At 72.9% G+C, this 53,402-nt stretch carries 63 protein-coding genes (1 of these 63 running past the window's edge); 21 read left to right on the top strand and 42 right to left on the bottom strand.

All coding sequences use genetic code 11. The features are described from left to right. From ACI6PP_RS08440 to ACI6PP_RS08305, 28 genes are all read right to left on the bottom strand, one after another. On the bottom strand, positions 1-656 hold the 5' portion of the coding sequence (locus ACI6PP_RS08440; RefSeq protein WP_421110762.1) for an EscU/YscU/HrcU family type III secretion system export apparatus switch protein. It extends 478 nt beyond the left edge of the window; 656 of the gene's 1,134 nt are visible here — the first part of the coding sequence; it begins with the start codon at positions 654-656; its stop codon lies beyond the left edge, outside the window. A gap of 13 nt (positions 657-669) precedes the next feature. Further along, positions 670-1,428, bottom strand: coding sequence for a flagellar biosynthetic protein FliR (locus ACI6PP_RS08435; protein ID WP_421110760.1), 759 nt, complete (start codon positions 1,426-1,428; stop codon positions 670-672). Between the two features lies 1 nt (position 1,429). Further along, positions 1,430-1,699 (bottom strand): flagellar biosynthetic protein FliQ, encoded by a 270-nt coding sequence (locus tag ACI6PP_RS08430; protein WP_421110758.1) that lies wholly within the window; start codon positions 1,697-1,699, stop codon positions 1,430-1,432. A 3-nt stretch (positions 1,700-1,702) separates the two neighbouring features. After that, a complete protein-coding gene (gene fliP / locus ACI6PP_RS08425) occupies positions 1,703-2,563 on the bottom strand; it encodes a flagellar type III secretion system pore protein FliP (protein WP_421110756.1) in 861 nt (286 codons plus the stop codon). Continuing rightward, on the bottom strand, positions 2,560-3,009 hold the full coding sequence (gene fliO, locus ACI6PP_RS08420) for a flagellar biosynthetic protein FliO (RefSeq protein WP_421110755.1): 450 nt from the start codon (positions 3,007-3,009) through the stop codon (positions 2,560-2,562). The genes fliP and fliO overlap by 4 nt, the downstream gene beginning before the upstream one ends. Further along, on the bottom strand, positions 3,009-3,716 hold the full coding sequence (gene fliN, locus ACI6PP_RS08415; protein ID WP_421110753.1) for a flagellar motor switch protein FliN: 708 nt from the start codon (positions 3,714-3,716) through the stop codon (positions 3,009-3,011). The genes fliO and fliN overlap by 1 nt, the downstream gene beginning before the upstream one ends. Further along, positions 3,713-4,660, bottom strand: coding sequence for a flagellar motor switch protein FliM (locus ACI6PP_RS08410; protein WP_421110751.1), 948 nt, complete (start codon positions 4,658-4,660; stop codon positions 3,713-3,715). The genes fliN and ACI6PP_RS08410 overlap by 4 nt, the downstream gene beginning before the upstream one ends. A 114-nt stretch (positions 4,661-4,774) precedes the next feature. Continuing rightward, complete coding sequence (locus tag ACI6PP_RS08405) at positions 4,775-5,212, bottom strand: flagellar basal body-associated FliL family protein (protein ID WP_421110750.1); 438 nt, start codon at positions 5,210-5,212, stop codon at positions 4,775-4,777. Next, entirely contained in the window at positions 5,209-6,120 is a 912-nt protein-coding gene (locus tag ACI6PP_RS08400; RefSeq protein ID WP_421110749.1) for a flagellar motor protein MotB, read from the bottom strand. Before ACI6PP_RS08400 ends, ACI6PP_RS08405 begins: the two co-directional genes overlap by 4 nt. 2 nt (positions 6,121-6,122) lie before the next feature. Further along, positions 6,123-6,890, bottom strand: a complete 768-nt coding sequence (locus ACI6PP_RS08395; protein WP_421110747.1) for a motility protein A — start codon at positions 6,888-6,890, stop codon at positions 6,123-6,125. Next, on the bottom strand, positions 6,890-7,168 hold the full coding sequence (locus tag ACI6PP_RS08390; RefSeq protein WP_421110746.1) for a flagellar FlbD family protein: 279 nt from the start codon (positions 7,166-7,168) through the stop codon (positions 6,890-6,892). Before ACI6PP_RS08390 ends, ACI6PP_RS08395 begins: the two co-directional genes overlap by 1 nt. Before the next feature lie 111 nt (positions 7,169-7,279). Next, positions 7,280-8,125, bottom strand: coding sequence for a flagellar hook-basal body complex protein (locus ACI6PP_RS08385; RefSeq protein WP_421110744.1), 846 nt, complete (start codon positions 8,123-8,125; stop codon positions 7,280-7,282). Between the two features lie 77 nt (positions 8,126-8,202). Beyond that, entirely contained in the window at positions 8,203-8,652 is a 450-nt protein-coding gene (locus ACI6PP_RS08380; RefSeq protein WP_421110742.1) for a flagellar hook assembly protein FlgD, read from the bottom strand. A 7-nt stretch (positions 8,653-8,659) separates the two neighbouring features. Further along, positions 8,660-9,949: a flagellar hook-length control protein FliK gene (locus ACI6PP_RS08375; RefSeq protein ID WP_421110740.1), complete on the bottom strand. Its 1,290-nt coding sequence runs from the start codon at positions 9,947-9,949 to the stop codon at positions 8,660-8,662. After that, positions 9,946-10,932: a transglycosylase SLT domain-containing protein gene (locus ACI6PP_RS08370; protein ID WP_421110739.1), complete on the bottom strand. Its 987-nt coding sequence runs from the start codon at positions 10,930-10,932 to the stop codon at positions 9,946-9,948. The genes ACI6PP_RS08375 and ACI6PP_RS08370 overlap by 4 nt, the downstream gene beginning before the upstream one ends. Further along, entirely contained in the window at positions 10,929-11,378 is a 450-nt protein-coding gene (locus ACI6PP_RS08365; protein ID WP_421110737.1) for a flagellar FliJ family protein, read from the bottom strand. Before ACI6PP_RS08365 ends, ACI6PP_RS08370 begins: the two co-directional genes overlap by 4 nt. Next, positions 11,375-12,688: a FliI/YscN family ATPase gene (locus ACI6PP_RS08360; RefSeq protein WP_421110735.1), complete on the bottom strand. Its 1,314-nt coding sequence runs from the start codon at positions 12,686-12,688 to the stop codon at positions 11,375-11,377. The genes ACI6PP_RS08365 and ACI6PP_RS08360 overlap by 4 nt, the downstream gene beginning before the upstream one ends. Beyond that, on the bottom strand, positions 12,685-13,389 hold the full coding sequence (locus tag ACI6PP_RS08355; RefSeq protein WP_421110733.1) for a FliH/SctL family protein: 705 nt from the start codon (positions 13,387-13,389) through the stop codon (positions 12,685-12,687). Before ACI6PP_RS08355 ends, ACI6PP_RS08360 begins: the two co-directional genes overlap by 4 nt. Next, entirely contained in the window at positions 13,373-14,389 is a 1,017-nt protein-coding gene (gene fliG / locus ACI6PP_RS08350) for a flagellar motor switch protein FliG (RefSeq protein WP_421110731.1), read from the bottom strand. Before fliG ends, ACI6PP_RS08355 begins: the two co-directional genes overlap by 17 nt. After that, positions 14,386-15,993 carry a flagellar basal-body MS-ring/collar protein FliF gene (fliF, locus tag ACI6PP_RS08345; protein ID WP_421110729.1) on the bottom strand — a complete coding sequence of 536 codons (1,608 nt, stop codon included), beginning with the start codon at positions 15,991-15,993 and terminating at the stop codon, positions 14,386-14,388. The genes fliG and fliF overlap by 4 nt, the downstream gene beginning before the upstream one ends. After that, positions 15,993-16,319 carry a flagellar hook-basal body complex protein FliE gene (fliE, locus tag ACI6PP_RS08340; protein WP_421110727.1) on the bottom strand — a complete coding sequence of 109 codons (327 nt, stop codon included), beginning with the start codon at positions 16,317-16,319 and terminating at the stop codon, positions 15,993-15,995. Before fliE ends, fliF begins: the two co-directional genes overlap by 1 nt. Further along, a complete protein-coding gene (locus ACI6PP_RS08335) occupies positions 16,316-16,711 on the bottom strand; it encodes a flagellar basal body rod protein FlgC (protein ID WP_421110725.1) in 396 nt (131 codons plus the stop codon). Before ACI6PP_RS08335 ends, fliE begins: the two co-directional genes overlap by 4 nt. After that, positions 16,711-17,067, bottom strand: a complete 357-nt coding sequence (locus ACI6PP_RS08330) for a flagellar basal body rod protein FlgB (protein ID WP_421110723.1) — start codon at positions 17,065-17,067, stop codon at positions 16,711-16,713. Before ACI6PP_RS08330 ends, ACI6PP_RS08335 begins: the two co-directional genes overlap by 1 nt. Positions 17,068-17,215: 148 nt before the next feature. Continuing rightward, positions 17,216-17,524, bottom strand: coding sequence for a hypothetical protein (locus ACI6PP_RS08325; protein ID WP_421110721.1), 309 nt, complete (start codon positions 17,522-17,524; stop codon positions 17,216-17,218). 2 nt (positions 17,525-17,526) lie between these two features. Then, positions 17,527-17,898, bottom strand: coding sequence for a flagellar export chaperone FliS (gene fliS / locus ACI6PP_RS08320; protein ID WP_421110719.1), 372 nt, complete (start codon positions 17,896-17,898; stop codon positions 17,527-17,529). A 10-nt stretch (positions 17,899-17,908) separates the two neighbouring features. Continuing rightward, on the bottom strand, positions 17,909-19,447 hold the full coding sequence (gene fliD / locus ACI6PP_RS08315) for a flagellar filament capping protein FliD (protein ID WP_421110717.1): 1,539 nt from the start codon (positions 19,445-19,447) through the stop codon (positions 17,909-17,911). Between the two features lie 108 nt (positions 19,448-19,555). Next, entirely contained in the window at positions 19,556-20,338 is a 783-nt protein-coding gene (locus ACI6PP_RS08310; RefSeq protein ID WP_421110715.1) for a flagellin N-terminal helical domain-containing protein, read from the bottom strand. A gap of 113 nt (positions 20,339-20,451) precedes the next feature. Beyond that, the gene (locus ACI6PP_RS08305; RefSeq protein WP_421110713.1) at positions 20,452-21,321 is read right to left on the bottom strand and encodes a sigma-70 family RNA polymerase sigma factor; all 870 of its coding nucleotides are present in this window, start codon (positions 21,319-21,321) and stop codon (positions 20,452-20,454) included. Positions 21,322-21,538: 217 nt separating this feature from the next. On the opposite strand from ACI6PP_RS08305, the gene ACI6PP_RS08300 reads away from it, so the two are divergent. Genes ACI6PP_RS08300 through csrA form a run of 5 tightly spaced genes read left to right on the top strand, consistent with a single transcriptional unit; the run spans position 21,539 to position 25,047 of the window. Then, complete coding sequence (locus ACI6PP_RS08300; protein WP_421110711.1) at positions 21,539-22,054, top strand: flagellar protein FlgN; 516 nt, start codon at positions 21,539-21,541, stop codon at positions 22,052-22,054. Further along, a complete protein-coding gene (flgK, locus tag ACI6PP_RS08295) occupies positions 22,054-23,412 on the top strand; it encodes a flagellar hook-associated protein FlgK (protein WP_421110709.1) in 1,359 nt (452 codons plus the stop codon). Before ACI6PP_RS08300 ends, flgK begins: the two co-directional genes overlap by 1 nt. Next, positions 23,412-24,302, top strand: coding sequence for a flagellin N-terminal helical domain-containing protein (locus ACI6PP_RS08290; RefSeq protein ID WP_421110707.1), 891 nt, complete (start codon positions 23,412-23,414; stop codon positions 24,300-24,302). The genes flgK and ACI6PP_RS08290 overlap by 1 nt, the downstream gene beginning before the upstream one ends. 10 nt (positions 24,303-24,312) lie before the next feature. After that, complete coding sequence (gene fliW, locus ACI6PP_RS08285) at positions 24,313-24,750, top strand: flagellar assembly protein FliW (protein WP_421110706.1); 438 nt, start codon at positions 24,313-24,315, stop codon at positions 24,748-24,750. A 51-nt stretch (positions 24,751-24,801) separates the two neighbouring features. Beyond that, positions 24,802-25,047 (top strand): carbon storage regulator CsrA, encoded by a 246-nt coding sequence (gene csrA, locus ACI6PP_RS08280; RefSeq protein WP_421110704.1) that lies wholly within the window; start codon positions 24,802-24,804, stop codon positions 25,045-25,047. Positions 25,048-25,061: 14 nt separating this feature from the next. On the opposite strand, the gene ACI6PP_RS08275 is transcribed toward csrA, so the two are convergent. Next, a complete protein-coding gene (locus tag ACI6PP_RS08275) occupies positions 25,062-26,270 on the bottom strand; it encodes an EAL and HDOD domain-containing protein (RefSeq protein ID WP_421110702.1) in 1,209 nt (402 codons plus the stop codon). 76 nt (positions 26,271-26,346) lie between these two features. Further along, positions 26,347-27,336: a helix-turn-helix transcriptional regulator gene (locus ACI6PP_RS08270; protein ID WP_421110700.1), complete on the bottom strand. Its 990-nt coding sequence runs from the start codon at positions 27,334-27,336 to the stop codon at positions 26,347-26,349. A 106-nt stretch (positions 27,337-27,442) separates the two neighbouring features. Between ACI6PP_RS08270 and ACI6PP_RS08265 the strand changes: the two genes are divergently transcribed. The 4 genes from ACI6PP_RS08265 (at position 27,443) to ACI6PP_RS08250 (ending at position 32,891) form a co-directional block, all read left to right on the top strand. Continuing rightward, entirely contained in the window at positions 27,443-27,856 is a 414-nt protein-coding gene (locus ACI6PP_RS08265; RefSeq protein WP_421110698.1) for a DUF1761 family protein, read from the top strand. Positions 27,857-27,923: 67 nt separating this feature from the next. Continuing rightward, positions 27,924-28,568: a TetR/AcrR family transcriptional regulator gene (locus tag ACI6PP_RS08260; RefSeq protein ID WP_421110696.1), complete on the top strand. Its 645-nt coding sequence runs from the start codon at positions 27,924-27,926 to the stop codon at positions 28,566-28,568. A 41-nt stretch (positions 28,569-28,609) separates the two neighbouring features. After that, positions 28,610-31,102 (top strand): MMPL family transporter, encoded by a 2,493-nt coding sequence (locus tag ACI6PP_RS08255; RefSeq protein ID WP_421110695.1) that lies wholly within the window; start codon positions 28,610-28,612, stop codon positions 31,100-31,102. A 58-nt stretch (positions 31,103-31,160) separates the two neighbouring features. Then, complete coding sequence (locus ACI6PP_RS08250) at positions 31,161-32,891, top strand: AMP-binding protein (protein ID WP_421110693.1); 1,731 nt, start codon at positions 31,161-31,163, stop codon at positions 32,889-32,891. A 12-nt stretch (positions 32,892-32,903) separates the two neighbouring features. On the opposite strand, the gene ACI6PP_RS08245 is transcribed toward ACI6PP_RS08250, so the two are convergent. After that, complete coding sequence (locus tag ACI6PP_RS08245) at positions 32,904-33,692, bottom strand: thioesterase family protein (RefSeq protein WP_421110692.1); 789 nt, start codon at positions 33,690-33,692, stop codon at positions 32,904-32,906. 40 nt (positions 33,693-33,732) lie between these two features. Beyond that, on the bottom strand, positions 33,733-34,905 hold the full coding sequence (locus tag ACI6PP_RS08240; RefSeq protein ID WP_421110690.1) for an alcohol dehydrogenase catalytic domain-containing protein: 1,173 nt from the start codon (positions 34,903-34,905) through the stop codon (positions 33,733-33,735). A gap of 163 nt (positions 34,906-35,068) precedes the next feature. Here ACI6PP_RS08240 and ACI6PP_RS08235 point away from each other — a divergent pair, with 163 nt between their 5' ends. Beyond that, the gene (locus tag ACI6PP_RS08235) at positions 35,069-35,938 is read left to right on the top strand and encodes an NAD-dependent epimerase/dehydratase family protein (protein ID WP_421110688.1); all 870 of its coding nucleotides are present in this window, start codon (positions 35,069-35,071) and stop codon (positions 35,936-35,938) included. Between the two features lie 86 nt (positions 35,939-36,024). Here the strand turns inward: ACI6PP_RS08235 and ACI6PP_RS08230 are convergent, their stop codons facing one another. Both ACI6PP_RS08230 and ACI6PP_RS08225 read right to left on the bottom strand, forming a co-directional pair. After that, complete coding sequence (locus tag ACI6PP_RS08230; RefSeq protein WP_421110686.1) at positions 36,025-36,720, bottom strand: haloacid dehalogenase type II; 696 nt, start codon at positions 36,718-36,720, stop codon at positions 36,025-36,027. A 125-nt stretch (positions 36,721-36,845) separates the two neighbouring features. Next, positions 36,846-37,775, bottom strand: a complete 930-nt coding sequence (locus tag ACI6PP_RS08225; protein ID WP_421110684.1) for an NADP-dependent oxidoreductase — start codon at positions 37,773-37,775, stop codon at positions 36,846-36,848. Positions 37,776-37,954: 179 nt separating this feature from the next. Here ACI6PP_RS08225 and ACI6PP_RS08220 point away from each other — a divergent pair, with 179 nt between their 5' ends. Further along, positions 37,955-39,013, top strand: a complete 1,059-nt coding sequence (locus ACI6PP_RS08220; RefSeq protein ID WP_421110683.1) for an NAD(P)-dependent alcohol dehydrogenase — start codon at positions 37,955-37,957, stop codon at positions 39,011-39,013. 66 nt (positions 39,014-39,079) lie between these two features. Here ACI6PP_RS08220 and ACI6PP_RS08215 read toward each other — a convergent pair whose 3' ends face one another. After that, complete coding sequence (locus ACI6PP_RS08215) at positions 39,080-40,021, bottom strand: manganese catalase family protein (RefSeq protein ID WP_421110681.1); 942 nt, start codon at positions 40,019-40,021, stop codon at positions 39,080-39,082. Between the two features lie 102 nt (positions 40,022-40,123). Continuing rightward, a complete protein-coding gene (locus tag ACI6PP_RS08210) occupies positions 40,124-40,846 on the bottom strand; it encodes a GAF and ANTAR domain-containing protein (RefSeq protein ID WP_421110679.1) in 723 nt (240 codons plus the stop codon). 203 nt (positions 40,847-41,049) lie between these two features. On the opposite strand from ACI6PP_RS08210, the gene ACI6PP_RS08205 reads away from it, so the two are divergent. Continuing rightward, positions 41,050-41,358, top strand: a complete 309-nt coding sequence (locus tag ACI6PP_RS08205) for a WhiB family transcriptional regulator (RefSeq protein ID WP_421110678.1) — start codon at positions 41,050-41,052, stop codon at positions 41,356-41,358. Positions 41,359-41,623: 265 nt separating this feature from the next. Beyond that, a complete protein-coding gene (locus ACI6PP_RS08200; protein ID WP_421110676.1) occupies positions 41,624-42,007 on the top strand; it encodes a hypothetical protein in 384 nt (127 codons plus the stop codon). 103 nt (positions 42,008-42,110) lie between these two features. On the opposite strand, the gene ACI6PP_RS08195 is transcribed toward ACI6PP_RS08200, so the two are convergent. Next, entirely contained in the window at positions 42,111-42,416 is a 306-nt protein-coding gene (locus tag ACI6PP_RS08195) for a WhiB family transcriptional regulator (protein WP_421110674.1), read from the bottom strand. 223 nt (positions 42,417-42,639) lie between these two features. After that, on the bottom strand, positions 42,640-43,626 hold the full coding sequence (locus ACI6PP_RS08190; RefSeq protein WP_421110672.1) for an NAD-dependent epimerase/dehydratase family protein: 987 nt from the start codon (positions 43,624-43,626) through the stop codon (positions 42,640-42,642). Positions 43,627-43,699: 73 nt separating this feature from the next. On the opposite strand from ACI6PP_RS08190, the gene ACI6PP_RS08185 reads away from it, so the two are divergent. From ACI6PP_RS08185 to ACI6PP_RS08170, 4 genes are all read left to right on the top strand, one after another. Then, positions 43,700-44,374, top strand: a complete 675-nt coding sequence (locus ACI6PP_RS08185) for an HAD family hydrolase (protein ID WP_421110670.1) — start codon at positions 43,700-43,702, stop codon at positions 44,372-44,374. Between the two features lie 128 nt (positions 44,375-44,502). Further along, positions 44,503-46,887 carry an FdhF/YdeP family oxidoreductase gene (locus tag ACI6PP_RS08180; RefSeq protein ID WP_421110668.1) on the top strand — a complete coding sequence of 795 codons (2,385 nt, stop codon included), beginning with the start codon at positions 44,503-44,505 and terminating at the stop codon, positions 46,885-46,887. A 17-nt stretch (positions 46,888-46,904) separates the two neighbouring features. Beyond that, positions 46,905-47,300: a TIGR03618 family F420-dependent PPOX class oxidoreductase gene (locus ACI6PP_RS08175; RefSeq protein WP_421110666.1), complete on the top strand. Its 396-nt coding sequence runs from the start codon at positions 46,905-46,907 to the stop codon at positions 47,298-47,300. Between the two features lie 124 nt (positions 47,301-47,424). After that, positions 47,425-47,613, top strand: coding sequence for a helix-turn-helix domain-containing protein (locus ACI6PP_RS08170; RefSeq protein ID WP_421110664.1), 189 nt, complete (start codon positions 47,425-47,427; stop codon positions 47,611-47,613). A gap of 18 nt (positions 47,614-47,631) precedes the next feature. Here the strand turns inward: ACI6PP_RS08170 and ACI6PP_RS08165 are convergent, their stop codons facing one another. Both ACI6PP_RS08165 and ACI6PP_RS08160 read right to left on the bottom strand, forming a co-directional pair. Further along, on the bottom strand, positions 47,632-48,714 hold the full coding sequence (locus ACI6PP_RS08165) for a fatty acid desaturase family protein (RefSeq protein WP_421110663.1): 1,083 nt from the start codon (positions 48,712-48,714) through the stop codon (positions 47,632-47,634). Between the two features lie 127 nt (positions 48,715-48,841). After that, complete coding sequence (locus ACI6PP_RS08160; protein WP_421110661.1) at positions 48,842-49,771, bottom strand: MerR family transcriptional regulator; 930 nt, start codon at positions 49,769-49,771, stop codon at positions 48,842-48,844. 247 nt (positions 49,772-50,018) lie between these two features. Here ACI6PP_RS08160 and ACI6PP_RS08155 point away from each other — a divergent pair, with 247 nt between their 5' ends. Then, complete coding sequence (locus ACI6PP_RS08155) at positions 50,019-50,681, top strand: EcsC family protein (protein WP_421110659.1); 663 nt, start codon at positions 50,019-50,021, stop codon at positions 50,679-50,681. Positions 50,682-50,694: 13 nt separating this feature from the next. Here ACI6PP_RS08155 and ACI6PP_RS08150 read toward each other — a convergent pair whose 3' ends face one another. Next, positions 50,695-51,174: a hypothetical protein gene (locus tag ACI6PP_RS08150; RefSeq protein ID WP_421110657.1), complete on the bottom strand. Its 480-nt coding sequence runs from the start codon at positions 51,172-51,174 to the stop codon at positions 50,695-50,697. Beyond that, on the bottom strand, positions 51,165-51,908 hold the full coding sequence (locus ACI6PP_RS08145; protein ID WP_421110655.1) for an RNA polymerase sigma factor: 744 nt from the start codon (positions 51,906-51,908) through the stop codon (positions 51,165-51,167). The genes ACI6PP_RS08150 and ACI6PP_RS08145 overlap by 10 nt, the downstream gene beginning before the upstream one ends. 205 nt (positions 51,909-52,113) lie before the next feature. On the opposite strand from ACI6PP_RS08145, the gene ACI6PP_RS08140 reads away from it, so the two are divergent. From ACI6PP_RS08140 to ACI6PP_RS08130, 3 genes are all read left to right on the top strand, one after another. Then, on the top strand, positions 52,114-52,572 hold the full coding sequence (locus ACI6PP_RS08140; protein ID WP_421110653.1) for an Asp23/Gls24 family envelope stress response protein: 459 nt from the start codon (positions 52,114-52,116) through the stop codon (positions 52,570-52,572). Then, a complete protein-coding gene (locus tag ACI6PP_RS08135) occupies positions 52,562-53,002 on the top strand; it encodes an Asp23/Gls24 family envelope stress response protein (RefSeq protein ID WP_421110651.1) in 441 nt (146 codons plus the stop codon). The genes ACI6PP_RS08140 and ACI6PP_RS08135 overlap by 11 nt, the downstream gene beginning before the upstream one ends. Before the next feature lie 85 nt (positions 53,003-53,087). Further along, a complete protein-coding gene (locus ACI6PP_RS08130; protein WP_421110649.1) occupies positions 53,088-53,264 on the top strand; it encodes a DUF2273 domain-containing protein in 177 nt (58 codons plus the stop codon). Positions 53,265-53,402: the final 138 nt, after the last annotated feature.

Genomic DNA, 53,402 nt, shown 5'->3' with positions numbered 1-53,402 from the left:
ACCTCCTTGAGCGTCATCTTGTTCTGCTTGCCCATCTTGCGGCGCTGCACGGCGTAGTCGATCGCGCCCGCGAGGAGCCCGGCGATCGCGACGTCGCGCAGCAGACGGGTGGCCTCCTGGGCGACGATCTCGATCGCCACCTGCAGGGGCACCAGCCCGCGGACGAGCGGCATCAGCTCGTGCACGGAGCGCCAGACGAGCAGGGCCACGACCGTGCTCTTGAGCAGCGTCTTGGCGCCCTCCCACAGCGCGTGCGGCCCGAAGATCCGCTTGGCGCCCTCGAGCGGGTTCATCCGCGACCACTTCGGCTTGGACGCCTTGGTGGCCAGGTGGATGCCGCCCTGCGCGGCCGCGAGCGCGACGGCGACCGCGAGGACCGCGGCGCCCAGCGCCACCGACCCGACGAGCGCGACGATCCCGCCCTCGCGCAGCAGGGCGAGGGCCTGCTCGCTGTCGGCGTCGACGGCGATCGACGTCGACCGCATCATCAGCTCGCGCGTGTGGGTGGTGCCCCACGACACCAGCTGGTGCAGCACGAACGCCACGACCAGCACCGACGCCCAGCCGCCGAGCTCCGGCGTCCGCGGGACCCGTCCCTCCTTGCGGCTCTCCTTGATCTTCTTCTCGGTGGGAGCCTCTGTCTTCTCCTCCTTCACCGGCGCCTCCTCCTCACGTCAGGGCCCACATGGCCTCGAGGGCCATGTCCTTGAGGTTGGCCAGCGCCTCGGGGAAGACGGTGAACGAGAAGCCGACGACGACGAGCGTCAGGCCGATCTTGGCCGGGAACATGATGCCGATGGCGTTCAGCTGCGGCGCGACCTTGGTGAGCAGCGCCAGGCCGAGGTCGGCGACGAACAGCACGCCCATGATCGGGAGCGCGATCTGCACCGCGCAGGTGATGAACGCCCCGAACGCGCCGAGCATGATCTGCGACAGGTTGGACACGTCGATGCCCATCCCGACCGGCAGTCGGTCGAACGTCTTGAGCAGCCCGGCCATCACCCACAGGTGCAGCCCCGTCGTGAACAGCAGGGTGGTGGCGAGCATCTGGTAGAACCGGCCGAACACCGAGTTCATCTGGAACGACAGCGGGTCGTAGGCGGCGGCGAGGCTGAACCCGCCGAAGACGTCGATCAGGTCGCCGGCGGCCTGCACCGCGGCGAACACCAGGTAGGTCACGAAGCCGAGCGAGGCGCCGACGAGCACCTCCTGGGCCACCTGCACCGCGAGCTCGAGGGTGCCGGTCGGCACCGTGGGCAGCTCGGTGGACGGCACGACGACGAACGACAGCGCGAGGGCGAGCAGCACCTTGGCCTGGGTGGGGAACGAGCGCGACGCGTACGGCGGCACGAGCACCAGCCAGGCGACGATCCGCACCGACGCGAGGACGTAGGCGACGAGCGGCGCGCCCTCGACGGTCAGTCCCACGTCAGCCCAGGATCCCGGGGATGCGCTCGAACAGGTCCTGGGTGAACGTGATCAGCGTGTGCAGCATCCAGTTGCCGCAGAACAGCAGGCTCACGCCGACGCCGATCAGCTTGGGCACGAAGGCCAGCGTGAACTCCTGGATCTGGGTCATCGACTGGACGAGCGAGATGACGAAGCCGATGATCAGGGCCGGCAGCAGGATGGGCAGGCAGAGCTTGAGCGCGACGGTCATGCTGAGCATCGCGATCTCGATGACGGCGGTGTCGGTCACGGTCTACCCCGACCCGCCCGCGTAGCTGCCGACGAGGGACTTGATGATCAGGCCCCACCCGTCGACGAGCACGAACAGCAGCAGCTTGAACGGCAGCGACACCATCACCGGCGGCATCATCATCATGCCGAGGCTCATCAGCGCCGCGCTCACGACGATGTCGATGACCAGGAACGGGATGAAGATGACGAAGCCGATGATGAACGCCTGCTTGAGCTCGCTCAGGATGAACGCCGGGATCAGCGTGGGCAGCGAGGTCTCCGCCCGCGTCTCGGGCTGGGGCCTGTCCGCGACCTTGTAGAGCATCTGCAGCTCGTCGTCGCCGGTCTGCTTGAGCATGAACTCCTTGAGCGGCTGGACGCCGTCCTTCATCGCGACGGTCTGGCTCTTGGTGTCGTTGAGGTAGGGCTGCAGGCCGTCCTTGTTCATGTCGGACAGCACCGGCGCCATGATGAACACGCTGAGGAACAGCGCCAGGCCTGCGAGCACCTGGTTGGGCGGGGTCTGCTGCAGGCCGAGCGCGTTGCGCGTCAGGCCGAGCACGACCAGGATCTTGGTGAAGCTCGTGCAGGTGAGCACGATCGCCGGGGCGAGCGACAGCAGCGTCATGCCGAGCAGCAGCACCACCGGGGTGCTGGGGGCCTTGGTGAGGTCGCTGCCCTCGGGCAGCTCGACCGTGACGCTCGGGCCGTCGGGACCGTCGGGCTTCACGGGCCCCTCGGCCGTCGGCACCTGGACCGACGAGACGACGTCGGCCGGCGCGGCGTCGGCCGGCGACGTCCCGAGCACGACCACGCCCAGCGCGAGGGCGAGGGGGAGCAGCAGCGCGACGACCAGCGTGCGCGCCAGGGCGGCGGGACTCATGCCGGCCTGCCGCCACGGGTGGCCGTCCAGGCGTCGCGCCAGGTGCGGGCCGACAGGATCGATCCGCCGAGCGCACCGGGCTGCCGGGAGCGCGTCGGGCTGGCGGCGTGGGCGCCGCGCGTGACCGTGGTGCCACGCGGGGCGGTCGTGTCCACGACCACCGACGGCGCGGCCTCGGCCGCGGCCTGGGCCTGGACGTCGTCGAGCGTCTCGGGGTCGAGCTCGGTGAGCAGCTGCACCTGGTGCTCGGACACGCCGAGCACGAGCACGCGGCCGCCGACCGTGACGACGGTGACCGACGCGTTGCGGCTCACGGCCTGGCGGCCCACGACGCTGAGCAGCGAGGTCGAGCCGCCCAGCTTGCGCTGGCTGACCCGGTAGAGGAACCAGACGAGGCCGAGGACGACGGCGAGCGACAGGACCAGCCGGACGACGAGCTCGGCCATCAGGAGGCGGCCGGGGGGAGGATCTCGGTGACGCGGAGGGCGAAGCTCTCGTCCACCACCACGATCTCGCCCCGGGCGACGAGGCGTCCGTTGACGAGCATGTCCGCCGGGCTGCCGGCGGCACGGTCGAGCTCCAGGACGTCGCCGGGTGCGAGGTCGAGCAGCTCGCGGACGGTCATCCGGGTGCGACCGATCTCGACCGTCACCTGCATCTCGACCCCGTGCAGCATGGCGATGCCGGGACCGGTGGACGTCACGGGCGCCGGGGCGGCGGTGACCGGGGGCAGGGAGACGACGACGGCGGCGTGCGTGCTCGCACCGTCCACGAGCGGGACGCCGAGCGCGCCGGGGCCGGCGAGCGAGGCCACCTCGTCGGGCGAGACGCGGCGGGCGGGTCCGGCGGTGGAGCCGACGGCGGCGGCCGCGGCGTCGAGCGCCGGCTGCACCGCGGACGCGAGGTCGAGCTCGCCGATCGGGCTGGAGGCGAGGGCGTCGACGAGCGCGGACTGGACGAGCACGGCGACGACCGTCTGCTCCGACCCGTCGAGGGTCGCGACCGCGGCAGCGGTGAAGCCGCCGGCGGCGAGGAGCGCGAGGGGCTGCGGGGTGCCGACGGCGAGCTCGACGGCGGAGGGCAGGACACCCGCGGCCGCGGACGCGGCGTCGAGCGCCGCCTGCGGGGACGTGGGCGGGGCGAAGGTGGTCATGCGGGCTCCTGGGAGGTCGGGGCGATGACGAGGCAGGCGAGCGACTGCCCGCGGGTGCCGGGGGTTCCGTGGGCGAAGAGCACGTCGCCGCCCATGACGTCGAGGGGTGCGTCGGCGGGGTGCTGCAGGCGGACGACGTCGCCGACCTGCAGCCCGACGAGCTCGTGGGGGGCGACGGTGGTGGGGCGGCAGCGCACGCCGACGTCGAGGGGGACGTCCTGGATGCTGCCCGCGAGCCGGACGGCCGCCTCGTCGCGGGACGCGCGCTCACGCTCGGACAGCTCGCCGCTGCGGCCCTGGGCCGACAGGTGCGGCAGCAGGGAGGCGAAGGGGAGCGCGAGCGTGGTGGTGGTCTCGCGGTCGCCCTGGCGCAGGGCGAAGGTGGCGACGACGAGGACGGTGACGTTGGGCACCAGGTGCGCCAGGCGCGGGCGGAAGGACACGCCGGCGAGCGCGGGGGTGGTGCTGACCACCGGGTCGAGCGACGAGCGGAGCTCCTCGAGCAGGGCGGCCATCAGGCCGGACACCACGGCGGTCTCGATCTCGGACAGGGAGCGGTCGGGCTGCTCGCCGCGGCCGTGGCCGCCGAGCAGCAGGTCGACCCAGGTCATCAGCGCCTCGAACGGCAGCTGCCAGATCGCCGGCTGCGCGAGCGGCTCGAGCGACACCAGGCTGAGGTGGGTCTGCTCGTCGAGGGTGTCGACGTACTCCACGTAGGTCATCTGCTCGAGCGAGCGCAGCCCGACCTGGCAGATGGTGCGCAGCGACGTCGTCAGCACCGTCGCGGCTTGACGGGCGAAGCCCTCCAGGCAGCCCTCGATCACGCGGGCGTGCTCGCGCGACAGCTGGACGGGTCGGCTGAAGTCGTAGGGGGCGACCCCGGTCGGCGCGAGCCGGCCGGACAGCACCGCAGAGCGGCCGGAGGGGGTGCCTGAGAACGTCACGGAACCCTTGATCGGCCCGGGCCGTCCGGACCTGAGGTGAAAATGTCGACGTTCTCGCCCGGAACGTCCGGTTCCCGCGCGCGGGCCCCGGACGACCGGCGTCCCGAGGCCGGGCTACTGGGTCACGAAGTCGGTGAAGTACACGTCCATCACCTCGTGGTGGTAGCGCTTCTCGAGGCGCTCGAGCAGCTCGGCCTTGAGCTTCTGGCGCTGCACCGGCTGGACGAGCTCCTCCATCGGACGACCGCTGAACAGCTCGATCGCGCTGTCGAGGGCCTTGCTCCCGTCGAGGGCCTCGTGGGCGTCGGCCGTGGCCTGGATCGCGAGACCGACCTTGAGGTAGTGGCCGCCCGCGAGGTTGATCTGGATCGGCTCCATCGTGGTGACCTCGCCCGGCTCGGGCGGGGGCTCGGCACCCGCCGGCTTCAGCATGAACCACCAGGCGGCGGCGGACCCGATGATGAGGACCGCCATCACCACCACGAGCTTCTTGCGGCTGCGGGGCTTCTCGGCCGCCTCGCCCTCGGGCGGGGTCAGCGTGGTGACGCTCATCGTTGCCTCCTCTTCCTCTCCTGCTCGAGCACCTGGGTGAACAGGGCCCGCGTCTCCTGGGGTGCGTCAGAGAGCACCGTGATGTCGACCCGCTTGTTGACCCGGGCGGCGGACGGGTCGTCCGGGTCCACCAGGGGGATCTCGTCGCCGTGCGCGACCGCGGTCAGGCGCTTGCCGGGCACGCGTCCCACGTCCTGCATGCGGCGCAGCACCGTGGTCGCCCGGGCCGCCGACAGCTCCCACTCGGTGGGGAAGAACCGGGGCTTCACCGCGACCTGGTTGGTGTGGCCGGCCACCTCGAGCTGGTCCGGCACACCGGCGAGCGCGCCGGCGAGGGCGTCGGTGACCCGCACGCCCCGGCGGGTCAGCTCGGCCCGGTCGGCCGCGAAGACCACGTGCTCGGAGACCATGCTCAGCGTGAGCCCCCGCTCGTCGAGGACGATGCGGACGTCGTCCTGCAGGCCCTGGGCCCGCAGCGCGGTGCGGACGCGTCGCTCCACGGCGGAGAGCCGGCGGACCTCGGCGGTCGCCTCGGTCGTGCGCGACTCGGCCTGACGCTGGTTCTCGGCGCGGACGGCGGCGGCGTCGGCCTCCGGCGTCGAGGAGGTCGCGACGTCGTCGGCCGCGTCGGCCCCCGACGGCTTGAGCAGCGGGGCGGCGGGGTCCATCGGCGTGGACGCGTCGGCCATGATGCCGTCGGCGCCCTGGAACGCCGAGGTCGTCTCGCCGAACCCCGACGTCGTGCCGGTCTTGAGCTCGTCGAACTTCTTCTGGTCCACCTGGCTGATGGCGAACATGACCACGAACAGCACCATGAGCAGCGTGATCATGTCGGCGTAGGAGATGAGCCAGCGCTCGTGGTTGACGTGCTCCTCCTCCAGGTGCCGCTTGCCGCCTCGCGCGCCCACGGCTACGCCGCCTCGACTTCGCGCTCGTCCGCCGGGATGAGCGAGCGGAGCTTCTGGGCGACCACGCGCGGGTTGGCACCGGCCTGGATGGCCATGACCCCCTCGACGATGATCTCCATCCGGGCCACCTCGAGGTCGCCGAGACGCTTGATGCGGTTGCCGATCGGCAGGAAGATCAGGTTGGCCGAGAGCACGCCCCACAGGGTCGCGACGAAGGCCGCGGCGATCAGGTGACCGAGCTCGTCGGGGTTCGACAGGCTCTCGAGCACGTGCACCAGGCCCATGACGGTGCCGACGATGCCGAAGGTGGGGGCGTAGGCGCCGAGGTCGTTGAAGAACTTGGCCTCCTGCTTGGTCGAGCGCTGCTTGGCGAAGATCTCGGACTCGAGGATGTCGCGGGCCTCCTCGGGGTCGGTGCCGTCGACGGTGAGCGTGATGCCGCGCTTCAGGTAGTCGTCGTCGAGGTCGCGCGAGGCCGACTCCAGGGCCAGCAGGCCCTCGCGGCGGGCGCGCTCGGCCAGCGTGACGAGCACGGGGACGAGCTCGTTGGACGGCTGGGGCTTGGTCGTGAAGGCGGTCTTGAGCGAGACGGCGGCGGCCTTGGCGTCGGCCATGGTGCCGCCGGCGACGGACGCCAGGATGCTGGCGCCGAACACGAGGATCATCGGTGCGGGCAGCAGCAGCGCGGCGGGGTTGCCGCCCTCCATGATGTTGGAGACGACGATGATGACGGCGCCGACGCCGATGCCGATCGCGGTTGCCGGGTCCATCACGCCTCCCCGTGGGGGAAGCGCAGGACGCTGCCGTCCTGCTGGGCCTGGGCGCGGCGCACGACCGTGTCGCGTCCGGCCTCGAGGTCCGCGGCGAGGGCGAGCACGCTGCTGCGGAAGCCGCGCACGGCGTCGACGACCTCGTCGAGGCTCTCGCGCACCAGGTACTTCGTGCCGTCGAGCAGCGTGATGACCGTGTCGGGGGTCTGGTCGACCCGCTCGATCAGGTCGGCGTTGAGCGCGAACGCGCCGCCGTTCAGGCGGGTGAGCGTGACCATGGGTTGCACCATCCTTGTGCTGTCGTCCGGCCGTCCGTGGCCAGTCGGGTAACTGATCGGCAAGCAGGTCCCCGACCTGAGGGGTTCTCGCCCTCAGGTCGGGGCCGGTCGTCAGCGCTTGATGTTGACGAGCTCCTCGAGCACCTGGTCCGAGGTGGTGATCACGCGCGAGCTGGCCTGGAAGCCGCGCTGGGCCACGATCAGGTTGGTGAACTCCTGCGCGAGGTCGACGTTGGACATCTCGAGCGAGCCCGCGGTCAGCACGCCGCGGCGGTCGGTCCCGGGGGGACCCACCTGGGCGCCGCCGGAGTTGGCGCTGGGACGGAACGAGGTGCTGCCGATCTTCTCGAGCCCGGCGGGGTTGGCGAAGTCGGCGACGGCCACCTGCGCGAGCGAGCGCTGCGAGCCGTCGGCGAACTTGCCGGTGATCATGCCGTCCTTGCCGATCGAGTAGGACGTCAGCGGGTTCGCGCCGCCCTGGTTGACGATCGCGGGCAGACGGATGTCGCCGACGCCGGCGCCGAGGTTGCCCTGGCCGTCGGCCATGTAGCCCTGGACGATGTTGCCGTCGGGGGTCGTCAGGTTGCCGTCGGCGTCGAAGCGGAACGCGCCCGCGCGGGTGTAGACGTCCTCGCTGCCGTTGTTGGTCACGAAGAAGCCGTCGCCGTTGATCATCAGGTCGGTCGGGTTGTTGGTGATCTGGGTCGAGCCCTGCGTGAAGCTGGTCGTGGTCGAGGCGAGCTGCACGCCGAGGCCGACCTGGATCGGGTTGGTGCCGCCGCGGCCGTTGCCGGGACCCGAGGCGCCGGTCAGCGCCTGGCTCAGGGTGTCCTGGAAGACGGTCTGGCTGCTCTTGTAGCCGGCGGTGTTCGCGTTGGCGATGTTGTTGCCGGTGACGTCGAGCATCGTCTGGTTGACGCGCAGGCCGCTGATGGCGGCGAAGAGGGAGCGAAGCATGGTGGTGGTCCTCTCGAGGTGGCCGGGACGCGGTCGCGGACTGGCCGGTGGTGGGTCGTGCGGGCGGTGGTGCGGTCTCAGGCGGTGGTGCCGGACGGCTTCGTGGCGGTGACGGCGGTGACGTCGTTCATCGAGACGTCGGTGCCGCCCACGCTCAGCACGGGGCCGGCGGAGGTGAAGCTCACGGTGTCGACGACGCCGGTGGCGGTGCTGCCGTCGGGCTGGGGGTAGGACACGGTGCGGCCGACGAGGCTGCTCGCGCCGAACGCCAGCTGCGCGGCCAGCGACTGCTGCGTCTGGTCGGCCACCTGCTCGAGCTTCTCGAGCGAGGTGAACTGCGCCGTCTGCGCCATGAACTGCGCGGAGTCGGTCGGGTTCATCGGGTCCTGGTACTTCAGCTGCGCGACGAGCAGCTTCATGAACGTGTCCTTGTCCATGGCGGTCGAGGACGTCGGCGTCGTGGTGCCGGCCGCCGCGGTGGACGCGGTGGCGGCGCCCGAGGCGGCGGGTGTCACGGAGATCGGCATCAGGGCCTCACAGGGTCAGGTCGAGCGAGCGGGTGGACGTGGGGGCGGTGCGACGCGGCACGGGCGGCTCGGGCGCACCGGGTGACCCGGCGAGGCCGGGGCCGGTCTGGTGGCCGCGGTCGGGCGAGCGCTCGGAGCCGGGTCCGGTCTGGCCGGTGGGGCCCCCGCCCTGGTCGGCAGCGGCGCCGAGGCCCGAGCCGGTGGGGGCGGGAGGAGCGGGCGTCGCGGGCGTCCCGGTGGGCACGAGCTCCTTGACGACGATCTGGCCCGCGGTGGCGCCGACCGTCTCGAGCATCTGCCTCAGCTCGGACGACCCCTGGCTGAGGTGGTGGCGGGCCTGGGCGCCGGCGGTGAGCACGACGTCGACCGAGCCGTCGCGGACGGTCATCGTCACCCGGACCTCGCCGAGGTCCAGCGGGTGCAGCCTCAGCACGAGGCGGTGCACGCCCTCGCCCTGCGAGACAGCCCGGGCCACCACGGGGAGCACCTGGGCCGTGACCGGGTCGCGGGGCACCGGGAGCGCGACGGCGGACGGCACCGTGGGCGCCGCCGCCTGCACCGGTGCGGCGACCGCCGCGGGCACGGTGGTGGCCGGGGTGGTCTGGGTCGGGACGGCGGTGGCGGCCGGGGCCGCGGTGGCGTCGGCCGCGGTGTCCTGGCGGGAGGAGTCGGGGGCGTCGCCCGGGGCCCGGGGGTCGGCGGCGACCGGCAGGTCGGCGCCCGGGAGGGGCGGAGCCGGCGACGGGACGGCGTCGCCTGCGGGCACGGCCGCGACGGTGGTGAGGGCCGTGGTCGTCGTCGGCGCCGCGGCAGCCACCGGCGTGCCGACGGGCACCGCACCGGTCGGTGCGTCGGCGTCGGCCACGGGGTCCGCGGTCTCGCCGGGCACGACGGCCGGGGTGGCGACCACGACGGCCTGCAGGACGGCGGGCTGCAGCGGCAGGAGCGAGGCGGCGGCCGGCGCCAGGGCGTCCGTGCCGGGCGCGGCAGCGGTGTCCGCGGCGGGCTCGGCGACGTCGTCACCGGGCTCGGACGGCAGGTCGGGTGTCGCAGGGGCGACCTCGCCGGGTGCCGTCGCGGCGACGTCCGGCGTCGTGGCGGCCGGGGGAGCGGCGGCAGGGACGGGCGGCACGGGACCGGGCTGCGCGGCGACGGGCACCGCGGCACCGGGCAGCGCGCTGCCGGCCAGCTCCCCGAGGAGCAGCGCGGCGAAGCCCGGGGTCGCGCCCGAGGTGCCGGCCGGGGCTGCGGCGACGACGCCGGTGCCGGCGGACGTGGGTGCGGAGGTGACGTTCACGAGAGCCGCTCCTGGTGGGCGAGGACGTTGCGGACGTACTTCTGCGTCTCGGCGTAGGGCGGGATGCCGTCGTAGCGACGCACCGCACCCGGTCCGGCGTTGTAGGCGGCGAGGGCGAGGTCGACGCGGCCGAAGTCGCCGAGCAGGTCCTTGAGCAGACGGGCGGCGCCGTCGACGGCCTGCGCCGGGTCCATCGAGTTCGTGACGCCGAGGCCGCGGGCGGTCGAGGGCATCAGCTGCATCAGGCCGCGCGCCCCGGCCGGGCTCACCGCGTCGGGCCGGAAGCCGGACTCCTGCTTGGCCACGGCGGCGAGCAGCGTCGGGTCGACGCCGTACCGCGCGCCGGCGGACCGGAACAGCTGCGCGTAGGGGACGTCGCCGAGCGAGCCGCCCGACGTCGAGCGCGTGCCGACCGCGCCGGTGGACGCCGACTCCGGCAGCACCCGGCGGATGGCCGTCGGGGTCTCCGGCACGTCGGCGACGCGGACCTTGAGGCCGGTGCGCGGCGCCTCGATCATCTTGCCGTTCCCGATGTAGATGCCGACGTGGTTGACGGGGCTGTTGAAGGCGAGGATGTCGCCGGGCTGTGCCTCGGCCATGCTCGCGACCGGACGCCCGGCCTTCGCCTGCTGGTACGACACGCGGGGCAGGTCGATGCCGTGCTGCTTGTAGACCAGCTGCACCAGGCCGGAGCAGTCCAGGCCCTTGTCGGGGTTCGTGCCGCCCCAGACGTAGTCGATGCCGAGGTACTTGCGCGCCGTCGCCACCACCGCGTCGCCGCCGGTGGAGCCGCCCGCCGGCACGTCCGTCGTCGGGCCGACCGAGGACGGCCCGCTGCCCGCCGCGGCGCCGGACGCGGCCATGGCGCGCGCGAAGTCGGCGCCGCTGGTGGTCGTGCCGGTGGCCCGGGCGCGCTGCGGCGACAGCAGCTGGATCTGGCTCTCGATCTGCTGGATGCGGCTGGTCACGGTGTCGAGGCTCATCGGCGCAGCTCCCGGCGTCGGCGCATCCATCCCTGACCGGCGACGTCGTCGAGGTCGCGGTCCTCGGCGCGGCGTCGCTCCGTCGCGCGCACGTCGGCACGCCGCTGCAGCAGGAGCTCGACGGCGCGCAGGCGGGTGCGGTCGTCCTGCCAGCGTCCGCGCGACTCGACCGTGAGGCGGTCGGCGGTCTCGGCCGAGGACCGCGCCTCGTCGCAGGCGTCGGCCATCTGGGTCGCGACGGCGCGGGCGGCGAGCAGCTGTGCGCCGGTCCCGCTCTGGAACGCGGGCAGCATGGCCAGCCGGGCACGCGCGGCCTCGGCCGCGGCGTGGCGCTCGGCCTGGGTGGTCAGGGAGTGCTGCAGGCCGATCAGGCTGTCCTGCTCGCGCACGCCGCGGACGCGCTCGACGGCGCTCAGGCCGTCGTCCTCGCGGGGCCGGCGGGTCATGCGGCACCCACCAGGTGGTGCAGGGCGTCCCAGGTCTCGGCGGTGCCGCCGCGCTCGTCCAGGCCCTGGCGCAGGAACGCGTCGATCTGCGTCATGAGGGCGATCGCACGGTCGGCGGTGGGCTCGCTGCCCGGTGCGTAGGCGCCGATCTCGACCAGCTCGCGCACGTCGCGGTGGGCGGCGAGCAGGGTGCGCAGCTCGGTGGCGTCGGCGCGCTGCTCGGCCGTGCTCACCGTGCCGGCGACGCGTGACACCGACTCGAGCACGTCGATGCTGGGGTAGTGGCCCGACGTGGCGAGGCGTCGCGACAGCACGACGTGGCCGTCGAGGATCGAGCGGGCGGTGTCGCCGATCGGGTCCTGCATGTCGTCGCCCTCGACCAGCACGGTGTACAGGCCGGTGATGCTCCCGACGGGCGCCGGTCCGGCGCGCTCGAGGAGGCGGGGCATCAGCGCGAACACGCTGGGCGGGTAGCCGCGGGTGGCCGGCGGCTCGCCCGCCGAGAGCCCGATCTCGCGCTGCGCCATCGCCACGCGCGTCAGGCTGTCCATCATCAGGACGACGTCCTCCCCGCGGTCGCGGAAGTACTCGGCGATGCGGGTGGCGGTGAAGGCGGCGCGCAGGCGCTCGACGGGAGGCGCGTCCGAGGTCGCCACGACGACCACGGAGCGGGCGAGGCCCTCGGGGCCGAGGTCGTTCTCGACGAACTCGCGGACCTCGCGGCCTCGCTCGCCGACGAGGGCGATGACCGAGATCGCGGCCTCGGAGCCGCGCGCGACCATCGAGAGCAGCGTCGACTTGCCGACGCCCGAGCCGGCCATGATGCCCAGACGCTGGCCGCGCCCGCAGGGCACGAGCGCGTCGAGCGCCCGCACGCCGAGCCCGACCTGGCGGTCGACGCGCTGACGGCTCAGGGCGGCCGGGGCGTCGTTCTCGACCGGCACGTGCGGCAGGTGGGCCAGGGCCGGACCGCCGTCGACGGGGCGGCCGAGGCCGTCGAGGACGCGACCGCGCAGGGCGTCGCCCACGGGGATCGTGAGCGGCCCGCCGGTGGTGCGGGCCCGTGCGCCGACGCGGACGCCGCGCAGCGACGACAGCGGGAGGGCCACCTGGCCCTCGAGGCTGCTCGCGGCCACCTCGGCGAGGACGGTGCGTCCGGGGGCGTCGATCTCGACGAGGTCGCCGACGGCGGCGTCGGTGCCGCGCACCAGCACGTGCAGGCCCTGCAGCTCGGCCACGCGGCCGTACCGACGGGGGCCCGCGGCGTCCAGGGCAGCGCCGACGCGCGACGTCGTGAGCGTGCCGGTCATGCGAGCGCCTCGCGGACGCGGGCGAGCGCCGCGGTGATGGTCGCGTCGACCACGACGTCGTCGTCCTCGGCGACCGCGTCGGCGACGCCGAGCGTGCGGTCGGGAGCGACCTGCACGCCGTCGGCCGCGAGGGCGTCGACGTCGAGGGTGGCGACCGCGTCGGGGTGCAGACGCAGCCGGACGGTGGACCCGGCGGGCACCAGGTCGAGCGCGCGGCGCACGGCGAGACGTGCGGCGTGGTCGACCGTGGACAGCTCGGCACCGACCACGGCCTCGGCGACCGCCAGGGCCACCTCGACGGCGCGGTCCTCCACGGCCCGCACGGTCGGCTCGGCGGCGCGGGCCGCGTCGACCGCGGCCGCGGTCAGCGCGGCGACGACGCGGGCGTGCTCCTCGTCCTGCGCACGGGCGGTGCGGGCGCGCTCGGCGGCGACCTCGCAGGTCACCTGGGCGGCGGCCTCGGCGGCGGCGCGACGACCCTCGGCCCAGCCGGCCGCGTAGCCCTGGGCCCGGGCGGCGGCCTCGGCGCGTGCGGCCAGGTCGGACAGCAGGGACTCGGTGACGACGTCGCCGACGACGTCGCCCGAGCCGAGTCGGGTCCACCCGCCGGCGCGCAGCTCCCCGCGGCGGGGGGCCTCCTGCACCAAGCCGGCGTCGAGGTCGCGCAGCACCAGCGTGCGCGGGTCAGGCGATGAGCTCATCGTCGTTCCCCCTCCTCACGACCAGCTCGCCGGACTCCTCCATCTCGCGGATGACCCGGATGATCTTCTGCTGGGCCTCCTCGACCTGGCTAACGCGCACCGGGCCGAGCAGGTCGATGTCCTCGACCAGCGCCGTCGCGGCGCCCTCGGAGAGGTTCTGCACGACCTTCTGGCGCACGCCGTCCGGCACCCGCTTGAGGGCGACGGAGAGGTCGGCGGGCTCCACCTTGCGCAGCAGCATCTGCACCGAGCGGTCGTCGAGCGTGACCAGGTCCTCGAACAGGAACATCCGGCTGCGGACGAGCTCGGCGAGCTCGGGGTCACGGCTCTCGAGCGCCTCGACGATGAGCCGCTCGGTGCCGCGGTCGGAGCGGTTGATGATGTCGACGATGGGGTCGATGCCGCCCACGGTCGCGGTGTGGTCGTCGGGCTGCAGCAGCGAGGACATCCGGGCGGACAGCCGGGAGTCGACGGCACGCAGGATCTCCGGACGGCAGCGCTCCATCACCGCGATGCGGTGCGCGACGTCGGCCGCCAGGGCGGGGTCGAGCGCGGCCAGGACGGCGGTGGCCTTCTCGCTGGTCATGTGGGCGAGCACGACCGCCACGACCTGCGGGTGCTCCTGGGAGATGAACGAGACGAGCTGGAGCGGGTCGGTGCGGTGCAGGAACTGCAGCGGGCGGTGCACGGCGGCGGCCTGCACGCGGGCCATGATCGCCTCGGCACGGTCGTGCCCGAGGGACTGCTCGAGCATGCTCCGGGCCACCTCCGGGCCGCCACGGGCGACCACGGCCTGGGTCCGGGCCATCTGCCCGAACTCGTCGACGGCGATCGTCGCCTCGTCGGCGTCGACCGCGCCGAGGCGGGAGATCTCGGCGGTGAGGAGCTCGACCTCGGCCTCGTCGAGGCGCTCGAGGATGCGCGAGGACGCGCCGCGCCCGAGCTGGACCAGGAGGATCGCGGCCTTGCGCAGGCCCGCGGGATCCGTCGCGACGCTCATGGCTTGGTGTCCACGAGCCAGCCGCGCAGGAGCTGCGCGATCTCCTCGGGCTGACGCTCGACGAGCGCGGCGATCTCGTCGCGCGTCGCCGCGGACGGGCCGCTGCCGGCGGGCAGGCCGCCGAGCGGGATCGCCGTCGTCGGGGCGGCGGAGGTCAGGGCCTGCTGCTCGCGCTCGAGCGCCTCCTGGCGGAGCTGCTCCACCACGTAGGTCGAGGCCTCGATCCGCTCCTCGTGCTGGCGGCGGCGGCGTCGCCACCACAGGCCGAGGACGGCGATGACGGCGAGCACGATCGCGGCGTTGCGGCCCCACTCGACGTACCGGCCGCGCGTGGCGGCGGCCTCGGCGTCCGCGAGGTCCTTGGCCGCGGCCTTCTCCGCGGTGCGGTCGAACGCCATCGTGTTGACCTCGACGGTGTCGCCGCGCGCGGTGTCGATGCCGAGCGCGGAGACGACCATGTCCTCGATGACGCCGGCGTCGGCGGGACGCACCTTCTGGCTGTCGAGCACGATCGCCGCGTGCAGCTTGGAGATGTTGCCCGGGGCCGCCTGGCGGCGCTCCACGGTCTTGCCGAGCGCGTTGTCCGCGGTGCGCTGGGTCTTGCGGTAGGTCGAGCCCTGGCCGTCGGTCCCCGTGGCGTTCTCGGTGTCGAGCTGGCCGTCGGGGCCCACCACGCCACCGGCGCCGTCGGCCGCGGCACCGTCGTAGTTCTCCGTGCTGCTCGTCTCCGACAGCGTGAGGTCGTCGGGGTTGGCGAAGTAGCGGGTCGAGTCGGTGACGGTGTTGTCGAAGTCCAGGTCGGCGGTCGTCTGCACCGAGGAGTTGCCCGGACCCACGACGCGGTCGAGCATCTTCTGCAGGGCGGTGCTCATCTTGGTCTCGTAGGCCTGCACCACCTCGGCGCGGTCGCCGCCGCCACCGGTGCCGCCCTCGTCACCGGGGGAGTTGAGGACCTTGCCGGTCGAGTCGGCGACGGTGACGTCCTCGGGCTTGAGCCCCTCGACGCTGGACGAGACGAGGTAGACGATCGCGCGGACCTGCTCGCTCGACAGGGTCTCGCCGGCCCGCGTCTTGACCAGGACCGAGGCGGTGGTGGGCTTCTGCTCGTCGGCGAAGACCTCCTCGGCGGGCATCGCCAGGTGCACGACGGCGGTGTCGACGCCGTCGAGGCCGCCGATGGTCGCGGCGAGCTCGCCCTCCATCGCGCGCTTGTAGCCGGTGCGCTCCTGGAACTGCGACGTCGACAGGTCCTGCTCGTCGAGGATGCTGTAGCCGTCGGACTTCTGCGTCGGCAGCCCCTCGCCGCTCATCGCGATGCGCGTGGGGTAGACGAGGTCGTTCGGCACCATGATCGTGGTGCCGCCGCCGGTCAGCTCGTAGGGCGTGCCGTCGGCGTCGAGCTTCTCCACGACCGCGGACGCGTCCTCGGTCGAGATGTTGGTGTACAGCGGGCTGTACGACGGCGTCGAGACCCAGCGGTAGAAGAACACGCCGGCGACGAGCAGGACGACGAGTCCGCCGACCACGGCCGCCTTCTGCGCGCCGGTGAGTGCGCCGAAGCGCTGCTGGAGGGGGGCGAGACGCCCCATGAGCTGCTGCTTCATCAGACAGGCATCCGCATGATCTCGGTGAACGCCTCGATGGCCTTGTTGCGCACCGCGGTCGTCAGCTGGGTCGTGGTCGCGGCCTCGGTGGCCGCGATGGTGTAGTCGTGGATGTTGGTGAGCTTGCCGGTGGCGGCCTGCACGGCGAGGTTGTCGGCCTTGTCGTTGACGGCCTCGAGGCGGTCGATGGCGCCGGACAGCTTGGCCGCGAAGTCGCCGCCGATCGAGCCGGCGCCCGAGGTGGCACCGCCGCCCGCGACGACCGACGAGGTGTCGGCGACCGGCGGGACGTACGGGGTGAACCCGGAGATGGCGGGGATGCTCATGCGCCCCTCCCGATGGACAGCGCGCTGGAGTAGGTGTCCTGCGCGTTCTTGACCACGGCCGCCTGGGCCTGGAAGCCGCGCTGCGCCATCACGAGCTGGCTCATCTGGCTGGCCATGTCGATGTCGGGCATGCGCACGTAGCCCTCCTCGTCCGCGAGGGGGTGGTCGGGCTGGTAGGTGAGGCGACCGACGGGGTCGCCGGCGGACTCCGGTCCGACGGTGACGCCGCCGCCGGCGGCCGAGCGGGCGCTGACGAACCGGGCCTGGAAGGCGGCCTGGTCGGTCGAGCGGACGGTGTTGACGTTGGCGATGTTGTCCGAGAGCGCGTCGAGCCAGCGCTGGTGCATGGTCAGGCCGCTGCCCGCGATGTTCAGCTCGGAGAAGGCGCTCATCAGGCACCACCGAGGACGGTCGTCACGCGGGCCGTCCGGTCGCTGACCGCGCGGGTCATCATCTGGTACTGGAACAGCGACTGCGTCGCGGCGAGCGTCTCGGTCGCGAGGTCGACGTTGTTGCCGTTCGGGCCGACCGGGGTGGAGCGGGCGCTCGTGGTCGGGCTCACCTGGCCGAGGGTCATCGAGCCCTCGGACACCGCGCCCTGGAGGGCCGTCTCGAACTCGACCTTGCGGGCGGTGAACCCCGGGGTGTCGATGTTGGCGATGTTGTCCGCGACGACGCGCTGGCGGGCGGACAGCCCGTCGAGCGCGGTGCGGATCGTCGCGGAGACGGCGTCCTGGGTGAACGACATGGATCGGTGCTCCCCACATGGGCAGGAGACGCCGATCCTTCGGCGAGGGGCGAGCGATCCGTCGCTCACCCCTTTGTTCGGTCGGCCCCTGGCGATCCTGAGGAATCGCGAGGAGATTTCTCGGCCGATCTCGGCCGGCGGGCGGCCGTCAGGCGGAGACGTCGAGGAACGCCGGCCCGGGGGCGGCCCGGGTGGCGGCCGAGACGCGCGAGACGACGCCGATCTGGCGGCGGGTGCCGAGGGTGGCGGCGGTCAGACGCTCGGCCACGTCCACCTGCCGCCGCAGGAGCGCCTGGGCCCGCTCGACCATGCGGTCGGGGATGGGGGCGGACATCAGGGGCGGGTACCAGGCCGGCACCGGGTCGTCGTCGCCGTGCAGGACGCGCTCGGCGGCGTCGACCGACACCTCGAGGTCGTCGAGGGCCTCGGCCCAGGCGGCGTCCCAGTCCTGGTCCACGATCAGGCCACGACGGCGTGCGCGGCGGCCTCGTGCCAGATGTCGGCGACCTGCGTCGCGATCGACAGGCACCCGCGGGTGACGCCGACGTCGCGCTTGACGTTGGCCTGGACGAGCTCGGTGAACAGCCAGTCGTAGATCGCCAGGAGGTTGGCGCCGCCGGGGCAGGCGTCGGCGTCCAGGCTGCCGGACAGCTCGGTGACGATGTCCTGCGCGTGCAGCAGGAAGACGCGGGCGGCGCCGTGGTCGGCACGCTCCTGGGCGTCCATCGCCCGCTCGACGTCGAGCCGGAGCCGGTCGACGAGCAGCAGGAGCAGCGACGGGCCGCTGGCCGTCGTCACCATGTTCGACATGTAGGCCTGACGCGCGTTCATCGGTCCTCCGTCATGAGCTGGAGCTGGAGAGCTGGGCGAGCTGGCCCGAGAGCCACTGGGACTGGTTCTGGAGCTTGCTGAGGGACACCTCGAGCGCGGCGTACTGGCGCTCGAGGGACTGCTGGCGGGTGGACAGGCGCTGGTCCCAGGCGTCGATGGCCGAGGTCAGGCCGCTGACCGTCCGGTTGCGGCCGGCCGTCGCGGTCGTCAGCGAGCCGTCGCTGCTGTTGCTGGCGCGCTCGGCGAAGGCGGCGAGGCGTGCCGCGAAGCCCTGGGTCAGCGTCAGGACGCCGGAGGCGTCCCCGTCGACCGAGACCGACAGGCCCTCGCCGCGTCCGGTGCCGGTGCGCACCGGACCGGTGCCCGTGGTGGGGAGCCCGTCGACGAGCACGGTGTCGCCGCTGACCGAGACGGGGTGCGTGCCCGGTGTCGCGCGCCAGCCGGCGCCGGCGAGCGAGACGGTGCCCGACCCCGACCAGCTGCCGCTCGCCGCGAAGGCGGCGGCCGTGCCGGCCGGGTCGGCGGTGGCCTTGGCCGTGAACGCGGCCTCGTCGAAGGTCAGGGTGCCCTCGCGGGTGAGCTGGACGCCGTAGGTGGCCATCGACGTGCCCGCCGGGTTGGCGCCCACCAGCGACAGCAGCTGGTCGCGCAGGTCGCGCACGCCGGCGTCGCCGGACAACGGCCCCTTGGCCTTGGTGACGGCGTCGTAGGAGGTGGAGGTGCGGATCTGGGCGAGCACGGCGTTCGCGGCGTCGACCATCGTCTTGACGGCGGTGGTGAGCGACGCGGTGTCGGCGGTGACGGCGACGTCGACCACGGTGCCCGGCGCGGTGCCCGAGGCGACGGTGAGGTCGAGGCCGGCGAGGACGCCGGAGAAGGTGTTGGTGGCCGAGTGCAGCGTGTCCGAGCCGATCGTGATCGCGGCGTCGCGGCCGGCGGTGACGGTCGAGCCGCCGAGCAGCTGGCCGCCGGCGGAGTCGGTCACGCTGAAGGCCGAGGCGTCGCCGGTGGTGGTCGACTCGAGACGGAGCCGCAGCGAGCCGTCGTCGAGCCGGACGGTGGAGGCGCGGACGCCTGTGCCGGCGGAGTTGACCGCCGAGACGAGGCCCGCGAGGGTGCCGTCGCCGGTGTCGACCTCGGTGACCGTCCCGGTCGAGGAGACCAGGCGGATGCTCGTGGAGGGGCCGGTGACGACGTCGGTGGACGCCGCGGTGGACGCCATCTCGAGCCGGTGCTGCCGGGCCGTCTGCTGCACGGTCACCGAGGTGGTGCCGGGTGCGGCGTTGCCGGTGACGGTGGCGGTGAGCCCCGTGCCGGAGGTGGAGGCCTTGACGGGGTTCCACGACGTGAGTCGCGACAGGCCCCCGGCGGCCGTGGCCAGCGCGGAGACCTTGGCGTTGAGCGCCTGGAGCGAGGTGATCGCCGACTGCTCGGCGACACGCTTGTTCTTCAGGAGGGTCTGCGGCGCGGCCTCGACCTGCATCAGCTTGCTGACGATGGCCGTGGTGTCCAGGCCGCTGACGAGACCGGAGATGCTCGAGGTCGCCATCGGTTCCTCCTGTCTGGCGCCGGTGCCGGACGCGGGTCCGACGGTGGGGTGCGGCGACGCCGCGGCGAGGCCCCGAGGCCCCGCCGCGACGTCAGGTCACCGCGTCGATCACTGCAGGAGACGCAGCACCGACTGCGAGGCCTGGTTCGCCTGGGCCAGCATCGCCGTGCCGGCCTGCGACAGGATCTGCGAGCGGGTGAACGAGACCATCTCCTGCGCCATGTCCGTGTCACGGATCCGGCTCTCGGACGCCGACAGGTTCTCGACGGCGACGCTGAGGTTGTTGATGGTGTGCTCGAAGCGGTTCTGCAGGGCACCGAGGTCGCTCCGCTTGGTCGACACGGCGGTGATCGCCGTCTGGACCGTGGTGCTGTCGGTGATGACCGCGGCCGAGACGTCGACCTTGCCCAGGCTCACGTCGATGGTGTCCGTGCTGGCGTAGCCCACCTGGAACGTCGAGGTCGCGGCGGTGGCCGGGAACAGCGAGACGCCGTTGAACGTCGTGTTGTCCTGGATCCGGCCGATCTCGGTCTTCAGCGCGTCGAACTCCGCCGACAGGGCGGCCTTGGACTCGGTGTTCTGCGTGCCGTTGTTGTTCTGCACCGAGAGCTCGTTCATGCGCTGCAGCATGGAGTGGACCTCGGTGAGCGCGCCTTCAGCCGTCTGGACGACGCTGACGCCGTCCTGGGCGTTGCGGCCGGCGACCTTGAGACCGCCGACCTGGGAGCGCAGGCCCTCGGAGATCGACAGACCGGCGGCGTCGTCCGCGGCGCGGTTGATGCGGAATCCGCTGGACAGCTTCTCCAGCGACTTGGACATCTGACCGTCGGTGACCGAGAGGTTCCGGTACGCGTTCATCGCGGCGATGTTCTGGTTGATGCGAAGACCCATGATGTTTCCTCCTTGAAGTGGATCACGAGCCCGTCCGTGGGCCCGTCTGGTGTCAGGATCGGCCGGGGATCGGCCGACCTGAGATTTTCTGCGAGAAGTTTTTCTCGCGACCGTCAGGCGGACTGCGCGACGGCCACGGGGGCCGGCGCGGCGAGCCGCTCACGGAAGCTGCGGTGGGCGGCGACCTCGGCGAAGTAGGACTCGCGTCGGCGTGCCGCGCACCCGTCGGGGCGTGCCGCGGACGGGACCATCTCCGGTGCCAGCGCGCTGTTCATGCCGTCCTTGAGCAGGGCGAGCGCCTCGGCCCGCATCTGCGAGACCCGTGACTCCGAGACCCCCAGGTCGGCGGCGATGTCGGCCATCGAGCGGTCCTGGAGGAACCAGCCCTCGACGACGGTGCGCAGACGGGTGGGGAGGGTGTCGACGGCGTCGCGGAGGTAGGCCATCTTCTCGCGCTGCTCCAGCAGCACGTCGGCACCGGGGGCGCGGCGGGACACCAGGCCGTCGACCTGGTCGTCCTCGAAGGTCTGCATCGACAGCACGACCGAGCGGGAGACGTCGTCGGCGTGGGAGGCCAGCTCGCGCAGGCTCAGCCCGGTGGCGGCGCTCAGCTCGGCGTCGGTGGGGTTGCGACCGATCTGGCCGGCGACGCGGCTGCGGGCCTCGTCGATCTCGCGGGCCCGACGACGGACCGAGCGGCTCGCCCAGTCCAGACCGCGCAGCTCGTCGAGCAGGGCGCCGCGCACCCGGATCGAGGCGTAGCGGGCGAAGCTGACGCCGCGCTCGGCGTCCCAGGCACGGGCGGCGGCCACGAGGGCGGCCAGGCCGGTGCCGGTGAGGTCGTCGCGGTCGACGTGGCTGGGCACCCGGGAGTGCAGGTCGCGCACCAGGTGACCGACGAGCGGCATGTGCTGGCGGACGAGGTCGTCGACGTCGACCTGCGTGGCCGGGTCCGAGACGACCGGCTGGCTGAGGAGGTTCACGTAGAGAACTCTGACGTGCTGTCAGTCATCTGGATGAGAAACGCTCAAGAAAAATACTCAAGAATGGTGATTCCGGTCCGAGAGGGCTACTCCACCGGGGGGAGAGGTGGCCCGAACGGGCTACTCCGAACCGTGGAGGACCCGGGAACGGGGCGATCTCGACAGTTCGTCGACCCGGGTTCCTCAGGTCTGGGACCGACCGGTCGATCGTGCTCTCATGGTGATCCTGACCGAGGAGGTGCGAGGGACCGTGTCGATGGAAGAGCTGTCGTCCGTGCTCTGGCACGAGAGAGAGCTGCTGGACCTGCTCGTCTACAAGCTGGAGACCGAGCAGCTGATCCTGGCGAGCGGCCGCACCCGGCACCTCGGCCGGGCGGCGCGCGAGGTCGAGACGGTGCTGGACGAGATCCGCGCCGCCGAGCTCAGCCGCGCGGTGGGCCTGGCGGCCGTCGTGGCCCAGCTCGGGCTGCCCGACGACCCGAGCCTGCGCCAGCTGGTCGAGCTGGTGCCCGAGCCCTGGTCGTCCATCCTCGCCGACCACCACGAGTCGTTCACCACCGCGATGGCCGAGATCACCACCCTGGCCGAGTCGAACCGCGACCTGCTCAGCGCCGGCCACCGCGCCATCCGCGAGACGCTCGCCGCGATGCAGGACGTCGACGGCCCCACCTACGGCTCCGACGGCTCCACCGAGACCTCGCGGCGCAGCCGCAACATCGACCGGAGCATCTGATGGCCGGCTCCTTCGCCTCGCTCTCGACGGCGCTGTCCGCGCTGCGTCACCACCAGGTGGCCATGGACGTGGCGTCGGGCAACGTGGCCAACGCCGGGACCGAGGGGTACTCGCGCCGACGCGTCGTGGCCGAGGCGGCGGGCGCGCCGGCCGTGCCCGCGCTCTGGTCGCGCTCGATCGCCGGGGGTGCCGGGGTCACCACCGCGGCGGTCGACCGCATCGTCGACCCCTTCCTCGACGCGCGGGGGCGCGTCGAGCACGCCCACGCCCAGCAGCTGTCGACCACGGCCTCCTCGCTCGGACGGCTCGAGGCCTCGCTCGCCGAGCCGGGCGTCAACGGGTTGTCCACCGCCCTCGGTGCGCTCAGCGGCGCCTGGGCCAAGCTCGCCGACGCCCCGAACGACACCGCCGCCCGGGCCCAGGTGCTCGAGGCGGCCCGGACCGTGACCTCCACCCTCGGCGCGCAGGCCCGTGCCGTCGGGTCGGAGTGGACCGCCCAGCGCGAGTCCGCCACGCAGCTCGTGGGGCAGGTCAACGACCTGGCCACCGAGCTGGCCGCGGTGAACCGCAGCATCCAGGCGTCCACCGACGGCACCGACGCCGCGACCCTGCTCGACCAGCGCGACCAGCTGACGATGCGTCTGTCCGAGCTGACCGGTGCCGGCGTCCTGCACGAGGCCGACGGCACCGCCACCGTGCGCCTGGGAGCCGCGACGCTCGTGGGCGGCAGCACCGCGCGGACGCTCACCGTCTCGGGCGCCACGACGATCACCGGCCAGGCCACCGACCCGGTCTCGTTCGCGGTCGACGGGACGGCCGCGACCGTCCCCAGCGGATCGCTCGGCGCCACGGCGTCGCTGCTCGGCACCGGCATCCCCGGGCACCTCGCCGCGCTCGACCAGGTCGTCGCCGGCATCGCGTCGGCGGTCAACACGGCGCACCAGGGCGGCAAGGACCTCGACGGCGCACCGGGCGGCGCCTTCTTCACCGGCACGACCGCGGCGACCCTCTCCGTGGCGATCACCGACCCGCGTCAGGTGGCCGCCGCGGGCAGCACCCAGGGTGCGTTCGGCAGCGGCAACGCCGACGTGCTGGCCGGGCTCGACGTGTCGACCGCCTACCGCGCGTTCGTCGGGACGGTCGGCGCCCAGGTCGCCTCGGCCGACCGGGCGTCTGCGACCCAGTCCGGTCTCGCCGCCCAGGTGGACGCGTCGCGCGAGGCCGTCTCGGGCGTCAACACCGACGAGGAGATGGTCAACCTGCTCACCTCGCAGCGCGCCTACGAGGCCGCGGCCCGCGTCATGTCGACGCTGGACTCCGTGCTCGACACGCTGATCAACCGGACCGGAGCCCGCTGATGACCACGCCACGCATCACCCAGCGCCTGATGATCGACCGCTCCGTCGGCACGGTGCACGCGAGCCTGGGACGTCTGGCGGTCGTGCAGGAGCAGCTCGCGACCGGCAAGACGATCAACCGGCCCTCGGACTCGCCCACCGGCACCGCGGCCGTGCTCGCACGCCGTCAGGAGCTGCGCGAGGTCGAGCAGAACGCCGCCAGCGCCGCCGACGGCGCCGACTGGCTCGCGCAGACCGACTCGGTGCTGCAGGGCGCGCTCACCTCGGTGCGCCGGGCTCAGCAGATCACCCTGCAGGGCGCGAACAGCGGCTCGATCGGCCAGGGCGGGCGCGACGCGCTCGCCGCCGAGGTCGACCAGATCCGCAACCAGCTGCTCGGCGAGGCGAACTCGACGCGGCTCGGCCGCCCGCTGTTCGGCGGCACGACCGACCAGGCCCGTGCCTACGACCCGACCACCGGGGCCTACCTCGGTGACGCCGGCGCCGTCGAGCGCACCGTCGCCGCGGACGAGCGCGTCCGGGTCGACGTCTCGGGCCCGCAGGCCTTCGGTGACGGCGCCGACTCGGTCTTCGCCGCGCTCGAGACCCTCGCGGCCAACCTCCGCACCCCCGGAGCGTCGCTCTCGGGCGACCTCGACGCCATGAACGGGGCCCTCGCGCGCATCTCGGGCGCACTGACCGACGTGGGCGCGCGTGGCACGCGCCTGGAGAAGGTGATCGACGTGGCCGCGAGCCGCAAGCTCGACCTGCAGGCCCGGATCTCCGACGTCGAGGACATCGACCTCGCGGAGGCCGCCACCGAGCTCGGCCTGCGTGAGATGGCCTACCAGGCCGCCCTCGGCGCCACCGCGCGCGTGCTCCAACCGTCCCTTGTCGACTTCCTGCGCTGAGAGGCCCATCGTGCTGACCCTGTCCCCGCTGCCCCCCGCCCCCACCACCGACGACGACTTGCCGGTGCTCAGCCTGGTGGAGCCGATCCTCGGCTTCCCCGAGCACCGCCGGTTCGCGCTCGTCCAGCTCGACGACGCCGGGCTCACCTGCTCGCTGCGGTCGCTCGACGAGCCCGACCTCAGCTTCCTCGTGGTGCCGCCCGGGCCGTTCTTCCCCGACTACGCGCCCGAGGTGGAGGACGACCTGGTCGCCTCGCTCGGCATCGAGGACGGCGACCCCGTCGTCACGGTCGTGCTGGTCAACGCCGGGGCGGACGCGTCCGCGCCGACGGCCAACCTGCTGGCCCCGGTGGTGGTCAACCACCGGACCCGTCTGGCGGCCCAGGTGGTCCAGCAGGGCGACCTGCCGGTGCGCGCGCCGCTGTGGCCGGACGCGTCGGACGACTGACCGCCCGTCCGCACAGGTAGCGTGGGCTCCTCACGAGGAGGTGGGTAGCGCGTGCTGGTCCTGAGCCGACGGGTCGGAGAGAGCATCGTCATCGGCGACGACGTCGTCGTCACCGTGCTGGACGTCAAGGGGGACGTGGTCCGCGTCGGCGTCTCCGCGCCCCGCAGCGTGGCGGTCCACCGCCAGGAGGTCCTCGACGACCTGGCGGAGTCCAACCGGGAGGCCGCGTCGCCGAGCGACGACGCCGTGGCCCGCATCGCCGGCCGCCTCGGGCGGCAGGGCCGCTCGGGCGACTGACGTCGGGCCCGGGGTCAGGCCGCGTTGGGCTCGAGGGTCTGCACCTGCTCCAGCGCCCAGCCGAAGGCCTCGGCGACGAGCACGCCGGGCAGGTCCTGACCCGCCTCGTGGGCCGTCACCCGGCCCACGATCTCGCCCACGCTGCCGGTGTGGTCGAACGCGGCGGCCTTGAGCGTCGCGTCGATCTCGAGCGCGTCGGCGAGCCGGCTCGCGGGCACGCCGAGTAGGTCGTCGAGGCTGGAGATCAGCCCCGCGGTGAACGCGAAGCACGGGTCGACGCCGGAGCACCCGCGGGCCAGCGTCTCGCAGGCCCGTGCCCGGGCCAGGGCGCGCACGAAGGCGTCGGGCGAGGTCGACGGCGCCGAGCCCAGGACGGCCAGGGCGGCCCATCGGGCCACCCGCGCGGTCCCCATCAGCACGAGCGCCTCGTGGACGCTGCGCACCTGGCGCTTGAGGCCCCGGCCGGCGCCGACGGCCGCGAGCTGCAGCACCTGCAGGCTCAGGCCGGGGTCGGTGCGGATGATCCGGTCCAGCTCGTCGAGCTCGACCTCCGCGGCCGCCAGCCGGGCCGTCAGCTGGACCAGGGAGAGGGTCGACGGAGCCACCGACGCGGTGCGGATCTCCTCGGGCCGCTCGATGACGTAGCCCTGGAAGAGCTCGAAGCCGATCGACGCGGCCCAGTCGAGCTGCTCGCGGGTCTCGACCTTCTCGGCGAGCAGCGTCACCGCGTGGGGACGACAGCGCTCGACCAGGTCGAGGACCTCGGCTGCGGTGCAGGCGAGCAGGTCGATCTTGACCACGCTCGCGATCTCCAGCAGCTCCTCGGCCCGCGGTGACCAGCTGAAGTCGTCGAGCGCGAGCTGGTACCCCTGCGCGACGAGCTCACGACACCCGGCGACGACCTCGTCGTCGATCTCGACGGTCTCGAGCACCTCGATCGTGGTGGAGTGCGGCGGGAGCACCAGGGGGGTGGTGCCGGTGAGCGCACCGCGGTCGGCGTTGCAGAACAGACGGGTGCTGCGCGACATGCGCTCGATCCCGGCCGAGATCGTCCCGGTGATCACCTGGACGGTCTTGTGCTCCCCGGACAGCTCGTAGTCGGCGGAGTCGTCGGAGCGGAAGAGCAGCTCGTAGGCGACCACCCGGCCGGCGCGGTCGACGATCGGCTGCCGTGCGACGACGAGGCGCTGGAGGGCGCCGGCCCCGTGCTGCGCGGTGGTCATGGTGCGTCCCGCCGTCCCTTCCTCGACCGTCCCGTGGGGTGGTGTGGCCCACCGCACGATGGTCCCCCAGATCTGGTCAAGATGGAGGAGCTTTGCGCAGACTGGCGCGACGGAACCGCTCGGCCAGGTGACCGAACGCCGTCGCGAGCTCGGCGGGCTCGACGTCGCCCACGTCAGCGTCGAAGCGCCCGAACGTCGCGGCCAGCGCGGGCCAGGACCAGGCGCCGAGCGAGAGCCGGCACCGGTCGGGGCCGAGCGCCTCGACGACGCCGTCCCGGACGTGGGGGGCGACCTCGGCGGCGGGCAGGGCGAGCACCGCCCGGCCCTGGCAGGCCCACGCGTTCGCCCCGGTGGACCCCTTGAAGCGGGCCGCGACGAAGTCGGCGACGTCGCCCCCGGGGACCTCGCGCGGGGCGAACCGCGGGCCGTGAGGGGTGCGGAGGGTCATGCGGTCGACCCGGAAGGTGCGCCAGTCGCCGCGGTCGAGGTCCCAGGCCAGCAGGTACCAGCGACTGCCGGCGCTGACGACGTGGTGCGGCTCGGCCCGACGCGGCGCAGCGGGCTCGCCCGCCGGCTCGGCGTGCGGCACGGCGTAGTCGAAGCGCAGCGACTCCCGGTCGCGGACGGCCGCGCCGAGCGTCTGCAGCAGCTCGGGCGTCACGTCGCCGTCCGTGCGGGTGCTCGCCAGGGTGGTGACGCTCACCGAGTCCAGACGGTGACGCAGTCGCGAGGGCATCACCTGCCTGACGGTCGCGAGCGCGCGCGTGGCGCTCTCCTCCAGGGCGGGGTGCCCGGCGCCGGCCACCTGGAGGGCGAGGGCGAGCGCGACCACCTGGTCGTCGTCGAACAGCAGGGGAGGCAGCTCGCTGCCGCCCTCGAGGCGGTAGCCGCCGTCGGGGCCCCGGGTGGCACGGATGCCGTAGCCGAGCTCGCGCAGACGGTCGACGTCGCGGCGCACGGTGCGCTCGGTGATCTCGAGCCGCTCGGCCAGCAGCGACCCCGGCCAGTCGCGTCGCGCCTGGAGCAGCGAGAGCAGGGAGAGCAGGCGGGAGGTCGGTCCGGTCATGGACGTCATCCTGCCGCCGCAAGCGGACAGGAACGGTCCTGAATGTCGGCGAGGGTGGGTCCCAGCGGCGGTGACCGGCACCGGCGCGAGTGAGAGGAACCCCGACATGCTCGAGGCATTCGCCCAGATCAGCTGGATCGGCGTCGTCGTCGCCACCGTCGTCCTGACCGTCCTCGGTGGTCTGTACTTCGTCCTGCTGGTGCCGGAGCAGTACCTGCGGGTGCTCGGTCGCGAGGGCGTCGAGGCGCCGGCGCCGACCGTGGTGGCGGCGGTCGGCCCGCTCGTCTGCGGGTTCCTGACCGTGCTGGCCAGCGCCGTCCTGGTCGCGGCGCTCGACATCGAGTCCCTCGGCGAGGCGGTGGTGTTCGGGCTCGTGGTCGGGGTCGGCTACCTGGTGGCGATGACGTTCCAGATCGCGATCAACCCGAACTTCCCCCACCCGATCGGCTACGGCCTGCTCAACGCCCCGTACTTCCTCGTGGGCAGCGTGCTGACGAGCGTCGTCCTCGCGCTGCTCTGAGGCGGGCGACGAAAGGTGCACGAGGTGCAGAGATGCACTGAGTGCACCTTCGTCGTAGGCTGGTCCGGTGACCGCCGAGACCGCAGCCCCCGACCGCCGGGCGGCCCTCAAGGCCCGGCACCGTCAGGCCATCCTCGACGCGGCCGACGCGCTCATCGGCGAGCGCGGGTCGCGTCAGTTCAGCGTCGACGAGCTGGCCGAGCGGGCCGACGTCGCCCGCCGCACCGTGTTCAACCACTTCGCCTCCCTCGACGAGGTCGTCATGACGGCCTGCACGCGCGTCCTCACCGGCGCGGTCGAGGAGTTCCGTGCGGCCACGGCCGCCACGCCCGTCGGGGACGGGTCGCCCGCCGCCCTGTTCGACGAGCTGACGGCCGCGATGCTCGGCGTCGACCTCCCCGCCGTCATCGCCTACATCTCGGGCGTCCTCGGCGACGACCACGCCGACCCGCGGTCCCACCACCTGATCCAGGACGTGTTCACGCGCTGCACCGACGAGATGGCCGCCGAGCTGACCGCCCGCAGCGCCGACGGCGACGGCCTCGAGGCACAGATCCTGGTCAGCTCGATGATCAACGGTCTCGCCGTCGTCGCCGAGCGGTGGATCGAGGAGACCGGAGGGTCCCTCGAGCCCGCGTCGCGCGCGGCGTGGGACGAGCTGCTCGACCGGCTGGTCGCCACCGTCCGACGCGGCTACGCGCCGTCCGCCTGACCCCTCGCCACGTCCCGATCCCCTCGGAGGAACCCCGCACCATGGCCTCACTGCTCTACCGCCTCGGACGGACGGCGGCCCGTCGCGCCTGGACCGTCGTCGTCGCCTGGGTGCTCGTCCTCGGTCTGGCCGGTGGCGCGTTCGCGCTGTTCGGCGGCACGCTCACGTCGGTCGTGAGCATCCCCGGCACCGCCACGCAGCAGGTGAGCGACGAGCTCGCCGAGAAGTTCCCCGACCTCGGCGGTGGCAGCGGCACGGTGGTGATGACCACCACCGACGACGAGCCGTTCACGGCGGCACAGCAGGCCGAGATCGCCACCCTGCTGACCGACGTCGGCGAGATCGACGGGGTCGTCGGGGCCACGAACCCGTTCACCACCCAGGCGCAGATCGACGCGCAGGCCCAGCAGGTCGCCGGCGGACGCGAGCAGCTCACCGCCGCGACCGACCGGCTCGACGCCGCGCAGGACCGTCTCGACGGTGCCCGCCAGCAGGCCGAGGCCGCCGGGCAGGACGCGGTGGTCGAGCGGCTCGACGCGCAGCAGGCCGAGCTCGACCAGAGCCGCGCCGCGCTCGAGGCGCAGACCGCGCAGGCCGAGCAGGGGGCGCAGCTGCTCGAGCTGTCCGAGGGCATCCGCCAGGTCTCGACCGACCGGACCACCGCCGTCGTCAACGTGCAGTTCGAGGCCACCAGCTTCGAGATCCCCACCGAGACCAAGGACGCCGTCGTCGCCGCAATGACGGGCGCCGACATCGACGGCGTCGACGTCGAGGTCTCGAACGACACTGCCGCCACGATCCCCGAGGTCTTCGGCGTCGGCGAGGCGGTCGGCCTGGCCGTCGCCGCGGTCGTGCTGGTCGTCATGCTGGGCACGCTCATCGGTGCCGGACTGCCGCTGGTCAACGCGCTGGTGGGCGTGGGCGTCGGCGTCACCGCGTCGCTCGCGCTGTCGGGCACGGTCGAGATGCTCTCGGTCACCCCGGTGCTCGGCATCATGCTCGGCCTCGCGGTCGGCATCGACTACTCGCTGTTCATCCTCAACCGCCACCGCACGCAGCTGCGCCAGGGCGTGCCGCTCGCGGAGTCGATCGGGCTGGCCAACGGGACGTCGGGCAACGCGGTGGTCTTCGCCGGCGCCACCGTGATGATCGCCCTGCTCGCCCTCAACCTCACGGGCATCCCGTTCCTCGGCCTCATGGGCACCGTCGGAGCGGTCTGCGTGCTCGTCGCGATCCTCATCGCGATCACGATGACGCCCGCGCTGCTGTCGCTGGTCGGCCCGCGCATCCTGTCCACGAAGGAGCGCGCCCGCGACGGCCACGTCGCCGCACCGGCGCCCCCCAGCACGCCGATGAGCAACCGCCGCGCCGTGATCACCCTCGTCGGCGGCACCGTCGCGCTGCTCATCGTCGCCATCCCGGCGCTGTCGATGCGCCTCGGCCTGCCCGCGGGGTCGTCCGAGCCGCAGGACTCCACGGCCTACCAGGCCTACCAGCTCGTCGACGAGAAGTTCGGTGCCGGCGTCAACGGGCCGCTCGTCGCGGTGGCCGACCTGCCCGAGGCGGTCACGCAGAGCACGCTGGTCGCCGAGCAGGTGCGCATCGGCACCGAGCTGAGGGCCCAGGGCGACGTCGCCGCGGTCGCCCCGATCGGGGCGTCGCAGGACGGCACGCTGCTCGCGTTCCAGGTGGTCCCCGAGGGCGGACCCACCGCGGAGTCCACCGAGCAGCTGGTCCGCGACCTGCGCGGCCTGCAGCTCGACGGCGTCGACTCGGTCGGCGTCGCGGGCAACGCGTCGGGCAACATCGACGTCAGCGAGAAGCTGTCCGACGCGCTCCCGCTGTACCTGGTCGTGGTGGTCGGGCTGTCCCTGGTGATCCTGGTCTTCGTCTTCCGCTCGATCCTGGTGCCGCTCACCGCGACGGCGGGCTTCGTGCTGTCGCTGTTCGCCGCGTTCGGCGGCGTCACCGCGGTGTTCCAGTGGGGCTGGCTCGGCGGCGTCTTCGGGGTGCACGACCCCGGGCCGATCCTGAGCTTCCTGCCGATCCTGATGGTCGGCATCCTGTTCGGGCTCGCGATGGACTACCAGCTGTTCCTCGTCAGCGGCATGCGCGAGGCGTACGCGCACGGCTCGCCGTCACGGGTCGCGGTGCGCCGCGGCGTCCACGCCGGACGGGCGGTGGTGGTCGCTGCCGCGCTGATCATGGTCTCGGTGTTCGGCGGCTTCGTGTTCGCGCACTCGGTCCTGGTGCAGTCGATCGGCCTCGGCCTGGCGCTCGGCGTCCTGGTCGACGCGTTCGTGGTGCGGCTGCTGCTCATCCCGGCCGTGATGCACCTGCTCGGCGACGCCGCCTGGTGGCTGCCGGCGTGGCTCGACCGGATCCTGCCCGACGTGGACGTCGAGGGCGCCTCGCTGGAGCGCGAGCACCCGCACGTGCCGTCGGACGCCGGCGCCCACGTCGACCCGCACGCCGAGGTCGACGGCGAGCCGGTGACCACCGGCACCGCGCCGCAGGGGCGGCACGCGGACTGACCCGGGTGCGATAGTGACCGGTGTCACCTCGGACGACACCCCGATCACAGGAGCGCCGATGTCCACGAACACGTCCCGCTACCGCGACGCCCGCGACCGCTTCCTGGCGTTCGACGGCGACTACGACGAGGCCGTGGCGTCGTTCGAGTGGCCGCGCCTGGAGGGGCGGTTCAACTGGGCCGTGGACTGGTTCGACCAGATCGCCGACGGCGACGACCGGCCGGCGCTGACGATCGTCGAGGAGGACGGCAGCGCCGCGTCGGTCACCTTCGACCAGATGCGGCGACGCTCCAACCGGCTGGCGCGGTTCATGGCCGGTCACGGCGTCGTGAGGGGCGACGCGGTCGTGGTGATGCTGGGCAACCAGGTCGAGCTGTGGGAGACCATGCTCGCGGTGATGAAGCTCGGCGCCGTCATCATGCCGACGACCACCGCGATCGGTGCCGCCGACCTGCGCGACCGTCTCGACCGGGGTCGGGCCGGGCACGTGGTCTGCAACGCCGTCGACACCGCCACCTTCGACGACGTGCCCGGCGACTACACCCGTCTCGTGGTGGGCGAGGCGGACGGCTGGACGAGCCTGTCCGACGCGGAGTCCGTCGACGACGCCCCGCTGGACCACCCGGGCACCGATCCGGGGGACCGCCTGCTCCTGTACTTCACCTCGGGCACCACGAGCCGGCCCAAGCTCGTCGAGCACACCCAGGTCTCCTACCCGGTGGGTCACCTGACGACGATGTTCTGGCTCGGGCTGCGCCCGGGCGACGTCCACCTCAACATCTCCTCGCCCGGCTGGGCCAAGCACGCGTGGTCGTGCTTCTTCGCCCCGTGGATCGCCGAGGCGACGATCTTCGTCCACAACTACGCGCGCTTCGACGCCGCCTCGCTCCTGGGCGTGCTGCGCGACCACGAGGTGACGACGTTCTGCGCGCCGCCGACCGTGTGGCGGATGCTGATCAAGGCCGACCTGTCCGGTGGGCCGGGCTCGCTGCGCGAGGTCATCGGCGCCGGCGAGCCCCTCAACCCCGAGGTGATCGCGCAGGTGCAGGCCAGGTGGGGCCTGACGCTGCGCGACGGCTTCGGGCAGACCGAGACCACCGCCGCGATCGGCAACACGCCCGGCGCCGTCGTCAAGCCCGGCTCGATGGGGCGTCCGCTGCCCGGCATCCCGGTCGTCCTCGTCGACCCGGTCACCGGCGACCGGCTCGAGGGCGCCGGCGTCGAGGGCGAGATCTGCCTCGACCTGGAGGGTCCGGGTGGTCGTCCGCTGCCGTTGATGACCGGCTACCAGGGCGACGAGCAGCGCAACGCCGAGGCCATGGCCGGCGGCGTCTACCACACGGGCGACGTCGCGAGCCGCGACGAGGACGGCTACATCACCTACGTGGGCCGCACCGACGACGTGTTCAAGGCCTCGGACTACAAGATCAGCCCGTTCGAGCTCGAGAGCGTCCTGATCGAGCACCCCGCCGTCGCCGAGGCCGCCGTCGTGCCGGCGCCCGACCCCGTCCGCCTGGCGGTGCCCAAGGCGTACGTCGTGCTCGCCCCGGGCCACGAGCCCACCGAGGAGACCGCGTTCTCGATCCTCAAGCACGCCCGGGAGCACCTCGCGCCCTGGCTGCGGGTGCGCCGGATCGAGTTCGCCGACCTGCCCAAGACCATCTCGGGCAAGATCCGCCGCGTCGAGCTCCGCGGACGCGAGGAGGCCCTCGTCGCCGACGACGTCCGCGCCGAGGGGGAGTGGCGCGACGACCAGTTCCCCGAGCTGCGCGCCCCGGCGCCACGCTGACGCACGGCGCCGTCAGCGCGGCGCCACCATCAGCGGCTGCGTGACGACGGCGCACAGGCCGTGCTCGTCCGACATCCGGCCCTCGGCCAGGCCGATGCCGTTCGGGCCGATCGTGCTGCGGGCGTCCAGGTGCATCCACTCACCGGCCGGGGCGCGCTCGATCGTCGCGGTGACGGTGGGCGGGATGAAGAACCACTCGCTCAGCGGGAGCTCGCCCGACAGGCCGTTGGTGGAGTCGGCCACGACGAGCAGCCGCTGCGTCGGCGAGGACTCCTCGCCGGCCACCAGCGGGACGCGCAACCGGGTCCAGACCTGCGCCGGGCCGGGCTCGTAGCCGCCCGAGACGAACCTCCAGTCGATGGCCCGGCCGTACCCCCACCCGGGGCTCACGCCGTCGAAGAACCGCTCGGTCGCGGCGTCGGGCACCGGTGGCGGGGTGGCGGGCCGCCAGTGCTCGCGGGTGGAGCCCTCGGTGGCGCGGATCCGCCAGGCCGTGGCGGTGACGGCCGGCCTGTCGTCGACCCACAGCGTTGCCTCGACGAGCTCGATCCGCTTGCCGGGACGCACGATCCGGGCCTCGGTGCGGATCGTCCCCTGCGGGATCCCGCCCAGCATGTCGGCGGTGAAGCGGGCGATCGGCATCGACACGTCGGGGCGGACCCGCTCGATCGCGCGGGCCAGGAGCGCGGCCGGCGGGCCGCCGTGCTGCAGCGACTCGTCCCACGGGCTCGCGGTGGCGGCGGTTGACTCGAAGGTGTCCTCGCCGGTGGGCAGGTAGAACGCCTCAGGATCGCGACTCATGGAGCGATCATGACCCGTCCGACGCCCACCGGCTCGCCCGTCAGGGCGTGAAGACGACCTTGACCGTGCCGTCCAGCTTCTTCTGGAACTGGTCGTAGGCCTGCGGGGCCTGCTCGAGCGGCATCCGGTGGGTGGCGAAGTCCTCGACGCCCAGCGGGTCGGAGTCGTCGACGAGCAGCGGCATGATGTCGTCGGCCCACGCCTTGACGTTGGCCTGGCCCATGCGCAGCTGGAGCTGCTTGTCGAACATCGTGATCATCGGCATCGGGTCGGCGGCGCCGCCGTAGACGCCGATGATCGAGACCGTGCCGCCGCGGCGGACGGCGTCGATCGCGGAGTAGAGGCCGGCCATCCGGTCGACGCCCGCGGTCTTCATCATCGGCGCCGACAGCGCCTTGGGCAGCTTGCCGACGACCTTCTGGACGGCCGAGGCGACCGCCGATCCGTGCGCCTCCATGCCGACGGCGTCGATCACCGAGTCGGCGCCGCGGCCGTCGGTGAGCTCACGGATCGCGTCGCCGACGCTGTCGACGTCGCGCAGGTCGACGACCTCGGCTCCGCGGGCCCTGGCCCGGGCGAGCCGCTCGGGCACCAGGTCCACGGCGATCACGCGCAGGCCGCGGTGGCGGGCGATGCGCACGGCCATGTCGCCGATGGGCCCGAGGCCGATGACGGCGAGGGTGCCGCCGTCGGGCGTGGCGGCGTACTCGACGGACTGCCACGCGGTGGGCAGCACGTCGGACAGGTAGACGAAGCGGTCGTCCGACGGGCCGTGCGGCACCTTGATGGGGCCGTACTGCGCCTGGGGGACGCGCAGGTACTCGGCCTGTCCGCCGGCGACCTCGCCGTAGAGCTTGCTGAAGCCGAACAGGGCGGCACCCATGCCGTGCTCGTGCACCTGGGTGGTCTCGCACTGCGTCGGCAGCCCGCGGACGCACATCCAGCACGAGCCGCAGGCGATCTGGAACGGGATGACGACGCGGTCGCCGACCGCCAGGTCGCCGACGGCGCTGCCGACCTCCTCCACGACGCCCATCGGCTCGTGGCCGAGGATGTCGCCGGCGCCCATGAACGGGCCGAGTGTCTCGTACAGGTGGAGGTCCGAGCCGCACAGTCCCGTCGAGGTCACCTTGATGATCGCGTCGGTCGGCTCGATGATCGTGGGGTCGGGGACGGTGTCGACGCGGACGTCGCGCACTCCCTGCCAGGTCACTGCTCGCACGTGGTGGTCCCTTCGGTGGTGGCCGCGGACGTGTCCGCGACCGTTGCTCGGCTGTGGGCCCAACCGTCCTTCGAACGTACGCGGACGTCCGGGGGCTCTGCCTGACGAAGGTCTGCGAACGGCGCCGGGGGAGCCCGCGCACCACACTGGGCCGATGACGACCGTGGTGCTGACCGGTGGAGCAGGCAGGCTCGGACGCGCGGCGGTGCGCGACCTGGTGGAGCACGGCCACGACGTGGTGGTCCTGGACCACGCCAGGCCGGACCTGCCGGACGAGGTGATGGACGCCGTCACCTACCTGCCGATCGACCTCGGCGAGTACGGCGACGTCCTCGACGCGATGCTCGGCGTGCAGGAGAGGTTCGACCGGGTGGACGCCGTCGTCCACCTCGCGGCGATTCCGGCCCCGGGTCTGGCGCCGGACCACCGGACGTTCGAGAACAACATGAACGCGACGTTCAACGTGTTCTCCGCGGCGCGTCGGGCCGGGGTGCAGAAGATCGTGTGGGCCTCGAGCGAGACGGTGCTCGGGCTGCCGTTCGACACCCCGCCGCCCTACGTGCCGGTCGACGAGGAGTACCACCCGCGCCCGGAGTCCACGTACTCGCTGACCAAGACGCTGGAGGAGGAGCTCGCCCTGCAGCTGTGCCGCTGGGACCCGGGGCTGTCGATGACGGGCCTGCGGTTCTCCAACGTGATGTACCCCGAGGACTACGCCGAGTTCCCGTCGTTCGACGCCGACCCGATGCTGCGCAAGTGGAACCTGTGGGGCTACATCGACGCGCGTGACGGCGCCCAGGCGATCCGTCTGGGCCTGGAGCACACCGAGCCCGGGCGTGAGGTCTTCGTCATCGCCAACGCCGACACGGTGATGTCCCGCTCGAGCGCCGAGCTCGTCGCCGAGGTGTTCCCCGGGGTCGAGGTGCGCGGCGAGCTCGGCGAGCACGAGACGTTGCTGTCGATCGACAAGGCCCGCCGCGTCCTGGGCTTCGACCCGCAGCACTCCTGGCGCGACCACGTCTGACGCCGCCGCATCCCCAGGAGTTGTCGGTGCCTCAAGGGCCTATGGGCCCCTGAGGCACCGACAACTCGCCAGGTGCGGGTGAGACGTCAGGACGACAGGCGGTCGTGCAGCTCGTCGAGCCGGGTCACGACGAGGTCGGGCGGGGCCATGTGCGGCGGCCACGTGCGTCCGTCGCGGTTCACCCAGGCCGTCCGGAGGCCGACCCGGCGTGCGCCCTCGAGGTCCCACGGGTGCACGGCCACCATCAGGACGTCGCCCGCCGCCGCGTCCAGCACGGACAGGGCGTAGGCGTACGCCTGCGGGGCGGGCTTCCACGCTCCGGCGTCGTCGACGCTGAGCAGCGGCGCGACGTCGCCGTCGAGACCCGCCTTCTCGAGCAGGGAGCGCGCGGTGGAGGCCGCTCCGTTGCCGAGGGTGGCGACCCGCAGGCCACGCGCGGTGAGCGCGCGGACGCCGGGCGCGACGTCCGGGTGCGGGTCGAGCCCGCCCAGCGCCGTCATCACCTCGTCGACGGCCTCCTCGACGTCCGCGTCGACGAGCACCTGCGACAGCTCGACCTGGAGGCAGCCTCGGGCGACGTCACCGAACGGGCTCGGGGTCCCGGTGCTGCTGAGCCCGAAGCCGTCGCGCAGCACCGTGGTGAACCAGTGCTCGGCCAGGTGGCCCGGCGCGCCGACGGACTCGAACGCGTGGGCCAGGGGGCCGGTGTCGGAGAGGGTCTGGTTGACGTCGAGCAGCACCCACGCGACGGACGGCGTCGAGCTGGAGGTGGAGGGCGTCACGATGCTCCCTTGGGTGGGTGTCGACCCCCGTCACCATCGCCGAGATACGGCTTGTGCACCACCGGGGACGCCGCGGTGGTGCACAAGCCGTATCTCGACCACGGGGGCGAGGGGAGGGGGTGGGATCAGAAGGTGAGGACGAGGCGGCCGCGGACGCCGCCCGCCTCGAGCCGGCGGTGCGCCTCGGGTGCGTCGGCCGCGGGCAGCACGTCGGCGACGCGAGGAGTGAGGACACCGTCCTCGACGGCCTGACGCAGCCCGTCGAGCTTGGCGCCCGAGTGGTACTCGTCACCGACGAAGGCCGCCTCGAAGCGGACGTCGCGCGTCGGCTCGCCCCTCCACCCGCGGACCGAGACGAACACGCCGCCGTCGGCGAGGGCGGGCACGACGTCCTCGTGGAGCAGCGCGGTGTCGACGAGCCCGTCGACGCCGCCAGGGACCACCTGGCGGATCCGGTCGGCCAGTCCGTCGCCACGGGCGACCAGGTGGTCCGCGCCGAGCGACTCGACGAGCTGGCGATCCTTCTCGGCGGCGTCGGCCACCACGACCAGCCCGGCCTGCTTGGCGAGCTGGACGACGTAGTTGCCGAGCGTGCCCGCGGCCCCGGTGACGGCGAGCGTCTGCCCGGGTTCGAGCGCGAGCAGCTCGAGGGCCTGCACGGCGGTGAGTCCGTTCATCGGGACGGTCGAGGCCTGCTCGAGGCTGGTGCCGGCGGGGACGCGGGCGATCGAGTCGTCGGGCGCGACGAGCTGCTCGACGTAGGCGCCACCGTGCTCGGACAACGGCAGGGCGATCGCCATCACCTGGTCGCCGACCTGCCAGCGGCTGCCCTCGCCCACCTCGTCGACGACGCCCGCGGCGTCCATGCCCGGGACGTACGGCGGCAGGGCGTCGCCGACCGGTCGTGCGCCCGACCTCACGAGCGTGTCGGTCGGGCTCACGGCCACGGCCGCGACACGGATCCTCACCTGGCCGGGGCCCGCGTGCGGGTCCGGCACCTCGTGGATGCCCAGGGCCTCCGGTCCTCCGAACGTGGTGACGCCGATGACGCGCATGATGTCCTTCCTGTCGGTGGGCCGCGCAGGGGGTGACGCGCGGCACCTCTCCCAACCCGCCGCCAGGGCCGTGTGTTCCGACGCCGCCGGCGCTCACGGCCGGAGCGTCACGGTCCGACCACCCGGACGGGGAAGTGCTTGAAAGGCGAATCACCTTCACCTGACCTAGCGTTGAGGTCATGACGACCACAGTTCCTGCCCTGTCGGCATCCTCTGCCGACGCTCCCTTCGAGCACGTCCAGCTCGAGCGCCGCGACCTGCGGGCCGACGACGTCCGCATCGACATCCGCTGGGCCGGCGTGTGCCACAGCGACATCCACACCAAGCGCGAGGAGTGGGGCACCACGGTGTTCCCCCTCACCCCCGGTCACGAGATCCTCGGCACCGTCGTCGAGGTCGGCTCCGACGTCACCACCCACGCGGTCGGCGACGTCGTCGGCGTCGGCTGCTTCGTCGACTCGTGCCTGGAGTGCGCCGCGTGCAAGGACGGCGAGGAGCAGTACTGCGAGAAGGGCGGCGTCCAGACCTACGGCGCCAAGGGCTACGACGGCGAGGTCACCCAGGGCGGCTACAGCGGCCAGGTCGTCGTCCGCGACCACTTCGTCGTCCGCATCCCCGACGCGTTCGACGAGGCCGACTACGCGGCCGTCACCCCGCTGCTCTGCGCCGGCATCACCACCTACCACCCGCTCAAGGAGCACGGCGCCGGTCCCGGCAAGAAGGTCGGGGTGATCGGCCTCGGCGGCCTCGGGCACGTCGCGGTCAAGATCGCCAAGGCCATGGGCGCCGAGGTCAGCGTGCTCAGCCGCACCGACGCCAAGAAGGAGGACGGCCTGTCCTTCGGCGCCGACCACTACTACGCCACCGAGGACGAGTCGGTCTTCGACGACCTCGCCGGGTCCTTCGACCTCATCGTCAACACGGTCGGCTCGGGCATCCCGCTCGACTCCTTCCTCGGGACGCTCGCCCGCGGCGGCGTGCTCGCCAACGTCGGCGCGCCCGAGGACAACCTCGAGGTCAGCGCGTTCTCGCTGCTCACCAACCGCCGCTCGCTCGCCGGCAACATGATCGGTGGCCTGCCCGAGACGCAGGAGATGATCGACTTCTGCGCCGAGCACGGTGTGACCGCCACCGTCGAGGTCATCTCGGCCGACCAGGTCGACGAGTACTACGACAAGGTCGTCTCGGGCGACGTGCGCTACCGCGCCGTCATCGACACCGAGACGCTCAGCGCCTGATCGGCTGACGACTCCCAGGACGGCCCACCCGGCACCGCCGGGTGGGCCGTCCGTCGTCTCAGCGCGTCAGGAGCCTGCCTGGTCCGCGGCGGCGATCTCGACCTCCGCGGTGGCCTGGATCAGCGCGAGCAGCTCGGGGTCGAGCCCCGGCGAGAACTCCTCGCGGCGCTCGGGCGCGATGGTGATCGGCACGCCCTCGGGCATGATCGCCGTGCTCAGCTCGGTGCCGTCGTTCGAGGGCGAGGCGCCCCGGTAGAGCTTGGCGGCCTGGCTGGTCTGCTCGGGGTTGAAGGTGTACTGGACGCTCTGCAGACCGAGGTCGATCAGCTTCTTGACCTCGGGGAACTGCTCGGCGTTCGTCTTGGGGATCGGCAGGGTCTTGCCCCAGTCGATGCCCAACGACTCCAGCGCCTTGGCGTAGGCGTTCTCGTGCGCCTGGTCGCGCACGATCAGGTACGCGATCGTCGAGCGTGCGGCCTTGTTCTCGGTCATCTGGTAGATCCGGCACTTCTGCAGCCGGCCGGTCGACTCGAGCATCAGGTTGTACAGCAGGTCGAGCACCAGGTTGCCGCTGTTGTACACGTACGACCCCGACCACGGGTTGCCCGCGGCGTCGACCGGCAGCGCGCCCTGGGCGCCCACGAGGAAGTGGTGGATGTTGCCGTGGTCGAGCGCGATCTTCAGCGGCGTCGCGCCCTTGGCGCCGGGCTGGTCGACCGGGTCGGTGGACTTGCCGTGGTACTCCGGCGCACCGTCGAGCAGGCGCGCGATCGTGGTGCCGATCAGCTCGACGTGGCTGATCTCCTCGGTGCCCACACCCTGCAGCAGGTCCTTGTAGGGCTTGGACGCGGCGTCGCCGCGGAAGTTCATCGACTGGAACAGGTACTGCATCATGGTGCGCATCTCGCCGAACTGTCCGCCCAGACCCTCCTGGAGGGCGTTGGCGGCGGCCGGGTCCGGCTCGTCGATGGCGATCTCGTTGATCAGCTGCTCGGTGTGCAGGTACATGGTCACTCCCTCGGGCTCAGAGCCCTGGCGTCGGAGTGGCTGACGCTGCTGAACCACGACCTCCACCAGACCACGGCCCGGCGGGCCCCCGCACGACGAGCGTCAGGACGGCGGGTCGAAGGGCGCCTCGAGGTCGCCCTCGTGGGTGCCCGGAACCGACAGGACCACCTGGGCCGCGACGTCGCGCAGCTTGACGTTGCTGTGCTGCGACTGCGTCCGCAGCAGTGCGAACGCCTCCTCGGCGCCCACGCCGGCGCGCGCCATCGAGATGCCGATGGCCAGGTCGATCGCGCGCCGCGAGGCGATCAGCGCCGTCAGGTCGCCGATCTCGTCGGCCTGTCGTGTCAGGTGCTGGGCCAGGGCGAAGCCGCCGGCGACCTCCTGCCCCACGGCGTCGGCGATCGTCCGCTGACGCTCGTCGAGGCCGTCGACCTCGTGCGCGTAGACCTTGAACACGGCGACGGTGCGCCCGTCGACCGCGACCGGCACCGAGATGCAGGCCGCGGCGCCCCGCTCGGCCGCCCGCGGGCCGTACTCGCCCCACCGGTCGTCGGCCGCCAGGTCGGGCACGTACATCCCCTCACCGGTGCGCAGCGCGTTGAGGCACGGGCCCGTCCCGATGTCGAACTGGATCCGGTCGACCTCGGCGGCCAGCGGCGTGCTGGCCCCCAGGGTGATCGGAGCGCTCCGGTCGACGGTCGACACCGCGACGCCCGCGACGTCGCCGAGGCGACGGTGCGTGCTGGACGCGGTGGACTCCAGGAAGTCGGTGACGAGCTCGTTCACCTGCTCGTGCGGGGCGACGGTCGGGTCGTCGGCGGTCATCGTGTCCTTCCAGGTCCGTCCGGGCCCCGTGATCGCCCGCGCTGATCTCGTGACGAGATTACGCATCCCGACTGGTGTCGGCCCGGGCCCCCCTCTAGTGTCGGGAGCGGTTCAGTAGTGAGCCTCCACCACGCCCTGCGCTGATCGGAGACTCCCATGACCCTGCCCGCCCACCTCCCCACCTGCGACGGGGGGAGCGCGCCGTGGCGAACCTGAGCCGCCTGCCGATGCCCACCCAGGACCAGTACGAGTGGCAGTACGACGGTGCCTGCAACGACGCCGATCCCGAGACCTTCTTCTCGCCCGAGTTCGAGCGAGGCGACCGGCGCGACGCCCGCGAGTCGGCGGCCAAGGCCTTCTGCGCCCGGTGCCCCGTCGTCCGCGAGTGCCTCGAGCACGCCCTGGCCGCCGAGGAGCCGTTCGGCGTGTGGGGCGCGAAGAACACCCGCGAGCGGATGGCGATGCTGGGTCGGCACCGGGCCCCGGACGGCACCTTGGTCCGACCGGCATGAGCCCGGCCGCAGCGGCGTCCACGGGCTCGTGGCTGAACCCGGAACGCCTGGGCCGCGACGATGCTCGAGCAAGGTCGGACTTGCCTCCACAGTGTGGGCCGACGGCACGAGCCGCACCCCGAGCCCCTTCCGCCGGACCGGGGGCCGCGGTGAGGGGTGGTGCGCCACGGGCCCGCGTGGTTCACTCTCAGGCGACGCTCGGGACGTCCTCGCGCCGCGGTTCGACAGCCAGCCACGAGGTGCCGTACCGCAGGAGACCGCACTCATGCCCGACCCGTTGACCGACCTGGTCGACCCCACCATCCCGCAGGTGCCCGCGCACTGCACCGTCCGCGAGGCCCTCATGCTCGCCCGCGGCTCCGGCCACCTGCACGTCGCCGTCCGCGACGGCGACGTCTTCTCCGGGATCGTCTCGCGCAGCGCGCTGCACGCCAACGACCGCCCGGGCTCGCGTCCGCGGTCGGCCTCGACCCACGTGTGCGAGCTGATCGAGGACGACTCGCTGGTGGTCGGACCGGATGCCGACCCCTGCCTGCTCCGGGCGGCGCTCCGCGAGAGGGGTCTGCTCGAGGTCGTGGTCGTGGACGACGGCAGGCTCCTCGGCGTCGTGAGCCTCGTGCGCCTCGACGGCGCCACCTCGGACGCCTGAGGTGCTCAGCCCGCCGGCGCCCGTCAGGGCCGTGCGACGCGGCGGGTCCTCGTGCCGTCGGGGTTCTCCTCCTCGTGGATGACGTGCTCGGTCACGGCGCCGGTCATGCCGGCCGGGCCACGGGGTCGGGGGACCTGAGCTGGCGCAGGATCGCACTCCGCTCCTGGCTCGTCGTGCCGCCCCAGACGCCGAACGGCTCCTCGGCGCTCAAGGCGTGCTCGAGGCACTGCAGCGCGACGGGGCAGACGGCGCAGTAGCTCTTGGCCTCGCCCTCGCGGGCCTCGCGCCGGCTGCCGCGCTCGAAGGCCGGAGAGAAGAACAGCTCGGTCTCGACGTCGTTGCAGGCGCCCTCGTACTGCCACTGGTACTGCTCCTGCGTCGGCACGGGCAGGCGGCTCAGGTTGGCCATGACGGCCTCCTCGAAGGGTCGCCGTCCAGATGGACGCGGGCGGGACCGACGAGGAGCCGCCGTCGAGCGGGGCCTGTCGTCCGGCGGGCGAGGCCCTGGACGGGGTGGAGATCCACCGCGCCGAGGTCCGGGGCGAAGAGGGATGAACAGGATCTATCGAATCACGAGCCATGGGCCCGCGCACCCCGATCCGGCGGCTCGTCGCAGATCGGTGGGAGCCGGGTCAGCCGCGGGCCCAGTCGGGGTCGGTGGTCGCGAGGTGGAGGGCATCGTCCGAGGCGTGCACGCCGCGCGGGCGGGCGTCGGTGCCGGCGCGGACGAGTGCGTCGCGGACGGTCGTCAGGCCGTCCGCCACGTCTGCGAGCAGACCCCGGATGTCGGCGTCATCGGCCTCCATGTCGTTGACCATGCTGTGCACCAGGTCCTGGACCATCGGGGTCGGCACAGCGGTGAGTCGAGCGACGACCGGAGCCGCCATCGCGGGCGTGACGCCGCGGACGCGCAGCAGGCGCCGGTTCAGACCGGCCAGCTCGGCGTACTGCCGCACCAGGGAGGCGTAGGTGAGGGTGTCGGGGCCGGCGACGTCGTAGGCTCCCGGTGGGACGCGGTCCGTGCCGGCGGCCACGAGGTAGGCCAGCACGTCGTCGATCGCGATCGGCTGGACCGCGGCGTCCATCCACCGCGGCAGGGGGACGACGACCGACAGCCGGTCGACGAGCTGGCGGACGAACTCGTACGACGTGGACCCGGCGCCGAGGATGATCGCGGCGCGCAGCCACACCAGGTCGACGCCGTGGGAGCCGAGCTCGGTGCCGACCGCGGCCCGGCTGCGCAGGTGCTCCGACAGCTCCTCGCCGTCCGGCACGAGCCCACCGAGGTACACGATCCGGCCGACGCCGGCCTCCTGCGCCGCCTGCGCGAGGGTGCGGGCGGAGGCGAGGTCCTTGGCGGCGAAGTCGTCGGCGCCCACCACGTGCACCAGGTAGTACAGGACGTCCACGTGACCCGCCGACGCCAGTGCCTCGCGGCACGAGTCGGCGTCGCTCACGTCCAGGGCCGCCCGGGTGACGTCCTCCGGCCAGTCGAGCTCGGAGAGGCTGTCGGTGCTGCGGCCGGTGGCGACGACGCGCGCGCCGCCGCGGTGCAGCGCACTGACCAGGCGCGAGCCCACGTACCCGCTGGCCCCGGTCACCAGGGCGGTCGTCGTCATGGGGCCGAGTCTGGCCCCTCGCCGGCCCGGCCGCCGTTCGGCCGCACGGGCGCGACGCTCCTAGGCTCGACCGATGACTGGTGAACCGACGACGGCCGTGCTGATGGACATCGACGGCACCCTGGTGGACTCCAACTACCTGCACGTCGACGCCTGGGTGAAGGCGTTCGCCGACGTCGGGGCGTCGGTCGACTCGTGGCGCGTGCACCGCCGGATCGGCATGGACGGCTCCCGGCTGGTCGCCGAGCTGCTCGGGGCGTCCGACGACCCGCGTGCCGACGACGTGAAGCAGGCCCACTCGCGTCACTACGCCGACCGCGCGGACGAGCTGAGCGTGCTCGACGGTGGCCGCGAGCTGGTGGCGGCCCTGGCTGCCCGGGGACTGACCGTCGTGCTCGCCACGTCGGCGCCCGAGGACGAGCTGGAGAAGCTGCGGGGCCTGCTCGAGATCGAGGACGACGTCGACGTCGTCACGAGCGGTGACGACGCGTCGCAGGCCAAGCCCGCGCCCGACGTCGTCCGGGTCGCGCTCGACCGTGCGGGTGTCTCACCCGGCCGGGCAGTCATGGTGGGCGACGCCGTGTGGGACATGGAGGCCGCGACGACGGTGGGCGTGCGCGCCGTCGGCCTGCTCAGCGGCGGCATCGGTGCCGACGAGCTGCGCCGGGCCGGCGCCGTCGAGGTGTGGGAGGGCCCACGCGACCTGCTCGACGGGCTCGACCGCAGTGCCGTCGGCGGACCCGCCTGAGGGTCCCGTCCGGCCTTCGGTGCGGACGCGCAGTCGCGGCTAGCGTCATCAGGCAGGCGGGCGTCACCGCCTGGACCACCGTCGCGGGGCACTCCTCGCGGGGTCGATCGACACGCCAGGAGTCTTCGATGAGCAGACGAGAGCACCGCGACCGACTGGCCGACGTCGACGAGGCCGACCTGCGGATCGAGGCGCCCCGCGACCACGCGGCCGGTGCCGAGGCCGTGGCGGTCTCCGCCCGTCGCTCGCTCGTCCACGCGGGCCCGACGCGCACGGCCAGGACGTGGCTGAAGCTGAACCAGGCCGAGGGCTTCGACTGCCCGAGCTGTGCCTGGCCCGACCCCGACCCGGGTCACCGCCACCCCGCCGAATTCTGCGAGAACGGTGCCAAGGCCGTGGCCGAGGAGGCCACCAAGGACCGCGCCACGCCCGCGTTCTTCGCCCGGCACAGCATCGAGGACCTCGACGCCCGCTCGGAGTGGTGGCTCGGGCAGCAGGGCCGCATCACGCACCCGATGGTCAAGCGTCCCGGAGACACCCACTACTCCGAGATCGCCTGGGACGACGCGCTCGAGATCATCGGCTCGACGCTCCGCGGGCTCGACACGCCCGACCAGGCGCTCTTCTACACCTCGGGCCGCGCGTCGAACGAGGCCGCGTTCGCCTACCAGCTGTTCGCCCGGGCCTACGGCACGAACAACCTGCCGGACTGCTCGAACATGTGTCACGAGTCGACGTCCATCGCGCTGCAGGAGTCGATCGGCATCGGCAAGGCCAGCGTCCAGCTGCGCGACCTGTACTCGGCCGACCTGATCGTCATCGCGGGCCAGAACCCCGGCACCAACCACCCCCGGATGCTCACCCACCTCGAGACGGCCAAGCTGCGCGGCGCGAAGATCCTCGCGATCAACCCGCTGCCCGAGGCGGGCCTGATCAACTTCCGGAACCCGCAGAAGCCCAAGGGCGTCGTGGGCAAGGGCACCGACATGGCCGACCTGCACCTGCCGGTCCGGATCAACGGCGACCTCGCGCTGTTCCAGGCGTTCGGGCACCTGCTCGTGGAGTGGGACGCGATCGACCACGACTTCGTCGCGCAGCACGTGCACGGCTTCGAGGAGTGGCGCGACCACGTCCGCGACCTCGACTGGGACGTCGTCGAGACGACGACCGGCCTCACGCGTGAGCAGATCACCGAGGCCGCACAGATGCTGAGGGAGTCCTCGGCCACGATCTTCTGCTGGGCCATGGGCATCACCCAGCACCACAACTCGGTCGCCACCATCAAGGAGATCGTCAACGTCGCCGGTGCCCAGGGCAACATCGGCAAGCGCGGCGCCGGCCTGTTCCCGGTGCGCGGCCACTCCAACGTCCAGGGCGACCGGACGATGGGCATCTGGGAGCGGGTGCCCGAGCACTTCCTCGACGCGCTCCAGGCCGAGTTCGGCTTCGACCCGCCGCGCGAGCACGGCCACGACACCGTCGCGTCGGTGCGGGCCCTGCGCGACGGCGAGGCGAAGGTCTTCGTCGGGCTCGGCGGCAACTTCGTCCAGGCCGCTCCCGACACCGACGTGACGGCCAAGGCCATGCGCCGGGCCGACCTCACCGTGCACATCTCGACCAAGGTCAACCGCTCCCACCTGGTCACCGGCGACACCGCGCTGATCCTGCCGACCCGGGGCCGCACCGAGAAGGACGTGCAGCCCAGCGGCGAGCAGTGGGTCTCGGTGGAGGACTCCACCTGCTCGGTGCACGCGTCGCGCGGGCCGCTCGAGCCCGCCAGCCCGCACCTGCGCTCGGAGACCCAGATCGTGTGCAACATCGCCGAGGCCACGATCGGCGACCGCCACGGCATCCGGTGGCGTGCGATGGCCGACGACTACTCGGTGATCCGCGAGCACATCGCCAAGGTGGTGCCCGGCTGCCAGAGCTACGGCGTGAACGTCGACCGTCCGGGCGGATTCGTCATGCCCCACCCGCCGCGCGACACCCGCAGCTTCGAGACGCCGAGCGAGCGGCTGGAGATGGTGGCGTCGCCGATCGAGGCCCTCCAGGTGCCGCCGGACCACCTGATCCTGCAGACGATGCGCAGCCACGACCAGTTCAACACCACCATCTACGGCTACAGCGACCGCTACCGCGGCATCGAGGGCGGACGGCGCGTGGTGCTCGTGCACCGTGACGACATCGCCCGGCTCGGGCTCGACGACGGCGAGACCGTCGACCTCGTCACCCACTGGGAGGGAGACGACGTGGAGCGGATCGCGCCGGACTTCCGCGTGGTGGAGTACGACACCCCGCGCGGGTGCGCCGCCGCGTACTACCCCGAGACGAACGCGCTGGTCCCGCTCGACTCCACCGCGACGTCGAGCAACTGCCCGACCTCGAAGTCGATCGTCGTGCGCCTGGTGCGACGCGGGGACCTGAAGCGGCCGACCGGCAGCGACGAGGGCCAGGACCGGGTCGGCGCCGACGAGAGCCACAAGTCGCGCCCCCAGCCCACCCATCTGTCCTGACGCGGGAGGATCGCCCGATGGACGCCCTTCCCGACGCGCTGCTCGACCTGCTGCGCGCGCCGAGCCCCTGCTTCATCGCCACCGTGCAGCCCGACGGCTCGCCGCACCTGACGCAGACCTGGGTGACGACCGACGGCGAGCACGTCGTGATCAACACCGTCGAGGGCTACCGCAAGACGCGGAACGTCGAGGCGGACCCTCGGGTCTCGGTCGCCGTGGCCGACCCCGACGACACGTCGCGGTACTTCTCGGTCGTGGGGCGCGTCGTCGAGCGCACCACCGACGGCGCGGCTGCCGAGATCGACGAGCTGTCCCAGAAGTACCTGGGCCGGCCGTATCCCGGCTTCGGCGGGGGGCGGGTGCGGGTGACCCTGAGGATCGCCGTCGACCAGGTGATCCACTCGCCCTGGTGACCGGTGGTGCGCCCTCGAACCTACGCACCGTGGGCGGCGGGACCGTGGAGCAGACCCGAGGCTGGGGAGCACGCAGACGTGCGTCCCCCGGACCCGGGTCGCGCTCCATCTCGGCTGGAGCCCGATGCTCGATTCCTTCTGCCTGCCCCAGGGCCACCTCACCGTGGTCGAGGCCTGCCTGGTCCTCCAGGTGAGCGCCGCGACCCTGAGCGACTGGATCCGCGACGGCCTGATGCCGTGCCTGCAGACCCGGCGTGGCGGCGTGCTGGTTCCCGCCTGGGCCGTCGCGCTGGCCGGTGCGACGACCGACTGACCGCGTCAGGGCGTGGCGTCAGCGCAGGGTGGTCGACACCGGGCACGAGAACGGCTGGGGGTCGCGCAGGCCGACGGTGTTCATGTACCGGACGACGATGCCCCACGACTCGACGAGCCCGACCTCGGCGTAGTCGACCTGGTGCCGCTCGCAGTACTCCCGGATCAGGGGCCGGGCACGGCGCAGGTTGGGTCGCGGCATGCTCGGGAACAGGTGGTGCTCGATCTGGTAGTTCAGCCCGCCCATCATCACGTCGGTGAGCGCGCCGCCGTGCACGTTGCGCGACATCAGCACCTGACGCCGCAGGAAGTCCACGGTCGCGCCGGCCGGGACGATGGGCATGCCCTTGTGGTTGGGGGCGAAGGACGCCCCGAGCCCGACGCCGAAGACCGCCATCTGCACCCCGAAGAACGCGGCCGCCATCCCCGGCGGCAGGACGACCAGCAGCAGCGCGACGTACCCGCCGAGCCGCAGCACCACCATGGCCAGCTCGAGCCGGCGGTAGGGGACGTCGTCGCGGCGCAGGAGCGTGATGATGCTCGCGGCGTGGAGGTTCAGTCCCTCCAGCGTGAGCAGGGGGACGAACAGCCAGCCCTGACGGCGGGTGAAGGCCGCGGCCGGGCCGGTGCGGGACGCCGCGATCTCGGGGGTGAAGGCGAACGTGCCCGGGGCGATGTCGGGGTCGCGGTCCACCTGGTTCGGGGCTGCGTGGTGACGGTTGTGCTTGCTGCGCCACCAGCCGAACGACAGGCCTGCCCCCAGCCCCGCCAGCAGCCGCGCCGCCCAGTCGTTGCCGGTCGCGGAGGCGAACACCTGGCGGTGGGCGGCGTCGTGGCCGAGGAACCCGAACTGCGTCGTCACCAGCCCGAGGACGGCGGCGAGCGCGAGCTGCCACCAGGAGTCGTCGAGCACGACGACGCCGGCCGCGATCGCCGCCAGAGCGGCCGAGCACAGCACGATCTGCGTCCAGTACCACCCGCGACGACGTCGGAGCAGACCGCTCTCGCGGATGGTCGCGGCGAGCTCGGTGTAGAGGCTCTGGGGTCGTCGCGACCGGGTCGTGGCGACGGGCGGTGCGTCGGCGGGTTCGGCGATGTCCATGGGCCCCTCGAACACAGGTGGGTGACGCTCCGTCGGGGCCGGGACGGGGGCATCGGGTGCTGTCTCGATGGTAGGAGCGCGACGGACGGGGCGCCGGACGAGGTGCGCCGGCCCGGACCCTGCCGCCCTAGTCCGGAGGGAGCGCCGCACGGATCTGGTCCAGCGCGTCGACGACGCTGCTGGGCAGCGCGACCGGAGGAAGCAGCCCCACGCCGAGCAGGCCGGGGCCGCCGAGCACCACGACCGGCGGCGCCGGACGGGCGGCCGGGAGCCGCCAGGCGTCGTGGTCGAGCGGCGACCGGTGCTCGTCCCAGAGGTAGACGACGGCGGGGGAGAGCCGTGTGATCGCCTGCAGCACGGTCGACGTCGGCGTCATGCGCCCGAGGTTCACCGTGGGGGTGTGGTCGTCCTCCAGGGCCGACTCCACCGCCAGCAGCGGCAGCGAGTGGCTGACGTCCCCGAGCCCGGCCATCAGCACGAGAGGTCCGGCGTGCACCAGCCGGGACGCGGAGGTGAGGGTCTCGGCCACCCGGTCGACCGCGAGGCTCTCCACCACCCGGCCGACGGCGTCGTCCCCCTTCAGGCTCGTGACCGCGAGGCGGGCGAGGAAGGGGGCGAGCACCTCGTCCCAGGCCAGGGCGATGCCCGTCCGGTCGATGCTCAGCCCGGCGAGGACGCCCACCGCCTGCTGGTCGAGCTCGCGCGCGGCCGAGACGAGCGCGGTGATCACCTGGGCCGGGTCCACCGGCCCCAGCGCGACGGGCTCGGGCGGCTCGTCGCCCAACCACGACCGCGTCGCCAGGGCGTCCGGCGCGGTGTCGCGGGCGGCGCTCGCCGCCGAGCCTGCACCGACCCCCTGGTGCAGGAGGTGGGCCATCAGCCTCAGCCGGAGCACGTCCTCGTCGCTGAACCTGCGGTGGCCGCCGGCGGTGCGGCCCGTGGGCGACAGCCCGTAGCGGCGGCCCCAGGTGCGCAGCGTCGTCGGCGGCACCGACAGGAGCACCGACACCGCGCCGATGCCCAGCAGTGGTGGTCTGGTGCGCGCCTGTTCTGGCACGGCTCTCCCGTCGGGCACCACGTCGCGCACGCGTCGGGGTCCGGGACGACGGTGGCTGCACCTCGGGTGGGGGTCCGTGCGGTGGCGACTCCCGCGGACTGGGTCCACCCTGCCCCGGGACGGCCCGCCCCGCCGAACGAGCCGCGCCACGACGACCGGACGCCGCGACGATCGACGGGCGCGCGGGGCCCGCTCGCCCTAGGTTGGGGCCCGGCGTCATCTCGGCGCGTCCTCGAAGGAGCGTGTGATGGGCATCAGGCAGACGGTGGGTCGCAAGATCGGCGAGAAGGCGGCCCCGGGCATCACGGCGGGCTGGGTCAAGTCGGCGTTCGACAAGGCGATCGACGGCGTCGGCCCGATCGACCCGGTCCGCGAGTCCGCGGCCGCGCAGCTCGAGGAGCACGACGGCGACGTCGAGAAGGCCATCGCCGCGCTGGTGTCGAGCCACGCCCGGCTGGCCGGCGCCCAGGGGTTCCTCACCAACCTCGGCGGCGTCGCGACGATGGCGTTCACGGTCCCGGCCAACGTGTCGGCGCTCGCCGTGCTGCAGTGCCACCTGGTGGCGGGCATCGCGCACCTGCGCGGGTACGACGTCCGCGAGCCGCGCGTGCGCGACGCAGTGATGGCGAGCCTGCTCGGACCGGACTCGGTGAAGAAGCTGGTCGCCAAGAAGCGGCTTCCCGGCACGCCGAGGGAGATCGCCACCGGGACGGCCGCCGTCGGGTCCGACACCGCGGTGGCCAAGGTCGTCGCGGGCGAGCTCGTGGCCCAGCTGACCGGCGGGCGCACCACGACGCTGCTGGCCCGCAAGATCCCCCTCATGGGCGGCCCCGTCGGTGCCTTCACCGACACCAAGGGCACCCGTGAGGTCGGCACCTATGCCAAGCGCGAGCTGACCGCCGTCTCCTGAGGTCGCCGGGCGCTCAGGTCGTGCGCGTGTCGCCCTCGGTGACGTCGCCGACGTGCACGTGGACCGACGCGTCGGCGTCGAAGTCCGGGTCGTCGCCGATCATGTCGACGAGCGTCGACACGACGACGTCGCGGGCCTGTCGGCCGGCGAGCTGGAAGTCGGTGTCCCACGAGCAGACGATCTCGACGGTGACCTCGGTGCAGCGGTCGTCGTCGCCGGTGGTGATGCGGATGGCGCTGGGCGAGAAGGCCGCGCCGGTGAGCCGCGTCCGCAACGCGCCCACGAGGACGCGCGCGGACACGTACGACCGGGAGCCGTGCTGGTCCTGGGCGAGCCGGCCGTCGCGGCCGTGCACGACGACCGGGTCGGACGGCATGACCGTGCGCCTGACCTGTCCCATGATGGCGGCCGAGATCTCCGACCACCCCTCGACGGGCTGGCTGCGGAGGATCTCGGCGGCCCGCTCTGCGGGGTCGCGCGGGTTCATCGCCATCTCTCCATCCTCGTCGCCAGGGTCCGTCTGCCGCGATGCAGGTGTCCGCGGACGGCGCCGGGGGTGATGGCCAGCGCGGTCGCGATCTCGTCGTAGGTCATGCCGTGCACCTCGGCCAGCAGCCAGGCCGCCCGCTGGTTCCAGGGCAGCTCGCGCAGGGCCACGTCGAGCGCGGCCATCAGCTCGGCGCCGAGCAGGTGCTGCAGCGGGTCGTCGGTGGACGGCCGGTGGAACGCGTCCAGCAGCTCGTCGTCGATCGGCACGGCGCGCCGGACGCGGTGGAGGTCGACCACCCGCCGGTGCAGCAGGCGGTAGAGCCAGGTCCGGAAGGCCGACTTCCCACGGTAGCCGGGTAGCCCCCGCCAGGCGGAGATGAACGTCTCCTGCACGGCGTCGACGGCCTCGTGCTCGTCGTCCATCATCCGACGCGCGAACTGCAGCAGGGCGGGACCGTGGCGGTCGACCAGGACCGAGAACGCGACGTCGTCGCACAGTCGCGCCGCCCGGACGAGCGCCTCGTCGGTGGCCTCGGACAGGTCGACGGCCGGTTCGTCGACGCCGACGCTCGCCGAGCGGAGGTCCTCCGGGGCACAGGGGTCGCTCGTGGCGGCGAGGTCCAGGGGAGGGTCGAGGTCGGTCTCGGCATCGGGGTCGAGGGTGCTCAGTGGACCGAGGTCGGGCGTCTCGCTCCCCGGGATCGGGTCCGGCGGGTGCGCCGCCTGGGTTGTGAGCACGCTCGACATCGTCGCCCGTCGACGCGGCAGCCGCCATTTGAAGGTGCGACTACACGTTCGCGCAACGTCTCCCCAAGACGTCCGCAGGCTGCCGCTGGGGGACGGACCATGGGGTGTGGTGCAGGTCACACGAGATCGGTGTGAGGGTCGCGCGTCTGCGTCCGACTAAGAGATACCAAACACGCCAGACAGAAGGGTTCGCACCATGAGCGCCAGCAGCACCGAGAAGTCCACCGAGGTCGCGAAGAAGTCCGGCGGCCCGCTGGTCACCGAGCAGGGGCGCACCACGATCGCCGACACCGTCGTGTCGAAGATCGCCGGCATCGCCACGCGCGAGGTCTCGGGCGTGCACGCCGTCGGTGGCGGCGCCGCGCGCGCCGTCGGCGCGATCCGCGAGCGCATCCCCGGGTCGAGCACCAACCACTCCCAGGGTGTCTCGGTCGAGGTCGGCGAGCGTCAGGCCGCAGTCGACCTCCAGCTGGTCGCCGAGTACGGCGTCTCGATCGCCGACCTGTCCGCCGGCGTGCGTCGCAACGTGATCTCCGCGGTCGAGCGCATGACCGGCCTCGAGGTCACCGAGGTCAACATCTCCGTGAGCGACGTCCACCTCGACGACGGCTCCGACGACGACACCGACGCGGACGACAAGAGCCGTGTCGAGTGACACCCCCGGTCGCCCTGGTGGCGACCAGGCCGACGTCGTGCCCGACCCCACGGCTGACGACCCCGTCGTGCCCGACCTCATCGTCACCGCGCCGGCCGACGAGCCGGTGGCGCTGACCCCCGAGGTCCCGCCCGTCGAGGAGGACGCCGCGCCCGAGCCGACGGATCCCGCCGACGTGGTCGCGCAGGCGGTGCTCGCCACGCCCGGCGTGGCCGACCTGCACGGCGGCGTCCTCGGTGAGGTCGCGACCTACCTGCCGGGGCGCCGCGTCAACGGCGTGCGCCTGCACGACGACGGCGCCGACATCCACGTCGTCGTCGCGTGGGGGTCGTCGGTCCGCGAGACCGCCGACGCCGTGCGCACCTCGGTCCGCGCCCACGTCGACGGGCCCGTGCACGTCACGGTCGAGGACGTCGCACGTCCTGCGTGACCGCACCCGCCCGGACGGTCGCACCCGCGGCCGTCCGGGCGCCTGTTCAGCTCCACCTCCACGTACCCCTTGTTCAGGAGACACCATGACCACCTCGACCGTCGGCCTCATCGCCGGACTGCTGTTCGCCATCGCCATCGCCGTCGGGGGGTTCGGCGGCTTCCTGCTGGCGTTGGTCCTCGGCGCTGCGGGCTACCTCGTCGGTGGGCAGATCGACGGTGAGCTCGACGTCACCGAGATCGTGCGGGGCCGTCGTGGCTGACACCGCCACCGAGCCGTTCGCCCTGTCGGACGCGCACGGTGGTGCTGACCGTCCGGCCGGCGAGCGCGGGACCCTGGACGTGAAGTCCAAGGCCGTCACGCACATCGCCGAGCGTGCCGCCGGTGAGGTGCAGGGCAC

The organism is Solicola agrisoli (assembly GCF_049059935.1).
GTDB lineage: Bacteria > Actinomycetota > Actinomycetes > Propionibacteriales > Nocardioidaceae > JAURVT01.
Note: the sequence above shows the minus strand (reverse complement) of the source record. Positions and strands in the feature narration are given on the sequence as shown.

Coding starts and splice junctions, on each gene's coding strand:
- ACI6PP_RS08360 (WP_421110735.1), bottom strand. CDS start 12,688: ATGACCGGCACGCTCACGACGTCGCGCGTCGGCGCTGCCCTGGACGCC.
- ACI6PP_RS08395 (WP_421110747.1), bottom strand. CDS start 6,890: ATGGACCCGGCAACCGCGATCGGCATCGGCGTCGGCGCCGTCATCATC.
- ACI6PP_RS08140 (WP_421110653.1), top strand. CDS start 52,114: ATGAGCGCCAGCAGCACCGAGAAGTCCACCGAGGTCGCGAAGAAGTCC.
- fliP (WP_421110756.1), bottom strand. CDS start 2,563: ATGAGTCCCGCCGCCCTGGCGCGCACGCTGGTCGTCGCGCTGCTGCTC.
- fliN (WP_421110753.1), bottom strand. CDS start 3,716: ATGACCACCTTCGCCCCGCCCACGTCCCCGCAGGCGGCGCTCGACGCC.
- ACI6PP_RS08250 (WP_421110693.1), top strand. CDS start 31,161: ATGTCCACGAACACGTCCCGCTACCGCGACGCCCGCGACCGCTTCCTG.
- ACI6PP_RS08195 (WP_421110674.1), bottom strand. CDS start 42,416: ATGGCCAACCTGAGCCGCCTGCCCGTGCCGACGCAGGAGCAGTACCAG.
- ACI6PP_RS08365 (WP_421110737.1), bottom strand. CDS start 11,378: ATGACCCGCCGGCCCCGCGAGGACGACGGCCTGAGCGCCGTCGAGCGC.
- ACI6PP_RS08180 (WP_421110668.1), top strand. CDS start 44,503: ATGAGCAGACGAGAGCACCGCGACCGACTGGCCGACGTCGACGAGGCC.
- fliE (WP_421110727.1), bottom strand. CDS start 16,319: ATGAGCATCCCCGCCATCTCCGGGTTCACCCCGTACGTCCCGCCGGTC.
- ACI6PP_RS08265 (WP_421110698.1), top strand. CDS start 27,443: ATGCTCGAGGCATTCGCCCAGATCAGCTGGATCGGCGTCGTCGTCGCC.
- ACI6PP_RS08210 (WP_421110679.1), bottom strand. CDS start 40,846: ATGACCGCCGACGACCCGACCGTCGCCCCGCACGAGCAGGTGAACGAG.
- fliO (WP_421110755.1), bottom strand. CDS start 3,009: ATGGCCGAGCTCGTCGTCCGGCTGGTCCTGTCGCTCGCCGTCGTCCTC.
- fliD (WP_421110717.1), bottom strand. CDS start 19,447: ATGGCGACCTCGAGCATCTCCGGTCTCGTCAGCGGCCTGGACACCACG.
- ACI6PP_RS08225 (WP_421110684.1), bottom strand. CDS start 37,775: ATGCGCGTCATCGGCGTCACCACGTTCGGAGGACCGGAGGCCCTGGGC.
- fliF (WP_421110729.1), bottom strand. CDS start 15,993: ATGAAGCAGCAGCTCATGGGGCGTCTCGCCCCCCTCCAGCAGCGCTTC.
- ACI6PP_RS08165 (WP_421110663.1), bottom strand. CDS start 48,714: ATGGACATCGCCGAACCCGCCGACGCACCGCCCGTCGCCACGACCCGG.
- ACI6PP_RS08275 (WP_421110702.1), bottom strand. CDS start 26,270: ATGACCACCGCGCAGCACGGGGCCGGCGCCCTCCAGCGCCTCGTCGTC.
- fliG (WP_421110731.1), bottom strand. CDS start 14,389: ATGAGCGTCGCGACGGATCCCGCGGGCCTGCGCAAGGCCGCGATCCTC.
- ACI6PP_RS08235 (WP_421110688.1), top strand. CDS start 35,069: ATGACGACCGTGGTGCTGACCGGTGGAGCAGGCAGGCTCGGACGCGCG.
- ACI6PP_RS08355 (WP_421110733.1), bottom strand. CDS start 13,389: ATGAGCTCATCGCCTGACCCGCGCACGCTGGTGCTGCGCGACCTCGAC.
- ACI6PP_RS08150 (WP_421110657.1), bottom strand. CDS start 51,174: ATGGCGATGAACCCGCGCGACCCCGCAGAGCGGGCCGCCGAGATCCTC.
- ACI6PP_RS08175 (WP_421110666.1), top strand. CDS start 46,905: ATGGACGCCCTTCCCGACGCGCTGCTCGACCTGCTGCGCGCGCCGAGC.
- ACI6PP_RS08330 (WP_421110723.1), bottom strand. CDS start 17,067: ATGTCGTTCACCCAGGACGCCGTCTCCGCGACGATCCGCACCGCGCTC.
- ACI6PP_RS08245 (WP_421110692.1), bottom strand. CDS start 33,692: ATGAGTCGCGATCCTGAGGCGTTCTACCTGCCCACCGGCGAGGACACC.
- ACI6PP_RS08370 (WP_421110739.1), bottom strand. CDS start 10,932: ATGAGCCTCGACACCGTGACCAGCCGCATCCAGCAGATCGAGAGCCAG.
- ACI6PP_RS08335 (WP_421110725.1), bottom strand. CDS start 16,711: ATGAGCGCCTTCTCCGAGCTGAACATCGCGGGCAGCGGCCTGACCATG.
- ACI6PP_RS08380 (WP_421110742.1), bottom strand. CDS start 8,652: ATGCCGATCTCCGTGACACCCGCCGCCTCGGGCGCCGCCACCGCGTCC.
- ACI6PP_RS08185 (WP_421110670.1), top strand. CDS start 43,700: ATGACTGGTGAACCGACGACGGCCGTGCTGATGGACATCGACGGCACC.
- ACI6PP_RS08310 (WP_421110715.1), bottom strand. CDS start 20,338: ATGGGTCTTCGCATCAACCAGAACATCGCCGCGATGAACGCGTACCGG.
- flgK (WP_421110709.1), top strand. CDS start 22,054: ATGGCCGGCTCCTTCGCCTCGCTCTCGACGGCGCTGTCCGCGCTGCGT.
- ACI6PP_RS08200 (WP_421110676.1), top strand. CDS start 41,624: ATGCCCGACCCGTTGACCGACCTGGTCGACCCCACCATCCCGCAGGTG.
- ACI6PP_RS08170 (WP_421110664.1), top strand. CDS start 47,425: ATGCTCGATTCCTTCTGCCTGCCCCAGGGCCACCTCACCGTGGTCGAG.
- ACI6PP_RS08255 (WP_421110695.1), top strand. CDS start 28,610: ATGGCCTCACTGCTCTACCGCCTCGGACGGACGGCGGCCCGTCGCGCC.
- ACI6PP_RS08215 (WP_421110681.1), bottom strand. CDS start 40,021: ATGTACCTGCACACCGAGCAGCTGATCAACGAGATCGCCATCGACGAG.
- ACI6PP_RS08130 (WP_421110649.1), top strand. CDS start 53,088: ATGACCACCTCGACCGTCGGCCTCATCGCCGGACTGCTGTTCGCCATC.
- ACI6PP_RS08405 (WP_421110750.1), bottom strand. CDS start 5,212: ATGAGCGTCACCACGCTGACCCCGCCCGAGGGCGAGGCGGCCGAGAAG.
- ACI6PP_RS08290 (WP_421110707.1), top strand. CDS start 23,412: ATGACCACGCCACGCATCACCCAGCGCCTGATGATCGACCGCTCCGTC.
- ACI6PP_RS08385 (WP_421110744.1), bottom strand. CDS start 8,125: ATGCTTCGCTCCCTCTTCGCCGCCATCAGCGGCCTGCGCGTCAACCAG.
- fliS (WP_421110719.1), bottom strand. CDS start 17,898: ATGAACGCGCGTCAGGCCTACATGTCGAACATGGTGACGACGGCCAGC.
- ACI6PP_RS08220 (WP_421110683.1), top strand. CDS start 37,955: ATGACGACCACAGTTCCTGCCCTGTCGGCATCCTCTGCCGACGCTCCC.
- ACI6PP_RS08390 (WP_421110746.1), bottom strand. CDS start 7,168: ATGGTCACGCTCACCCGCCTGAACGGCGGCGCGTTCGCGCTCAACGCC.
- ACI6PP_RS08270 (WP_421110700.1), bottom strand. CDS start 27,336: ATGACCGGACCGACCTCCCGCCTGCTCTCCCTGCTCTCGCTGCTCCAG.
- ACI6PP_RS08190 (WP_421110672.1), bottom strand. CDS start 43,626: ATGACGACGACCGCCCTGGTGACCGGGGCCAGCGGGTACGTGGGCTCG.
- ACI6PP_RS08155 (WP_421110659.1), top strand. CDS start 50,019: ATGGGCATCAGGCAGACGGTGGGTCGCAAGATCGGCGAGAAGGCGGCC.
- ACI6PP_RS08300 (WP_421110711.1), top strand. CDS start 21,539: ATGGTGATCCTGACCGAGGAGGTGCGAGGGACCGTGTCGATGGAAGAG.